Origin of the sequence: Paenibacillus sp. FSL R5-0810 (assembly GCF_038002285.1) — a bacterium.
Taxonomy (GTDB): Bacteria; Bacillota; Bacilli; order Paenibacillales; family Paenibacillaceae; genus Paenibacillus_AQ; species Paenibacillus_AQ lactis.
Genome location: NZ_JBBOCF010000001.1, coordinates 1,847,844 through 1,905,514, shown reverse-complemented (window position 1 = coordinate 1,905,514; position 57,671 = coordinate 1,847,844). Strand labels below are relative to the sequence as shown.

44 protein-coding genes and 1 pseudogene (2 of these 45 cut by a window edge) are annotated in these 57,671 nt (G+C 50.9%); 31 read left to right on the top strand and 14 right to left on the bottom strand.

Features of this window, described 5'->3' with window-relative positions:
- Positions 1-902 carry the 5' portion of an NADP-dependent oxidoreductase gene (locus tag MKX76_RS08575; protein WP_210094970.1) on the bottom strand. 34 nt of this gene lie to the left of the window's left edge, so the window shows 902 of its 936 coding nt (coding positions 1-902); it begins with the start codon at positions 900-902; the stop codon falls past the left edge of the window.
- Between the two features lie 202 nt (positions 903-1,104).
- Here MKX76_RS08575 and MKX76_RS08570 point away from each other — a divergent pair, with 202 nt between their 5' ends.
- Both MKX76_RS08570 and MKX76_RS08565 read left to right on the top strand, forming a co-directional pair.
- Positions 1,105-1,494 (top strand): GNAT family N-acetyltransferase, encoded by a 390-nt coding sequence (locus MKX76_RS08570; protein WP_244869107.1) that lies wholly within the window; start codon positions 1,105-1,107, stop codon positions 1,492-1,494.
- 33 nt (positions 1,495-1,527) lie between these two features.
- Positions 1,528-1,926 carry a GNAT family N-acetyltransferase gene (locus MKX76_RS08565; RefSeq protein ID WP_245256015.1) on the top strand — a complete coding sequence of 133 codons (399 nt, stop codon included), beginning with the start codon at positions 1,528-1,530 and terminating at the stop codon, positions 1,924-1,926.
- A gap of 140 nt (positions 1,927-2,066) precedes the next feature.
- Here MKX76_RS08565 and MKX76_RS08560 read toward each other — a convergent pair whose 3' ends face one another.
- Entirely contained in the window at positions 2,067-3,257 is a 1,191-nt protein-coding gene (locus MKX76_RS08560; protein WP_210094971.1) for an ROK family protein, read from the bottom strand.
- A 259-nt stretch (positions 3,258-3,516) separates the two neighbouring features.
- Here MKX76_RS08560 and MKX76_RS08555 point away from each other — a divergent pair, with 259 nt between their 5' ends.
- Both MKX76_RS08555 and MKX76_RS08550 read left to right on the top strand, forming a co-directional pair.
- Entirely contained in the window at positions 3,517-4,152 is a 636-nt protein-coding gene (locus tag MKX76_RS08555) for a chromate transporter (protein ID WP_210094972.1), read from the top strand.
- A 14-nt stretch (positions 4,153-4,166) separates the two neighbouring features.
- A complete protein-coding gene (locus MKX76_RS08550) occupies positions 4,167-4,700 on the top strand; it encodes a chromate transporter (RefSeq protein WP_213614055.1) in 534 nt (177 codons plus the stop codon).
- A 132-nt stretch (positions 4,701-4,832) separates the two neighbouring features.
- Here MKX76_RS08550 and MKX76_RS08545 read toward each other — a convergent pair whose 3' ends face one another.
- The gene (locus MKX76_RS08545) at positions 4,833-6,371 is read right to left on the bottom strand and encodes a sulfatase family protein (protein WP_213614057.1); all 1,539 of its coding nucleotides are present in this window, start codon (positions 6,369-6,371) and stop codon (positions 4,833-4,835) included.
- Between the two features lie 126 nt (positions 6,372-6,497).
- Here MKX76_RS08545 and MKX76_RS08540 point away from each other — a divergent pair, with 126 nt between their 5' ends.
- The 8 genes from MKX76_RS08540 to MKX76_RS08505 all read left to right on the top strand — a co-directional run bounded on the left by MKX76_RS08540 (position 6,498) and on the right by MKX76_RS08505 (position 18,309).
- Positions 6,498-7,358 carry an AraC family transcriptional regulator gene (locus MKX76_RS08540; protein WP_244869109.1) on the top strand — a complete coding sequence of 287 codons (861 nt, stop codon included), beginning with the start codon at positions 6,498-6,500 and terminating at the stop codon, positions 7,356-7,358.
- Between the two features lie 75 nt (positions 7,359-7,433).
- Positions 7,434-9,206, top strand: a complete 1,773-nt coding sequence (locus tag MKX76_RS08535) for a sensor histidine kinase (protein ID WP_007131358.1) — start codon at positions 7,434-7,436, stop codon at positions 9,204-9,206.
- Between the two features lie 23 nt (positions 9,207-9,229).
- Complete coding sequence (locus tag MKX76_RS08530; RefSeq protein WP_007131359.1) at positions 9,230-10,825, top strand: response regulator transcription factor; 1,596 nt, start codon at positions 9,230-9,232, stop codon at positions 10,823-10,825.
- Positions 10,826-10,943: 118 nt separating this feature from the next.
- Positions 10,944-12,518 carry an extracellular solute-binding protein gene (locus MKX76_RS08525; protein ID WP_007131360.1) on the top strand — a complete coding sequence of 525 codons (1,575 nt, stop codon included), beginning with the start codon at positions 10,944-10,946 and terminating at the stop codon, positions 12,516-12,518.
- 32 nt (positions 12,519-12,550) lie between these two features.
- Complete coding sequence (locus tag MKX76_RS08520; protein WP_007131361.1) at positions 12,551-13,510, top strand: ABC transporter permease; 960 nt, start codon at positions 12,551-12,553, stop codon at positions 13,508-13,510.
- A 14-nt stretch (positions 13,511-13,524) separates the two neighbouring features.
- On the top strand, positions 13,525-14,430 hold the full coding sequence (locus tag MKX76_RS08515; protein ID WP_007131362.1) for a carbohydrate ABC transporter permease: 906 nt from the start codon (positions 13,525-13,527) through the stop codon (positions 14,428-14,430).
- Positions 14,431-14,449: 19 nt separating this feature from the next.
- On the top strand, positions 14,450-16,474 hold the full coding sequence (locus tag MKX76_RS08510; protein ID WP_210094974.1) for an alpha-L-arabinofuranosidase C-terminal domain-containing protein: 2,025 nt from the start codon (positions 14,450-14,452) through the stop codon (positions 16,472-16,474).
- A 71-nt stretch (positions 16,475-16,545) separates the two neighbouring features.
- Positions 16,546-18,309, top strand: a complete 1,764-nt coding sequence (locus MKX76_RS08505; RefSeq protein ID WP_341033465.1) for a glycoside hydrolase family 2 protein — start codon at positions 16,546-16,548, stop codon at positions 18,307-18,309.
- A gap of 384 nt (positions 18,310-18,693) precedes the next feature.
- Here MKX76_RS08505 and MKX76_RS08500 read toward each other — a convergent pair whose 3' ends face one another.
- Positions 18,694-20,739 (bottom strand): RICIN domain-containing protein, encoded by a 2,046-nt coding sequence (locus tag MKX76_RS08500; protein ID WP_210094975.1) that lies wholly within the window; start codon positions 20,737-20,739, stop codon positions 18,694-18,696.
- A gap of 127 nt (positions 20,740-20,866) precedes the next feature.
- On the opposite strand from MKX76_RS08500, the gene MKX76_RS08495 reads away from it, so the two are divergent.
- The 5 genes and pseudogenes from MKX76_RS08495 (at position 20,867) to MKX76_RS08475 (ending at position 26,019) form a co-directional block, all read left to right on the top strand.
- Positions 20,867-21,922: a GntR family transcriptional regulator gene (locus tag MKX76_RS08495; RefSeq protein WP_341033464.1), complete on the top strand. Its 1,056-nt coding sequence runs from the start codon at positions 20,867-20,869 to the stop codon at positions 21,920-21,922.
- A 189-nt stretch (positions 21,923-22,111) separates the two neighbouring features.
- A pseudogene (locus tag MKX76_RS08490) lies at positions 22,112-22,670 on the top strand (GNAT family N-acetyltransferase).
- Positions 22,671-22,864: 194 nt separating this feature from the next.
- A complete protein-coding gene (locus MKX76_RS08485) occupies positions 22,865-23,050 on the top strand; it encodes a hypothetical protein (protein WP_007131369.1) in 186 nt (61 codons plus the stop codon).
- Positions 23,051-23,064: 14 nt separating this feature from the next.
- On the top strand, positions 23,065-24,879 hold the full coding sequence (locus tag MKX76_RS08480; protein WP_341033463.1) for a DUF3658 domain-containing protein: 1,815 nt from the start codon (positions 23,065-23,067) through the stop codon (positions 24,877-24,879).
- A 66-nt stretch (positions 24,880-24,945) separates the two neighbouring features.
- Positions 24,946-26,019 carry an acyl-CoA dehydrogenase gene (locus MKX76_RS08475; RefSeq protein WP_007131371.1) on the top strand — a complete coding sequence of 358 codons (1,074 nt, stop codon included), beginning with the start codon at positions 24,946-24,948 and terminating at the stop codon, positions 26,017-26,019.
- Between the two features lie 120 nt (positions 26,020-26,139).
- Here MKX76_RS08475 and MKX76_RS08470 read toward each other — a convergent pair whose 3' ends face one another.
- The 3 genes from MKX76_RS08470 to MKX76_RS08460 are packed head-to-tail and all read right to left on the bottom strand — an operon-like array spanning position 26,140 to position 29,857.
- Entirely contained in the window at positions 26,140-27,225 is a 1,086-nt protein-coding gene (locus MKX76_RS08470) for a Ger(x)C family spore germination protein (RefSeq protein WP_007131372.1), read from the bottom strand.
- 31 nt (positions 27,226-27,256) lie between these two features.
- Positions 27,257-28,336, bottom strand: coding sequence for a GerAB/ArcD/ProY family transporter (locus MKX76_RS08465; protein ID WP_007131373.1), 1,080 nt, complete (start codon positions 28,334-28,336; stop codon positions 27,257-27,259).
- Positions 28,337-28,339: 3 nt separating this feature from the next.
- A complete protein-coding gene (locus MKX76_RS08460) occupies positions 28,340-29,857 on the bottom strand; it encodes a spore germination protein (protein WP_007131374.1) in 1,518 nt (505 codons plus the stop codon).
- A gap of 170 nt (positions 29,858-30,027) precedes the next feature.
- Here MKX76_RS08460 and MKX76_RS08455 point away from each other — a divergent pair, with 170 nt between their 5' ends.
- From MKX76_RS08455 to MKX76_RS08445, 3 genes are all read left to right on the top strand, one after another.
- Positions 30,028-30,804: a DUF3889 domain-containing protein gene (locus tag MKX76_RS08455; RefSeq protein ID WP_007131375.1), complete on the top strand. Its 777-nt coding sequence runs from the start codon at positions 30,028-30,030 to the stop codon at positions 30,802-30,804.
- Positions 30,805-30,986: 182 nt separating this feature from the next.
- Entirely contained in the window at positions 30,987-32,552 is a 1,566-nt protein-coding gene (locus MKX76_RS08450; RefSeq protein WP_341033462.1) for an ATP-binding protein, read from the top strand.
- Positions 32,553-32,693: 141 nt separating this feature from the next.
- Positions 32,694-33,626, top strand: coding sequence for a VanW family protein (locus tag MKX76_RS08445; protein ID WP_007131377.1), 933 nt, complete (start codon positions 32,694-32,696; stop codon positions 33,624-33,626).
- Here the strand turns inward: MKX76_RS08445 and MKX76_RS08440 are convergent.
- The 3 genes from MKX76_RS08440 to MKX76_RS08430 all read right to left on the bottom strand — a co-directional run bounded on the left by MKX76_RS08440 (position 33,623) and on the right by MKX76_RS08430 (position 36,113).
- The gene (locus MKX76_RS08440; RefSeq protein WP_007131378.1) at positions 33,623-34,483 is read right to left on the bottom strand and encodes a cytochrome c oxidase assembly protein; all 861 of its coding nucleotides are present in this window, start codon (positions 34,481-34,483) and stop codon (positions 33,623-33,625) included. The two genes, MKX76_RS08445 and MKX76_RS08440, sit on opposite strands and share 4 nt — an antisense overlap.
- The gene (locus MKX76_RS08435) at positions 34,480-34,980 is read right to left on the bottom strand and encodes a DUF2243 domain-containing protein (protein ID WP_007131379.1); all 501 of its coding nucleotides are present in this window, start codon (positions 34,978-34,980) and stop codon (positions 34,480-34,482) included. The genes MKX76_RS08440 and MKX76_RS08435 overlap by 4 nt, the downstream gene beginning before the upstream one ends.
- A 158-nt stretch (positions 34,981-35,138) precedes the next feature.
- A complete protein-coding gene (locus MKX76_RS08430; RefSeq protein WP_007131380.1) occupies positions 35,139-36,113 on the bottom strand; it encodes a quinone oxidoreductase family protein in 975 nt (324 codons plus the stop codon).
- Between the two features lie 352 nt (positions 36,114-36,465).
- Here MKX76_RS08430 and MKX76_RS08425 point away from each other — a divergent pair, with 352 nt between their 5' ends.
- The 8 genes from MKX76_RS08425 (at position 36,466) to MKX76_RS08390 (ending at position 46,198) form a co-directional block, all read left to right on the top strand.
- On the top strand, positions 36,466-38,793 hold the full coding sequence (locus MKX76_RS08425; RefSeq protein WP_341033461.1) for a helix-turn-helix domain-containing protein: 2,328 nt from the start codon (positions 36,466-36,468) through the stop codon (positions 38,791-38,793).
- A 137-nt stretch (positions 38,794-38,930) separates the two neighbouring features.
- Entirely contained in the window at positions 38,931-39,842 is a 912-nt protein-coding gene (locus MKX76_RS08420) for an ABC transporter permease (RefSeq protein ID WP_007131382.1), read from the top strand.
- Between the two features lie 14 nt (positions 39,843-39,856).
- Positions 39,857-40,753, top strand: coding sequence for a carbohydrate ABC transporter permease (locus tag MKX76_RS08415; RefSeq protein WP_341033460.1), 897 nt, complete (start codon positions 39,857-39,859; stop codon positions 40,751-40,753).
- A gap of 32 nt (positions 40,754-40,785) precedes the next feature.
- On the top strand, positions 40,786-42,456 hold the full coding sequence (locus MKX76_RS08410) for an ABC transporter substrate-binding protein (protein WP_341033459.1): 1,671 nt from the start codon (positions 40,786-40,788) through the stop codon (positions 42,454-42,456).
- Positions 42,457-42,466: 10 nt separating this feature from the next.
- Positions 42,467-43,351, top strand: coding sequence for a sugar phosphate isomerase/epimerase family protein (locus tag MKX76_RS08405; RefSeq protein WP_007131385.1), 885 nt, complete (start codon positions 42,467-42,469; stop codon positions 43,349-43,351).
- Between the two features lie 344 nt (positions 43,352-43,695).
- Positions 43,696-44,178: an RrF2 family transcriptional regulator gene (locus MKX76_RS08400; protein WP_007131386.1), complete on the top strand. Its 483-nt coding sequence runs from the start codon at positions 43,696-43,698 to the stop codon at positions 44,176-44,178.
- 23 nt (positions 44,179-44,201) lie between these two features.
- Positions 44,202-45,197 (top strand): MsnO8 family LLM class oxidoreductase, encoded by a 996-nt coding sequence (locus MKX76_RS08395; protein WP_007131387.1) that lies wholly within the window; start codon positions 44,202-44,204, stop codon positions 45,195-45,197.
- Between the two features lie 251 nt (positions 45,198-45,448).
- Positions 45,449-46,198 carry a DUF4184 family protein gene (locus MKX76_RS08390; RefSeq protein WP_007131388.1) on the top strand — a complete coding sequence of 250 codons (750 nt, stop codon included), beginning with the start codon at positions 45,449-45,451 and terminating at the stop codon, positions 46,196-46,198.
- 95 nt (positions 46,199-46,293) lie between these two features.
- On the opposite strand, the gene MKX76_RS08385 is transcribed toward MKX76_RS08390, so the two are convergent.
- The 4 genes from MKX76_RS08385 to MKX76_RS08370 form a co-directional block, all read right to left on the bottom strand.
- Entirely contained in the window at positions 46,294-47,454 is a 1,161-nt protein-coding gene (locus MKX76_RS08385; protein WP_341033458.1) for a Ger(x)C family spore germination protein, read from the bottom strand.
- Between the two features lies 1 nt (position 47,455).
- Positions 47,456-48,871, bottom strand: coding sequence for a spore germination protein (locus tag MKX76_RS08380; RefSeq protein WP_341033457.1), 1,416 nt, complete (start codon positions 48,869-48,871; stop codon positions 47,456-47,458).
- 106 nt (positions 48,872-48,977) lie between these two features.
- Positions 48,978-50,090: a GerAB/ArcD/ProY family transporter gene (locus MKX76_RS08375; RefSeq protein ID WP_341033456.1), complete on the bottom strand. Its 1,113-nt coding sequence runs from the start codon at positions 50,088-50,090 to the stop codon at positions 48,978-48,980.
- Positions 50,091-50,873: 783 nt separating this feature from the next.
- Complete coding sequence (locus MKX76_RS08370) at positions 50,874-52,928, bottom strand: GxGYxYP domain-containing protein (RefSeq protein ID WP_341033455.1); 2,055 nt, start codon at positions 52,926-52,928, stop codon at positions 50,874-50,876.
- Between the two features lie 315 nt (positions 52,929-53,243).
- Between MKX76_RS08370 and MKX76_RS08365 the strand changes: the two genes are divergently transcribed.
- From MKX76_RS08365 to MKX76_RS08355, 3 genes are all read left to right on the top strand, one after another.
- Positions 53,244-54,392, top strand: coding sequence for a GntR family transcriptional regulator (locus MKX76_RS08365; RefSeq protein ID WP_341033453.1), 1,149 nt, complete (start codon positions 53,244-53,246; stop codon positions 54,390-54,392).
- Positions 54,393-54,739: 347 nt separating this feature from the next.
- A complete protein-coding gene (locus MKX76_RS08360; RefSeq protein ID WP_341033451.1) occupies positions 54,740-56,965 on the top strand; it encodes a hypothetical protein in 2,226 nt (741 codons plus the stop codon).
- A gap of 25 nt (positions 56,966-56,990) precedes the next feature.
- Positions 56,991-57,671: the 5' end (the start) of an alpha-mannosidase gene (locus MKX76_RS08355; protein WP_341033450.1), read on the top strand. Its footprint extends 2,427 nt past the window's final position; only the first 681 of its 3,108 coding nucleotides appear in the window; its start codon is at positions 56,991-56,993; its stop codon lies off the right edge, out of view.

The window sequence follows — 57,671 nt, the reverse complement described above, 5'->3', positions numbered from 1 at the left end:
TGATGACTTTCGCTTATGGCATGGGCTTCCCGGATCCCTTCTACAGATAATGGATATCGGTGCCCAATCAAGACCTTAAGTTTGTTTTGTTTCAAAAGCTCAGCCATCTTTGCTAATTGTGAGCCATTCGGTTTCAACCAGACATTGCCTGATTTTATGTTTTTTTGCGCGGCCTTTTCTTGATTAGGCTCAGACACTATCGATGCCATTTTGCCGCCATTTTTTAAAATGGTAAAGCTCTTCTCTTGGTTTTCGCCCCCCAACGAATCAAGGACAAAATCATAATCGCTCAGAACTTTTTCAAAGTCTTCTATCTTATAGTCAATAACTTCATCGGCACCAAGCGACTTTAATAAATCCACATTATGTGTTCCCGCTGTAGTTGCAACATAGGCTCCCGCATGCTTGGCAAGCTGGATGGCGAATGTGCCGACGCCTCCTGCTCCGGCATGAATCAACACCTTCTCGCCTTTTTGGATATTTCCAAAGTCGAATAAGCACTGCCATGCAGTTAATCCGGCCAGCGGGACACAGGCAGCCTCTTCAAAGGTTAGATTCTCAGGGATTTTGGCGAGCAAATGAGCATCCACCGCAGTATATTGCGCATAGGTTCCCCGGTTCGTTGTTTCAGGACGAGCAAAGACCCGATCCCCAACCTTAAAGCTGGTCACTTGTTCGCCAACCTCAGAAACGACACCAGCAGCGTCCCATCCTAGAATAATCGGGAAATCGAACGGCATCATGGTCTTGAGATATCCCTCACGTAGCTTCCAATCGATCGGATTGATCGAAGTGGCATGGAGCTTTACGATGACTTGTTGCTCTCCAGGAGTAGGCTTTGGAATATCCGCTTCTTTTAATTGCTCTTTTCCGCCATATTGTTCAATAATGATAGCTTTCATATCCATTCACTCCTCATATTTTTGGGCAACAAGCATAAGCAAATTTTCGCGTAGTTTTTATAATTATGGGCAACTGCGATCCGGTTGATACCCCAGTACGATAAGGTGAAATCCTCTATTAAGTCATCGGATAACCATTCATATCCCTGGGCAGATAAACGATTTATAATTGAAGACAGACGGAGCGCGGAAGGGAGAAAACATGTTAACGACACAACAATTAATAGACATTGAGCAATTGCAAAAAGAGTGTGAAAGTCATGATCATGTACAACTGAAGCTGAATTGGGAAATGCTCAGGGAGCGCACTTCTGACCAAATGGATTATTTGCAATACGAGCATGGCGAGCTCGTCGCGTTCTTAGGTTTATATGCTTTTGGTTCTGCTGTCGAGGTTTGCGGCATGGTAAAGCCAAGCGAGCGGCGTAAGGGATATTTCCAACGATTGTTCGATCATGCCATGGAACACATCAAACGAAGCGGATACAAAAAAATTTTGCTGAACGCGCCTGCAGGATCGGATGCGGCAAAATCCTTTTTGAATAAACAAGGCGTTAAGTATGCGTTCTCGGAGCATCAAATGAAGTGGTAGGAATGTCCGCTTGAGGAAACGAGCGGTCTTGTTTTGCGGAAGGCTACGATCAATGATTATGAAATGAGCGTACGGATATCCGTTCAAGCGTTCGGCATGGATGAAGAAGACGCCAGCGTGATGGAAAGCAAAACGTTCGCGGATCATACGGACATGCTCATGATTGTTGTGAATGAAGAAACCGTCGGTAAGCTGCGAATAAGCAGGGAAGAAGAGGGGCAGGCATGGATTTATGGATTCTCGATCCTGCCGGAATATCAAGGAAAGGGAATCGGGAGACAGGTGTTGCGCCAAGTCATTAAAGAACAAAGCGCTGCCGGATATTCGGTACACTTAGAAGTTGAAACGAAAAACGAGCATGCGCTTGGATTATATGAATCCGTTGGATTCAAAGTTGTGCACACGCAGGATTACTATAGCTATCCATGCTGATAAGTGCTGATTCCAACTCACAGGGGAGGAAGACCGTTAGATTGCCTGCAGAATCGTTGTTTTTGGAAATGTTCAATGCGTATGAAGAAGGCGCTGCATTTGCAGCGCCTCTTTGTTTGGTTGGGGCGGGCTTCCCCGGTTCATTCGCCATCCCACGCTTGAAGGACCATAATCGCTGCTCCGGTAGCGACGGCTTCATCGGTGAGGATCCCCGGGGTGAAGACCGGATTGTATTCGGGGTAATGATATGTATTTTTCTTGGCGATTTCCACCGCGTTGTCGAACACCATCCGATGCGCGGTCATCAGCGGTCCGCCCAGTATAACGTATTCGGGATGAAGCGCATTGATCAGATTGGCGAGACCGATACCCAAGTATGCGGCGGTTTCCGTAAATTGCTCGGTTACGAGCGGATCCCCGCTTACCAGAGCGTCGACCAGCGCTGAGAAATTCACATGATCCGGGGGCATGCCGGACAACATGCTGTAGCGCCCGATTTTCAGTTGGGTACGTACGCGCTCTTCCAGCGCGGGGACCGACACGAAGGCTTCCAAAGCGCCATAGTTGCCTTTATCACGGAGGCGAGGGCCGTTCGCCTGGATGATCATTTGCCCGACCGCACCCTCGGTATCGACGGCCCCGCGCAGCACTTGACCGCCCGACATCGCGGCGGACCGGATATTAACGCCGGCATGCACGTAAAGGGCATGCTGTATGTTATGCGCTCTAAGTGCCCAATGCTCACCAATCAAAGCGGTATTGGCACCGTTGTCGAGTAAGGCGGGGATCCCCAGTCTTGTCTCAAGCAGCTCGCAAATCGGAACGTTTATCCACGAAGGAGCCGAGAAGAATTCCGGCTCGAGAATCAAGCCTTTGCTCTGATCCAGCGGACCGACCGCTCCGATTCCAATTCCCAGGACATCGTCTGCCGAGATTCCTTGGGCGGCCAGAAATTTCCCTGCTTCACTTGCGACCAGGTCGACCAACCGCTCCGGCGTCATTTGATTGTCCATATTCCAGCGTGTCAGAGACAAAGTATTTAGGTGCATGTCATAAAGACCGAGCGCGGAATGAATGCGGGATATATCGAGACCTAACATATACCGGTATGTCGGATTGGTCTGAAACAGGAGCGGCTTTCTGCCGCCGGTGGAGCTGCCCAGACCGGAGACGACAATCAGCCCTTGGGAGGTCATCTCTTCAAGCAGACGCGTCATGCTGCTGCTGGTGATGGAAAAATAATGCATCAAATCGACTTTCGAGGCAGTCCCAAGGTAGGAAATACGATCGTAAACCTGCTTCTTAAGCGGAGGATTGGAATGAACCACCATAAGCATCGTTCTCCATTTCCAAGTTCATTAGTCGGGTATATCAAGTATAGCGGCATCGTCGTATTATTTCCAGACAAGACATCGGATTAATCAACTTTACATCATTTTGATATTATTACACAAGAACTTCATATGGATTTTGATTCTATCATAATGATTTGTCAACATATTCCTCGCCAAAAATAAAACTTAATACCAAAATGGAATTAATGTGCTATAATTCTGATATGACAAACTAGAGCATAAAGGGTGAGGCCGGATGAACGATGCGCAAAGCCGGAGATTTAAGCTGTTGAGGCAATTGTTCGGCGTTTTTTTAAGAATCGGACCTTCCACGTTCGGGGGAGGTTATGCGATGATCGCGATGATCGAACAAGAAATCGTTCATAAGAAAGGGTGGATGAACGAGGAAGAGATGGCGGAGATGATGACCATTGCCGGCTCCGCTCCAGGTGGGGTTGCCGTTAATTCCTCTGCCTTTATCGGCTATCGGCTTGCCGGGATCTTAGGGGCGGTTACGGCAGTCTTTGCAATCACGCTGCCCACGTTCATGATCGTATTTCTTCTGAGTCTCCTCAGCACGATTTTTAAGGATAACGAGAAAGTGACAGCTGCGCTCCAAGGCATTCATGCTTCGATAGTGGCTCTGATTATCGTTGCTGCCTGCAAAATGTGGAAGTCCTCCATCCTGGATGCCGCTACGCTGATGATCGCAGCGATTGCGGTGCTTCTCTTGTTGTTCACCAGTATCCATTCGCTATATCTGATCCTTGGAGGGCCGCTTGCGGGAATAGCGGTGGTCTTATGCAAGCGCAAACTCGGAATGGCCGTTCGTACAGAGAAGCCGCCGTATGAAGAAAAGCGGGAATTGCAATATCCGGAATATTACATCTGAAGGGGGATCCACTTATGCTATGGCAGTTATTCATTGTCTTTCTTAAGGTGGGCCTCGTTTCGTTCGGCGGCGGATATGCCGTGCTCACGCTAATCCAGCGGGAGGCGGAGGGAAGGGGATGGACGGATCTCGGGGAATTCCAGGAAGTCGTAGCTATGGCCGGCATGGCGCCGGGTTCCATTGCGACCAATGCTGCTACTTTGATCGGATACTCGGAGGCCGGTGTTTTAGGAGCCATCGTTGCCACGGTCGGCATCATCTTGCCGTCGCTCATCCTCGTCATTCTAATTTCGGCTTTCTTTCTGAAGCTGTACAACAACGATTGGATCAAATCATCGTTTTACGGCTTGCGTCCGATCGTTACCGGCCTAATCATTTACGCCGCTATCCATTTTGGACTCGGCGGGCGCGGAGAAGCGGTGCCGAGCTGGTCGATAATCGGAATGCTGTTGATCTGCGCCGGCAGTATCGTGATGGTGACGAAGTATAAAGTACATCCCTTTGCAGTGATTTTGCTGTCCGCGGTTGCAGGTATCGTAGTGTTCTAACCTTCAAATGGATGGCAAGGATAAATTTACAGAAAAAGAGGGGCAGATCGAAGGCAAAATAGCCTTATCGAACGTCCCCCCTATTTTAGTTACAAGGTTAAATCATGAAGTTATATTTAATGAAGAAGCCGTTCAGGCGTGATGAATTCTCGGCATCGGCATCGGTTCTTTCCCGAGCTCTGCCCACACATATTTGAGAAGAAGCTCCGACTTTAACCCTTCGTACCCTGGTTCGCTCCATAAGTTGCGAAGCTCCCCCGGATCCTCCTTCAGATCGAAAATTTCCCCATACGTTTGATTGTAATAGACCGTGATTTTGTAGCGATCATCCACGTACGTTTTTTGATGAATCGTCGTCGGCTCGTGCCGGAATTCGCAGATTGCATGGTCCCTTACGCTTTCCCGGGAGCCGAGCCAGACGTCCTTCTGGTTGACGCCGGCCATGGCTGGCGGTATCGGCAATCCGCAGAATGAGAGGAAGGTGGGCGCCAGATCAACCAGGGATTGGATGGCACTCGACTTTCTTCCTGCGGGAACCCGGCCGGGATACCGCACAATAAACGGAAGCTTGATCAAATCCTCATAATGAAATCCTCCCTTGGCCTGCAGGCCATGTTGGCCGAAGAAATGACCGTGATCCGTCGTAAATACGACCAGGGTATTCTCGGCTAGACCCAGTTCGTCCAGCTTATCCAGAATGCTGCCGATATATTTGTCCATCAGGCTGATCATGCCGTAATAAACGGCGACCAGCTTCTTCTTGTCATATTCCGTCAGCCGTTCTTTGCCCCCGTATTCATAATAATGATGCGAACGATAACCGTGGATGCCGAATCCCGTCTCCATCCATTCGGAGAAGTCGGGATTTTCCTCCTGGGTCATGCCGAAATGCGGTGGATTGCGATCATGCTCACCAGGCACAAGCGCGGGGATCGTAAGCTCCTCCGGATCGTACATCGTATCCCATGGCTCCGGAGCCAAATATTCCGGGTGCGGATCGAAGAAACTCGCCCATAGGAAGAACGGGACTCCGGTTTTGTTGTGCTCCTCGAGACGGGCGTTCGTACGCTCGGCAATCCACGCGTTGTAGTGGTATCGTTCCGGAATCGGCCACTTGTACGTTTGCTTGGGATTCATTGTGCCGGTAGGAGGAAGGAAGTACTGGCGCCAGTTAGTACATCCATTCTCTTCCAGCCACAGTGCATAATGCTGTCCGACATGTGCCTCGTTCGTATGGTTGCGTGCTAGCTCGACGTGGTCGAAGCCATAGAACGGTCCATGGAACTTCCGCCAATATTCCAAGTCCTGCAAGACCGGGTATGCTTCTTTCGATTCGTACTCCGGCGTCGATTTCAAGGGCTGAAAATGCGCTTTGCCGATCAACGTGGTTTTGTATCCTGCCGCACTGAAATCTTCCCCGACCGTATGGCGGTCCTCCAGCAATTTCGTTCCCAATGTCCATGCGCCGTGTTGGCTTGGGTACATGCCAGTAATGATAGAGGCTCGACTGGGCGTACAAGTAGGATTCGGACAATAGGCCCGCTCGAACATCGTCCCTTCCCGTACCAGCCGATCCAAATTCGGAGTCGAAATTTCCGGTTGAAAGGCACCGATCGTGTTCCAATGCTGTTGATCACTTGTGATTAGTAAAATGTTAGGTTGACTAGACAAAATTTATCCCCTCCCATTATGATAATATTGAATTATCAATGGTTTAGGAATATCGTTATGTTGTCTACATATTGTCATTTTGTTATCTAGATGATTTCATCAACACTTTCAGGAGGGTGGCAATCGATGATGCAGGAATATGATCACGAGTTTGCCGAGTTTATTTATTACACGCCCGGCTACCTCGATAAGGAGGCGCAGTTATGGCCAGTCCGGGGCGGCCGAAGCATTGCTAAGGCTAATTACAAGGTCGGGCCGAAGCGGATTGAATGTTACAGCCTTCATTTGGTTCTTGAAGGAAGGGTATGCCTTGAATTCGGCGACAAAAGGGTGGAGCTCAGCAAGAACGATCTGTTTTGTCTGTTCCCGGGCAGGACCTATGATTATTACGCGCTTGCATCCGATGCGCCTCTGCAAATGAATTGGCTTGCCGTGGACGGCACCCGGGTCAAAGGGCTGCTGGGGCTTGCCGGGATCACGCCGGATCGACCATACGGGAAACAAATGGTTACTTCACCGGTCAAGGAAGCGGCAGCAAAAACGCTTGATAAGATGGCCGGCACCGAGCGCTGGCATCCGGCCGTCTCTTTGGCGCTTCAAGGGATGGTATGCGAGCTGATGGCGCTGCTTATACCCGATACAGAACCCGTCCACTCAAGCGAGCCCTCGCGGTGGATCCGGGCGTGCATGGATTTTATGGATCTTCACGCAACCGAAGGGATAACGGTGCAGCAGGTAGCAGCTTTCGCAGGGGTGCACCGCTCGTATTTCTCCAACGTGTTTGCCGCTCAAGTCGGGGTATCCCCGCAGAAATATCTTCAAAACATCCGTATGGAAAAAGCGAAGCGCCTGCTTACCGAGACAGATGCTTCCGTCACTGAAATCGCATTGTCCCTCGGCTATCCGAACCTGTACACGTTCACACGAGCTTTTAAAATTTATTACAATATGCCTCCGCTGGCCATGCGAACCGGTGCGAAAGGTTAGCCGGAGCTTGTTATTATTGCAAACGCTTACGACCCATCTTGTTTTTATCATTCCAGCCGAAAAGGAGAGCGGACAATGACGCTGGCCACGCTGCAAAAATGGATTTCACCCAAATTAAGCATTCAGGGAAAAATGTTTGTTGCGCTCGGTTTTCTTACGCTCCTCTCGATCGTCTCCGTTACCAGCATCGTTTATGTGAATATGCGGGATACGATCAAGCGTACCGCCATTACCTCGGTTTCGGACAGCATCCGGCAGGCGGACGAATCCCTTAACGTTATGCTCCAAGAGATCGATCGGCTGAACACGGTTGCGGTTACCAACAAAAATACGGTGATCGATACGGTCCTGAGCCCAAGCGAAGAAATCAGCTATGAATGGTTTCAAGAGCAGAAGAGGATCACCGAATATCTGTCGGGATTGATCGATTACAAGCCGTATATTTCCCGAATTGCCGTCATCGGCCTGAACGGAAAAGTATTCTTCTCGGGAGGGCCTTGGATCGACCGTACGTTCCTGGAAACAAGCACGATGGATTTCATGCTGCGCAATGGGGAGCGCCACGCATATTTCAAGCATTTGGGCACAACGGAGGCAATCTCTGTTGGCCGCGTCCTCCGCTACGATCGGGAAACGATCGGCGTGGTCATGGTGGACCTGCATTATGATTTCATTCGTAAAACATACGGAGTCAAGCCGACCGCCGATAGCATGCTGTATGTGCTCGACGGGCAGAAGCAGCTTGTTTACAAGTCCGATTCGGCTCCGGCAAGCGTAACCCCCGGTATGGAAAAAGCGATTTATGATGCAGCTGAGCTGTCCAGTATCGAAGAAACCGCGGAACAAGTCATTGACGGAAAGCCTTATATCGTCGTCAGCCGGAAATCGGAGTATACGGGGTGGACGACCCGGGCGTTGATTCCGCTCGATTCGCTGCTGAGCGAATCCATAAGAATACGCAATCTCATGGTAGAGGTATCGGTCGTGGTTTTCATCGCCGTGCTGTTCGGATCGCTTCAGATGTCGTCCCGCACCACTCTGCACATCCGCCGTTTGAAAACGATGATGATGCGGGTCAAGGACGGGAATCTCGACTTTCCGAGAACGGAGATCGAGTCGAAGGACGAAATCGGCGATTTATATCACGTGTTTATCGGTATGGTGGATGAATTGAAACGCTTGATGGAAGGAATCCGGACGAGCGAGCAAGCCAAACGGGAGGCGGAGCTCACCGCACTCCAGGCACAAATCCGCCCGCATTTTCTCTACAATTCTCTGAATACGATCAAATATTTGGCCAAGCTGAACGGGGTGCCCAACATCGAAGAGGTGTCGGGAGCACTGATTGAACTGATGCGCGGCGTGCTTGGTAATTCAGGAGAGCTTCTTACATTAAGAGAGGAATTGGATTACGTCAACAGTTATGTCGCAATCGTCAAATACAAGTTTATTGAACCGATTCCGGTGCAGATTCAGGTAGAAAATGAAGATCTGCTGGAATGCCGCGTACCCAAGCTGACATTACAGCCCATTGTCGAAAATGCGCTGATGCATGGCTTCGGTCCATCAGGCCACGGGGGATTCGTGCTGATCCGAGTCTTCGGCGAGGATGGAGACCTGAAGATCGAAGTGATCGATAATGGCAAAGGCATGAGCAATGAAAGCATGGTGCGGCTGGAGGAGAGCAGCGAAGGGACTTACTCGCGCTTCAGCGGCATGGGGGTGCGTAATGTGCATGAGCGGATCCATAGGCTGTTCGGCAAGCCCTATGGGATCAAGCTCTATAGTGAAGAGGGATTGTACACGAAAGTCGAGCTCAGCTTCCCCGGAATGGGGAGCGGTAAATAGATTGATATAAAGGGGAATAAGCGATGTATCAAGTGCTGTTGGTTGACGATGAACCTTTGGTGCACCACCATCTTAGAACGATATCGGATTGGGGCATTCACGGTTTCGAGCTGTGCGGCGAGGCCTATGAGGGAGAAACGGCGCTCCGTATGATTGAATGGAATCGGCCGCATATCGTCATTTTGGATGTAAGTATGCCGGGCATAAACGGTGTGGAACTCAACCGGACGATCCGGGAACGGTATCCCTTCGCCAAAACCATTATGCTGAGCAGCTACGACGACTACGACTATGTTCGCGAATGCTTAAAGAACGGGGCAGTCGATTATTTACTCAAGCATCGTTTGGACGCAGCTCAGCTCATGGGCGTTCTGAAGAAAGCCGTACAGGAGATGGAAGAGCGTGAAGCGGAACATCGTCTGTTACCCGCCGGTCCTTCGGATATGCGTGAGCTCATCGTTCAAGCGCTGCGGGGAAAGACCGAGTCGGCGATCGAATTGGAGACCTATTCCAGACAGAACGGCTTGTATGCGGGGGCAGTATGTTTTGCAGCTGCGGCAATGCAAATTTCTTCCTTCCTGCTGCTCACAGAGTCGCGAAGCGATGTGGAGACGAACCGGCTGATGAAGCAGGCGGTAGATCTGATGCAGCAAAGCCTGGGCGGCGACATGTCGCAGCGGACGGCAGCTTATGTGGAGAACGGACGCATCGCCGTCGTGTTCGCATTCCAGGAGCGCAGCGAGCAGGCTGCCGCAAGTGAAGCCGAAAGATTGATGAGCCATCTCCGTCACTCGCTGGAGCTGTTTATGAATTTGAAATGCACGTATGCCGTCGGACACATATGCTCCAGCCTCTCCCGGCTCGAAGCCAGCTACCGGACGGCTGAGCGGGCCTTGGATGCTGCTCCGGCCCTGCAGCCGGCGGGGCTGCACAGCGAACGTGTATCCTTGACCATCGAGGAGCAGAAGCAGCTTCTTCTCACCGTGGAAAATTTGGACGGAGAAGGCGTAAAGGAAGTGATTGCTTCCGTGTTTGACGGACTTCGCAAGCAGCCGATCCATTCGCCGTCGGTCCAGCTGATCGTACGCGAGCTGTTGTCCGCCTCAGAGAAGGCGATTCGAAAATGGCTTCCCTTAGCTGATGAAGGCGAAGAGAACGGCGTCCTTCCACCGCGCGACGATGTGGGACAAATCGGGAGCGTGGATGAATTGGAGCAATGGCTTCTTTCTTATTATGCCGAGCTGTTGAACCGTTTGAAGCTTCAGCGTGCCGCCGGCCATCATTCGCGGCATGTTTCCCAGGCGATTTTGTTGATCCTGGAGAAGTATCATAGCTACATTACGCTCGAGCTTGCGGCAGGGGCGATCGGATTGAATCCATCATATCTGAGCCGGATTTTCAAAGAGGAGACAGGCATGACATTTTCGGAATACTTGAACCGGGTGCGAATCGATGCAAGCCGTAAGCTGCTGGAAAGCCGGCGCTATTCGGTTAAGCAAGTCAGCGTCCAGGTCGGCTTCAGCACCTACAATTATTTCTTTAAAGTATTCAAGGAAAGGACAGGCATGACGCCCCAAGCCTATGTGCAAAGGGTCAGGCCAGGCAACTCCGTAAAATAAGTGGAGTATGAGGTCATATTTGTGGAATTTGCCCTCTGATGGGATCGACTATAATAAATCCACATCAACGCAAACGCTTACAAGTAGTGATATTCATCGAGAAAGAGGAGGTCATTGTATGAAGCGAAAACAATGGGGCAGGTCTGCAATCAGCTTGATGATTATATCAGGCCTGATCCTTGGGGGCTGCAGCTCCGGGACCGGCGGGAAGAAGGATACCGCCCCAGAGGGAGCAGCGTCAAACGCGGTGAGCAAGGAAGGATTCCCGATCGTGCAGGAACCGATCAAGCTGAAGATGTTCACCCGGATCGCACCCGTGAACGGGCCGTTCAAAGACATGCCGGTATTTCAGGATTACGAGAAAATGAGCAATGTTCAGGTTGAGTTTATCGAAGCACCGACCGATGGCTTCCAGGAAAAGAAGAACCTGCTGTTCGCCTCGAATGAGCTTCCGGATGTGTTATACCGCTCCGGTCTTACACCGCTCGAAGCGGTTCGTTACGGGGCAGGCGGCCAGCTGATTCCGCTGGAAGACTTGATCCGGGATTACGCCCCCAACCTCACCAGGCTGATGGAGGAATATCCAGAAATCCGCGCGGCAATTACGACGCCGGAAGGTCATATTTATGCGATTCCGGGAATTGTGACGCTCGGATCGGCACGGACGGACAAGAAATGGATCAACCGGGCTTGGCTGGAGAAGCTGAAGCTGCAGGTGCCCGAGACGACGGATGAGCTGTACGACGTCTTGGTCGCTTTCCGCGATCAGGATCCGAACGGAAACGGCCAGAAGGACGAGATTCCGATGACCGCCCGTGTAGGACTACATATCGTGACGATGATGAGCGGCTCATTCGGTCTGGATCAGCAGTTTGGCTACAACATTAACATCGTCGACGACAAGGTTGAAATTTGGATGGGCAGCGAACGCAACAAAGAAATGCTGATGTACTTGAACAAGCTGTACAAAGAGAAGCTGCTTGATCCCGAGGTGTTCTCTCATACGGAAGCGCAGTATTTGGCGAAGCAAGGGTCAGGCAAAACGGGAGTATTCTTCGACCAAACGAATAACAACTTCCTGCCGATCGCGGATCAATACGAAGGGATGGCGCCTCCGGCTGGACCGCACGGAGACCGGATGCAAAGCCAGGCGTCGCCGGTGCCGAGAGATCCAGGAGCTTATGCCATCACGTCCGAGAATAAGCATCCCGAAGCATCGATTCGCTGGATCGATTATTTCTACAGCGATGAAGGCTCCACGCTCCTGCGGTTCGGTAGAGAAGGCGAGCACTACGAGCTGAAAGACGGCATCCCGTACTACAAGGAAGAATACTCGACTTCCGAAACGCAGCCGAAAATTACCCCGTATGCCGGCGGCGGAGCGCCTCATCTGATCAGCGAGCAGGTCTCCTCCTATATTAATCCGCCGCAGGTGCAGGATGCGCAGAAGAAGCTGGATCCGTTCATGCCGGAGATACGTTACGCGGCACCGATGTTTGATGAGAAAACCGCGCAAGAGGTCAATATCCTACGCAACGACATTGACAAGTATTACGAGGAGCAGAGCACGAAATTCATTGCCGGCGCCCTCAGCTTCGATAAATGGGAAGAATTCCAGTCGACCTTAAAGAAGATGAAGATGGATCAGCTGCAGCAGTTGTATCAGGATGCTTACGACAAGATGAAAAAATAAGGCTGATTGCCGCTGGTTAAGGAGTAGATATTATGAACAACATGGAGGCCCCTCCGGGGGCCAACCTGCCCCCCAGCCGTCCGAATCGCGGCAGCCGCCTCTTGGTTCAGATGGCCAAACGATATGACCTGTATCTGATGCTGCTGCTGCCGATTGCTTGGTATCTGATTTTCCACTATGGTCCCTTGTACGGACTTCAAATCGCTTTTAAAAATTTCAACCCGGCCAAAGGGATATTCGGCAGCGAATGGGTCGGCTTCGAGCATTTTACGCGATTTTTCGATTCGTATTATTTCTGGAGACTGCTGCGCAATACGCTAACCATCAATTTGATCTCACTGCTGCTCGCGTTCCCTATTCCGATCATGCTGGCACTGCTCGTGAATGAGATTCGCAGCAAAGCCTACAGTAAATGGCTGCAAAACATCACCTATATTCCGCACTTTATTTCCGTGGTTGTCATCGTGGGCATCTTGACGGTGATGCTGTCGGTTAACGGTCCTTTAAACATGCTGATCCAGACATTTGGCGGAGATCCGGTTCGGTTCATGGAATCGGCCAGCTGGTTTAAGACGATCTTCATCGGCTCGAACATTTGGCAGAACATGGGGTGGCAGTCGATTATCTACATCGCGGCGCTCAGCGGAATCAATCCGCAGCTGTACGAAGCGGCCAAGATCGATGGAGCCTCCAGGATGCGGCGCATTTGGCATGTCTCTCTGCCGGGAATCGTGCCCGTCATCGTCATTTTGCTGATTCTCGATGTCGGACAATTCATGAATATCGGGTTCGAGAAAATATTGCTGATGCAAAACAACCTGAATCTAGAGGCAAGCGACGTGATTTCCACGTTCGTGTACACGACCGGGATTCTTAAGGGCGAATACAGCTACACCGCGGCGATCGGGCTGTTTAACTCGGTGATTAACCTTACGCTGCTGCTTCTAGTGAACCGCTTCGCGAGGAAAACGTCGGAGACGAGTCTATGGTAAAGGAGGAGGGCTCCATGTCCCAACGAACCCCGGTTAATAAAACGCGCCATACCGCGAAGGATGAACGTTGCTTTGACATCGTGATCTATTCGGTCGCCGCGGTGATCATGCTGATCGTGCTGTATCCGCTGCTGTTTGTGGTCAGCGCCTCATTCAGCGATCCGGCAAAGGTGCTGGGCGGAGAGGTGTGGCTGCTGCCGAAGGGCGTGACGCTGGATGCTTACATTAATATTCTGCAAAACGATAAAATCTGGACCGGATACGGCAATTCAATTCTGTATACGGCAGTCGGAACGACGATCAATATCTTGATGACGCTGCTCGCGGCTTATCCGCTATCAAGGCCGGATCTGCCTTTGCGCAAAGGGCTGATGCTGATCGTCACGCTCACGATGTTCTTCAGCGGAGGATTGATTCCGACCTATCTGCTCGTCAAAGACCTCGGGATGGTCGACACAATGTGGGCGCTGATCATCCCTGGGGCGGTCTCTACGTACAACCTGATCGTCATGCGAACGTATTTCCAATCCAGCATTCCTTGGGAGCTTCAAGAGGCTGCCCATATTGATGGCTGCTCCAATTGGAGGCTGCTCATCAGCATCATTCTGCCGCTGTCGAAGCCGATCTTGGCGGTCATGGTGCTGTTCTATGCGGTGGGCCACTGGAATTCCTTCTTTAATGCGCTTATCTATATCCGCCGCGAAGAAATGTATCCGCTGCAGCTGGTGCTGCGCGAAATATTGCTGATCAGCCAATCGGATGCCGTGGACGGCAGCGTAGGTCTGGAAGATAAAGTGCTTCTGGCTGAAAGTATCAAGTACGCGGTCATTATTGTGTCCAGCCTGCCGGTGCTCATCATGTATCCGTTTGTGCAGCGACATTTTGTCAAAGGAGTCATGATCGGCTCTATCAAAGGTTAAACGACTAGGAGGGATTCATTTGAAACGCAAAGCGAAGATAACAATTGACGTTGGGCGGCCCGGCGGGCATACGATAAACCCTTATCTGTTCGGTCATTTTGTCGAGGATATTCGCGATCACATGGAGGCGATGCTGGCCTATCCTCTGAAGGACATGGATTTTGAGAGCGAAGCCGAAGGCAAGACAGCCGTATCCGGAAGCTGGAGGCCATTTACGAATGGACGGAACACTTCGTATGCGCTGGAAGCACCGGCTCCGAAGCATTCGGGACGGGCGCAGCGAATCCGCGTCCAGAGCGATGATGAGGCATTTGCCGGAATTGCGCAAGAAGCTGCACTCAAAGGCCCGATGGCGTACAGCGTCCGGGTGGTGGCACGGGCGTCCATCGAGCTGCAATACTTGATCGTCGAGGCGGCGGACCGGCGTACGGAGGAGTTACTCGGCCGTGCAAGGATTGAGCTGGGCAGTCATAACTGGAAGGAGTACGAGGCAGCGCTGCCGGTGTCCCGCACGTGCGAGCATGCTGAAATCCGGGTATACGTACCGATGGAGCACCCGAGATGGACTGATCATGTATCCACGGGCATGCTTTGGCTCGACCACGTTTCCTTGCTGCCCGCAGACAATATCGGCGGCGTGAAGGGCGAAGTGATGGACATGACACGAGAGCTGAACGCGGGCATGATGCGGCTGGCCGGCAATTACATCAGCGCCTACCATTTTGAACATGGAGTGGGATCTGTATTGGAACGACCGGTCATGTTCAATGAAGCCTGGGGCGGCTGGACGAGCAAATATTTCGGCACGGACGAGTTTATCCGGTTCTGCAGGGAGCTTGGGGTAGAGCCGCTCATCTGCGTTAACGATGGTTCCGGAACCCCGGAGGAAGCCGCTCGTTGGGTGGAGTATTGCAACGGAAGCGCCGAAACCCCAATGGGGGCGGTGCGTGCCGCTAACGGTTACCCGGCGCCTTACAATGTCCGGTATTGGGAGATCGGCAATGAGGTTTGGGGAGGGTGGCAGGTAGGCACCTGTTCTGCGGACCGTTTTGCCGAGCGGTGTGTCTCCTTTGCCGAAGCGATGAAGGCGGCGGACCCGTCGGTCGTGATATTGGCCTGCGGGCATACCGACCAAGACTGGAACCGGGCCGTGCTGGATATTGCCGGCGCACATATTGATTATCTGACGCTGCATCTGTATCACGGCCTTAACCGGTTCGGGATGAACCGGGATACGCCTGCAGAAGAACGCTACAAAGCGATTGCCGTCTTCCCGGAATGGACCCGGGATGACATTCGCCGCACAGTAGAACAGATTCAGGCTACCGAGAATCATCGTCATATCAAGCTGGCTATCACCGAATACAATACGATGTACTATCCGAACACCGTGCGTAAAGGCTTGCCGGATGAGCATACGCTGGGGGCCGCGGTCGCCAACGCCGGCAATCTTAATGAAATGCTGCGAGCAAGCGACATGGTGCATATCGGCAGCTTCTCCGATCTTGTTAATGGATGGCTCGGTGGCTGCATCCGAGTAGGGGATTATTATGCGGACCAATACCGCGGCAAATTACCAGGTTGGAGCGGCCATCCGTTGACTGTATACGGAACTCCGACCTACGAAGTGATGAAGCTGTATGCGAACCGGGACATCCATAGGCTGCTTCCTGCCGACGTGGAGTGCGGCAGCTTCTCGGTTCGGTCAAACAAGCCGGCTCCGATCGATCTTGATGCGATGCCGGATCTTGATGTCGTCGCCTGCACGAATGAAGACGGGAGCACCATGACGGTCTTTATCGTGAACCGCAGCCTGCAGGAAGTCCAGGTTGAACTGAATCTTCCCGGATATGAATCGTCCTCAGAGATACTGCTTCACGAAATTACAGGCGACTCCGTGGAAGCGATCAACTCTGTATTTGAGCCGGAATGCATTAAATCGACGGTAAGAACTGTTCCATTCGAGGCGTTGCAAAACGGTTATCCGCTGCGTCCGGCATCGGTATACGCACTGGAGATGAATGCCGCGCCAGAAACGGGGTAGGTTGGTTTACGAAACAAGGGCGAAAAGCCCATCCGAACCATCATTGCGAACAGGAAATAGGAGGAGAGGAAATGACAACCAGAGCTTATCGGAAGGATTATCCCAGGCCTCAATTCGTCCGGGAACATTGGCTGAATCTGAACGGTCTTTGGGATTTTCGTTTTGATGACGACAATGTGGGCGAAGAAGAGGGGTGGCCTAAATCCCTAGCGGGTACGCATGCGATTACCGTCCCATTTACATACGAAACGAAGGCAAGCGGGATCGGGATCGAGGAGTTTCATCCGCATGTGTGGTATGGAAAAAAGGTGCATATCCCGAAGGAAGCGTCAGGTAAACGAGCCATCCTTCACTTTCAGGCGGTGGACTATAGCGCTAAGGTATGGATCAATGGGAACTTGGCCGGCAACCACCAAGGAGGATACGCGGCTTTTAGCTTTGACATTACCCCGTATTTGGTCTTCGGAGCGGACAACCAAATCACGGTAAAGGCAGAAGACAGCAATGATTGCACCATACCGCGCGGCAAACAGCGCTGGACCAAGGACAGCTTCGAGTGCTTCTATGTTCAGACGACGGGCATTTGGCAGACTGTATGGATGGAATTCGTGGAGCAGCAGCGGCTGGACACGGTCAAAATCACTCCGGATATCGACCGGTCAACCGTTCGCTTCGATTACCGGTTAAGCGGAATCGACGCGACCTTGGATTTACGGTTGGAGGCGATCGTGACGCTGAAAGGCAAACCGGTTAAACGAGTCTCCTTGCTTGCGGATCGACCGAATCTATCGGTGGAAGTTGATTTGGTGCACGAGGCGAACGGACCGTGGAAGAAATGCCTCTGGTCGCCGCAGCATCCGAATTTGTTCGATGTGGAATTTGTCCTGTATGCGGGAGACCGGGTGGTCGATCGGGTTTTTTCCTATTTCGGAATGAGAAAGGTTTCGATCGAGAACGGTCAAATACTGCTGAACAATGCGCCGATATATCAACGGTTGATTCTGGATCAGGGCTACTGGACGGACAGCCATTTAACGCCGCCAAGCGAGGAGGCAATCATTGCCGACATCGACCTCATGCTGGAGATGGGCTACAACGGCGTACGCAAGCATATGAAAATCGAGGATGCCCGCTTTTTATATTGGTGCGACGTCAAAGGGCTGCTGGTCTGGTCCGAAATGGCGGCTACCTTCGAGTTCAATGAACGAGCGGTCGAAGCGTTCACGAAGCAATGGCTGGAAATCGTCGATCAGCAGTACAATCACCCGTCCATCATTACCTGGGTGCCGTTCAATGAGTCTTGGGGCATTCCGTCCATTCTCCGTGACGTCCGGCAGCAGAAATTTACCGAAGGCATCTATCACCTTACCAAAGCGGTTGATCCTTTCCGTCCTGTCATCACGAACGACGGGTGGGAGCACACCGTATCCGATATCTTAACGCTGCATGATTACGTCGAAACCGGCAGCGGCTTTTTGCGGCGGTACCGAGGCAACAAGGATGCCATCGTCAACAAGGACATGACCTGCAACCACTGGAAATACGCATTTGCCGAAGGGTATGAATATCGCGGCCAGCCGATCATCATCAGCGAATTTGGCGGCATCGCCTTCGAATCGGATAAAGGGTGGGGGTATGGCCGGCAGGTAGCTACGGAAGAGGATTTCATGAAGCGGTTTGAGGGCTTGGTTCAGGCGATCAAGAGCGTGGATTATATATGCGGGTATTGCTACACGCAGCTAACCGATGTGCAGCAGGAGATCAACGGCTTGTTGACGGAGGACCGCAAACCGAAAATCCCGTTGTCCACAATTAAAGAGATCAATATGGCTTAAGTTTTTTTGGTGGAAGTGACCGTAAAAGAACGCGTTGAAAGGCTGGATATACCGGAGGACAATTTTGATCCGAAATGATGCTGCGCAAGTCAGGTCATTGCATGCGTGTGTCATTTGACGAGTCAGCTGCCAAATCAACGAGGATCCTTGAGGCTCATGATAATAAATATTTCCTTTGCTGCTTCCTGTTGCGTCAACAATATCCTCGATGAACGCTCATAAGGGTTCATAGAAGCATGATAAGAAGGCCGGTCAGTCCGCTCTGGACTGCCTGGCCTTCTTCGTCTATTCCAATATTAAGTTATCCTTACGCCTGATAAACGAACAAAGCGGAGTCGAGAATCGGATAGACGCCCCCGCTCGTGAACAGCTCCTGCAGCCCCATTATAAATTCAACTGAACCAGCTTCCATTGCTGTGCGGCATTATTCAGGTCCTGCCAGATTTGCACGTTCGTCCCGTTGGCCGTGCCGCTGCCGCTTACGTCCAATGCTTTCCCGCTGTGAACGTTAATCAGTTTATAGGAACCGCCTCCTGCGTCGACGATCCGCCACAGCTGGTTCGCGCCGCCGTGATTGTCCCATATGGTCACATTGGAGCCGTTATCCGTTCCCCATGCGTCAACTTCAAGGGCTTTGCCGCTATGGACGTTGATCAGGCTGTAATTCCCCCCGGAAGTCTCCGTGATTCGCCATTGCTGGTTCGCCCCGCCGTGATCGTCCCATATGATCACATTCGAGCCGTTCTCGGTTCTCCATCCGTCAACCTCGAGCATTTTCTCGCTGTTCGGGTTCATGAGACGATAGGTTTGACCCGAGGCTATCGTGATTTGTTCCCGGATGAACTCAACCCGATCCAGATCCGCCCATTGGGATGAGGAGGAGTTCGATACGTAGAAACCGATCGTTGCCTTGCCGTTTGTCACTTGAATGTTCGAAATCGACACCGGCGTCCATGATGTTGTGATAGGGCATCCGGTTTGAAGCATGCTGCCGCCATAATCCTTCACTTCCATTACGCAGCTGTTCTGGCCACCGCTGCTTCGCATGTGGGCACGCATCGTATAGGTGCCGTTATCAAGGCCGGTAATCGTCTGACCGATATATGCAGTCGAGGGCCCGGTTGTCCCCGCAAGTCCAACGAAGTAAGAGCCTTCTGCTGCGGGAAGCCCGACACCGTCATTGACGCCGTGGATATGGATCCGGTTCGGATAATCATCGCCGTACGTGGTCCAGCCGGTTACATTCGCCGTTTCAAACCCGGGATTGTTGACGAGATTCGTTTGCGCTGGCGTCACGGAATGCCCAAAGCGCAGATAGATGCCGTTAGCCGGATAGGTTGCACTGGTGACGGCTGCGACGCGAGTGGAATCAATGGTCATGAGGGCGTTCCAATTGGAAGACTTCGTATCGGACACTGGAAAAACGTTGGTTTTATGCTGCCATGTCGCGCCGTTATCGGAGCTGATCATCGTATGCATCGAGGTGTAGGGATCTCCCGTATTGGCGCTGCTCTCATCGGTCTGGAATGCCGCCATGAGGCGACCGTCAGCGAGCTTTACGACGAACGGGGCACCCGCCTTTTTGCCGCTGCCGATTGGCACGTACAACGTCTGGCGGGGAACCGACCAATTGAAGCCGTCCGGTGAAATCTTGTATTTGATGACAAAAGGGTGGCCGGCTACGTCTGAGGCTTCGAACACGGTTATATACCGGCCGTCGTTCATCCGCGTGATGACCGGCATGCCGTCGCGGGAGCCAGCTGCAACTCCGTCGCTGACGGTGATGCGATTGCCCCAGCTGCTGCCGTTCCATGTCTTCATGTACAGATTTTGCAAACCGGTCGTTCCGACGGCCGTCGGGCTATCGTCCGCATAGAGCACCGCAATCGTATCGTTGATCATCTCCAAATGCGGCTCCCATAAACCTTTAAAGCCGGAGGCGGTTGAACTGCCGATCAGTCCGCCTGGCAAATCGCTCCATGTATGTCCGCCGTCAACGCTCCGCCGGACGTTTAGCTGGATCTCATAGGTCGAGCCGTTCTGCACGACGAGCCGGTAAGCCAGCCATATTTCTCCGCTCGGCAGCCTCAGCATTTGACCGTTTCCCACATTGCCGGCGGTGCTTGATACAGCTGTGATCGGAGCACTCCATGTTTTGCCGCCGTCCTGTGTCCTGGAGACCACGATTCGCGTGTTGCCTCCACCGGCGTTCGTGTCGAAGGATACAAGCCATTCGCTTGGCGACAGCTTGAGGAGCCTTGGATACCATACGCCTCCAGAAGGCGGGGTATAGATGGCGATCTGCTGCGAAGCCCATGCCATGCCGGTAGAAGCTGCATGGACCGGCGACAACGGGAGTGCCGTTAAAGCAAGCGCGAAGATCATGATGAAGGCAAGCGATTTCTTCCATAAACTTTGGATCCGACTCATAGACAAACCTCCCAATCCAATTTAGAAAGCGCTCTCTAAATTGGATTGTATCGCAGTTGATATAAATTAAGATATACTAAATATATATTATTTTCAGTCGGGTTCGATGTAAAAAGCGAGGTATGATATGGAGCATCCGCTATATAAACAAATTCAAAACGACATCCGCCGCCGCATTCGAAGCGGTGAGCTTCAGGCAGGCGCTCTGGTGCCCTCGGAGAAGGAGCTTGCTCAGCAATACGGCGTAAGCCAAATCACATCCAAAAACGCACTTAACGGATTGGTGGAGGAAGGTTTGATCGTACGATTTCGGGGAAAAGGAACCTTCGTGCGGGAGGATGGTTCTCCGGAAGTACGGGAGCATCCGCCGGTTACGAAACGGACGATCGCGATTATTTTGCCGACGATGAAAACCAAGATCGACCAGCAGCTGCTCGACGGGCTGGAGCGATACTGTGCCGGCAGAGGCTATGACCTGATGTTCCGCATTACGCGCGAGTCGCCGGAGGAAGAGTCCCGAACGATTGAGCAGTTCAGGGAACGGGGAGTTGACGGATTTATTATTTTTCCCGTGGAGCAGGAAAGCTACAATACCGCAATTTTACGCTTGTCCCTTGACCAGGTTCCATTGGTGCTTGTCGACCGCTTCCTGAAAGAGATCAAGACCTACAGCGTGAGCTCCGACAATTATGGCGGCGTCCGCGAAGCCGTATCCGGATTGCTTGCGGCAGGACACACGCGCATCGCCTACCTGTCTCCTGAAATTACGAATTCGGTTACTGACGAAAGAGCCAAAGGATTTGAGGCTGCCTTCATGGAGCAGGGCTTGCCCATAGACAAGACGCTGTGGTGCATGCTGGACCTGGGTACGATCGGAGAAGGGCGCGGCCAACGGGAAATCGAGCGTTTTCTGCGTGCTCGGCGCGATGTCACGGCGGTCTTTGCGGTTAACGCGGAACTGGCACGCTATGCCTCAAACGCGATTCGGGAAAATGGGCTGGGAACGGGGAGTTCACCCCAGCTGGCTGCCTTTGATGATCCGGATCTCGAAGGCGTTCCTTATGTCCATCAACAATTGGATGACGTATGCCGTATCGCCGTCGACTTGCTGTCGGAACAGCTAAGCGGGACTTTTGAGCCGAGGCGCGAAGTGGTACCCGTCCGTTGGATTTGGCCGCAATGATTCCTTTGACTTGAGGGAAAAACCTTCGCACAATGCGATTTCAAGAAGCGTCTGCGCCTGATATGGTGCAGGCTTCTTTTTTAAATGGGGGCAGGGTGAAGGGAATATGAACATGGTACAATGGCTGTAACGTAAATGTCTATACATAAGGTGAAAGATAGATCCGGTAATCGGGGCAAGGGGGATGACATGCAGCTTGAGACGAAACGATTGATCATTCGGGAGTTTACGATGGCGGATATGCGAGGATGTGCATCGCTATGCATCCGATCCCGCGGTCACCGAGCACACGATGTGGGGGCCAAATGCAGAAGAAGACACGCTGCAATACCTCCACATGGTTATTCAATACAGCGAACAGACACCGAGGAACAACTACGAGCTGGCGATCACATTGAAGGATGGAGGGGCTCTTATCGGAGGATGCGGCATTTATCGCATGGACACCAATGCCGAGATGGGATATTGCTTAAACCGGGATCATTGGCGGCAGGGTTATGCTTCGGAAGCGGCCGAAGCGATATGCCGTTTCGGCTTCGAGACGCTCGGTGTTCATCGGATCTATGCTACCTGCCGGCCAGGAAACGCAGGCTCGGCAGGCGTTCTTCGCCGCATCGGCATGACGCAGGAGGGCCATTTGCGCCAGCATCTGTGGTTCAAGGGACGGTTTCACGATTCGTATCTTTTCTCGATTTTGAGAGATGAACTCGATAGGTCCAATACGGAAGTGCGAAGCGATGAGCGGTGAAGCGGGACAGAGATTCTGGTTCGAGGTGAAGCCCGGCCGGAAGATTACGAGCACATTGATGTGATCCGGATTCCGGTTCAGGAGTGTCTGCACCGCATTCAGAAGAACGAGATCCAGGATTCGGAGCTGGTATTTGCCGTTTTGCAATGCTTGCTCCGTGGGATTATCCATCTTCATTGATGGGGGGGAAGGTAATGGAGTTCATCGGGATCGGATTCTTGTTAGTCGGTGTCATCGCTCTAGTTCTTGCTGTTCGTTATGCCATCGATACCTCCAAGATGATCACACGCATGGATGCAATGCTTCACGAGATGAGGCTGCTTCGTAAAGATATTCGGGAGCTCAAAGATAACAAGCACATTGTGGATAAGAAAGTATGAGGGAGATGCCTGAAATGGAAGCGGAAAAAATCCATATTCTTCGTAAGGCCGAGGAATTTGCCCGATCGGTGCATGAGAACGACGCAAGCGGTCATGATTGGTGGCATGTCAAACGAGTGAGCCGTCTTGCACGGATGCTGGCGGTATTTGAAGGTGCGAATGCCTTTCTATGCGAACTGGCTTCACTTCTCCATGATGTAGCGGACGAGAAATTGAACGACTCGAAGGAGGCAGCCATCGGAAGGTTGGAGGCATGGATGGCGCAGGCCGGTGTAGATCGGGATGACAGGGCTCATATTCTCTCGATCATCGCTAACATGTCTTATGCCGGAGGAACGGGTGCCGGGATGACCACATTGGAGGGGAAAATCGTTCAGGATGCTGATCGCCTGGACGCTCTCGGCGCCATTGGCATTGCACGAACCTTTGCTTATTCCGGGTGGAAGGGTCAGAAAATATATGACCCTTCCATAATGCCCCGTGATCATATGACTCGAGATGAATACCGGAAGGGCGAAAGTACCGCAATCAATCATTTTGACGAGAAGCTGCTGAAGCTGAAGGATCTGATGAATACGGATGCTGCTCGGCTATTGGCCGAGGGAAGGCATCAAGGCATGCAGTATTTTAGGAAGGCGTTCGACAACGAATGGGAGCTCGGAAATGAAGCTTATCTTAGGGAGTCGCCCCTCTTCAGAGGAAAAGTCTCATGTGTTCATGTAGCATTTGATACGTCCACTGCCGGCTCGTTAAGGATCAGTCTTCGTTCACGGCCCGACGAGCTTGTCATCGTCCTGGACGGCAATTTGATGGTAGGACCTTTGCCGGACGCTGAGCGCCTTTATGAATCCTTCGCGGAACGGATTCGGTGGTATGAAGAGCGATACAATGGATTAACGGCGGACGAGTGGAAGCTGATCCAGCTTGAGGCTGCTATCCGATGGGAGGTCTGGCCCGAGCAGTTAACCGCAGTGCCATGCTTCATTTGGGCCGGGGATTCTGCGAAAGAATTGCTTGGTCTCCGGCGATTGCTTTCACATCTTCCCGGTCATCCCGAGCTTTACCACGTGAATGCGACGAAAGTGCTGCATCAACGGAACCCGGATATCCGATATAAAAATACGGGCGAGATAACGCCCTGCGAACTTCAAAAGGTCCTGGATCTGCCTGATGGAATCATGAGGTTATCCGTGGAAGATCAGGAACGTTATCGTCAGGATTGGTTTCGTCTACTGGGCGAAAACGGCACGCTTCGCATTCTCCAGAACGGGGAGCTTATTACGGTTCCAGAGTCTTATTATGATGAAAAGATATTGAAGGCCGTTTACCGCGTGGAGGCCCGATTCGGGCATTTTAGGAAATCCTCGCGAGTTGTAGGTGAAGTGATCGGATCGGCAGAGATTGATACCGGCGATTCGTTTATCGAGTACCGGGTACGCCATCTGATTAATGAGGGTGCCTTGGTTTATGAAGGCAGCCTTGACGCGATGCGCAATTACAGCGTATCGCTGGTTGATTCCGGCCATTCCGATCAGCAATCGGAAAGCCATCATCGTCTTGCCGGGATCGTTAAGCTGAGAACGCTGCTAGGCGAATTGGCCGAAATTAATCTTCGAGAGCGAAGTATAATCGAGCAGCTTAAGGGGATCAATTGGAGGGATCTGGATCTCGGTCTGCCGAATATGCCGGCCGATTATGCCGACAAGGGGATGCCCGCCTTGCTTCAACAACTGATCCTTACCCAGCAGCCGCATGACCGGAATCGGGTTGAGCTTATAGAGAAACTAGTGCAAGCGATGCAGGCAATGATGGAAAGTGAAGAGAAATAGATCATTAGCAAGTTGTAGTCAACGATCAGGAATCGATTAAGGAATCGAAATAACGGAGGAATCATCATGCTTTATACTCAACAATTGATCGACTCAGTAAGACAGTTTTCCCTTGAGATGGACAAGTTCAGGCGTATCCCGAAGGAAGTGCTGGATTTCATATACGATGAGCGGCTGTTCCATCTCTTCGTACCCGATGAGCTCGAGGGAAGAATGACGGCGCTGCCGGAGGCAGCTCGCCTGTTCCAGGCGTGTTCTCGGATCGACGGCAACCTGGGCTGGATGGTAACCATTGGTGCAGGGGGCGGTTTTTTCGCGGCGCTGCTGGAACAAGACGTCAGCAGGGAGATATTCGCAAGGCGTGATGCGGTGATCGCGGGAAGCGGGATGCCGACCGGAACGGCGAGGCGGGTTGAAGGCGGGTATCGGGTCAGCGGAAGGTGGAAGTATTGCAGCGGCTCGACCTATGCGACCACCTTCACGGCCAATGCCGTCATCGACTCCGGGAATGAATCTGCCAAAGCAAGTGAATTACCATCAGGAGCAGAAGCTCAAGAGATTCGTGCTTTTGCATTCCGGCCAGAGCAAATCCGCATCCTACCGGATTGGAACGCCTTCGGTCTTCGTGCGACGGCAAGCCACACGATGATCGCCGAGGACGTCTTCGTCCCGGATAACCGAACTTTCCTGTTCGATGAGATGAAGAGTTATGAACATGAGGCCATCTACCGTTATCCGTTCCTGCCATTCGCGCAGGTTTCCTTCGCCGCGGTTGCGATCGGAATCGCCGAGCATTTCCTTGCTGCCGCTGAAGCTCTGGCTGAAGCGAAAGGAAGCGAAGCTTATGTGATGGACAAGCTGAAAGAGCATTCCGGCTTCCTTCGAGACGGTGAAGTCAACTTTTATGAAACGGTTGAGACTTCTTGGCGCGAGCTGCTTCAGCAAGGAAAGCTATCGGTTGAGACCGAAGCTGCAGTAACCACCGCCAGCATCGGCGCAGCCAACACCGCGAGAACCTGCGGTCAAACGTTGTTTCCTCTGCTTGGTTTAACAGCGGCAATGGAAGATAGCGAAGTTAACCGGTGCTGGAGGGATCTTCAAACCGCATGCTCTCATTCACTGCTGCGAAGCTATGCTTAATATAAGATGAAGGATTGAACGGGAACGTATAAGAATATCGATTATAGATGACAACCCTGAGCTGCCAGCTCAGGGTTGGATTGATTTCAAGAACCAAGACCCCTGTCCTGGGCCATCCGTTTATCGAAACTTGCCGTAATCCTTGATCTTCACATGGATGGAGCTTTCCACCTGAAGCTTCGGAATTTCCTCCCGCCATTTCATCTTCTGCCACTGCTTGAAGCCAACTCGATTCCGGACATACCTGCCGATCCCCAGATTATCTAGTTTGTTCTCTTTCATAAGACCGATGATCGCATCTGCCCGTTTGTGGATGTATTGACTGACTCTATGCTCGAGCAGCTTCCGTTCCCGCTCATCACTAAGCCTCAGATCACCAAGGTACTCTAGCACGGAGCCGGTTATATTCACTTCGATTTTGATTTTCTTTGCTCCGTCGGTTCCTTGGGATACTTTGATTTTTCTCGAGCTGGTGATCGAGCTGAACATGACGATCTCCTTGGATTCCCCGGGAGCTGTCAGGTCGATGCTGATTTCACCTTCCCTGAACTTGCCTTTCAAAAAGGCAAACACCAACGAATCCTTCGGCTCGATCCTCGCGACGTGCTTGTCATCCCTGAATAGAGCGATGCCGTTGGTTGTCACATAGCTGCTGTCCTGCCTACGGATCAACGGCGCGATCGGGTCAACGCCTTCATCGAAGTAATCCCGTTGGAAGTTAAAGAGCGTAACCTTCGGTATCGTCTGTCCCTGGGATTCCTTCTCAAGCAGCATATCGATATATCTTCCGGTTCTTGGATGCTGTGCATAGTTGTCCCGCAGCAGCTCGCCCGCATTGCCATCTACGACGCTAATCTTGATTTGGGAAGAGATGGAGGGATCCCGAATCAACGCATCCAGATGACCCTTGAGCCCGCTGCGGGCCAGTGACTCTCCAAAAAGAACGTTTCGGATCTGGCCGCTTACGAGGAGCATGCCAGTCTTTCTCGACATCATCATTTTCGCTTCTTTGCTGCTGTTGGCTGAAGCTGACAACACTTCCCGTTGCGACGTGGTTTCGGGGTCGGCTTGAGGGATCGAAACGGAAATATCCAGCTGACCGCTCGGCAGCAGATCATAGCTAACCGTTTGGATAAGCCCCAGGTCCTCTAATACTCGCTGATCGCCGCAGGCGTTTAAAGGTAGCATGATTAACAGAAGAAGCATGACGCAAAGCTTTTTTTTTGAGCTTCAAGGCTTACACCGCCTTTTTACGCCGCTGCACGAGCAGCAGAATGATTAACAGCAACGGCAAGACATACGCGAACCCCATCTGAATATAGCCGAGGATCATAATCCAATCTCGGATCGTATCCAGTACCTTCGGGATAAAGGAGAGCATGAACGCAACGAGCGTAATGCAGAAATAGTGAACGTTGATTTTGATCCTCGGAAAAACACGGCGGGTGCTTTCTCCGGCGGCCCAGAAGTACATAACCAGCGTGATGACCGTCGTGAACAGAAAGAATCCGTAGAAGAGGTTCTCGATTCGTTCAATGAAAGGAAGCTTGATATAAGCCAGCAGATCCAATAAAGGAAACAGCATTTGCTTCAGCAGCTCATGCCCGATGACCCCGAATGAAACAAAGCTCATAATGACATAGGACGCAGTGCGGATGAGATGGCCATAGAGGGCCGCTTTCATCAATTTGGTCTTTTTGTCGGCATAGGGAAACAGGAGCATACACAGCTCATAGCCGAGATAAGCGAGGTAGATTTGGAAGAAGCCCTCGACCATATTTCCTCCATCTTGGAATACATATGGGGTCAGCCGTTCGAGCTTAAATTCCCCGACATAATACAGCATCAGCAGGTTCAACCATATCGTGGACCAAAAGAATACCGTAGATGCTTTCGAGATGTTGTACAGCCCTTTCGTTAACAGCAAAAAAGCGAGAACGTCAATAAAGAACTTAAACACCATCGGATTGGTCGTCGGAAACGCGAACATCTGAAAAATCAGCACGTACTGCTTGGCAACGAGGCAGCCGATAAGCGACCACACTAAAGAGATCGCTAGATAGAAGGGAACGAGAATAAACTTCGGAATGCTTTGTTCCAAAATATCAAAGATGGATCTGCCTTCACCAAGCCGATAGACGATGGAGATCAAATAGATGTTCAGGCAGACCAGGATGGAGATCGGTATGACGCTGAGCCAGCCGTTGGTCCCGAAAAATTGAGCTTCGTTCTGAGCGATGCTGAATACATACACCCCAGTCTGAATCATATAGATCAGGATCATCGTATGGAACTGTGACAATTTTTCTCTCAACATGCGTCACCTTCTCATTTTTAATTTGATCTTATTCTTGGATCTCGCCTGCGACGGGCGTCTGCCAAGCATGCTAAAGGGCGCTCTCAAAAAGACGTCCCTCCAGTCGTAGGGCTCGAAGGGAGCAACCGGCGACAAATAGGACGTTCCGATGCTCGTTAATCCGCTGAGATGGATTACGATCCAAGCCATGCCAATCGCCAATCCCAGGTTTCCCCACAATCCGGCTAAAATGATTAACAGAAACCGGAGGAGCCGGAAGGAGGCGCTCATCACGTAATTGGGGATAACGAAGGAAGCTATTGCGGACGAAGCGACTGCAATAATGAGAATGTTGCTGGTCAGACCGGCTTGCACGGCGGCCTGTCCGATAACGATACCGCCTACGATGCCGATGGTCTGGCCGATCTTAGTCGGCAGTCTTGCCCCGGCTTCCCTTAATAACTCAATTGTCGTTTCCATTAATAAAGCTTCGAAGATCGGCGGAAACGGCACTTTGCTTCTGGACTCGGTCAAGGTGAGGATTAAATTCTCCGGGATCATTTCGTAGTGGAACGAAGTGACCGAAACATAGAGCGCCGTCAATACAAGCGTTATGATAAGTGCCTGAAACCGGAGAAGCAGCGTGGCCGTTCCGATGCTCCAGCGTTGATAATAATCATCGGAGGAGGAGAAGAATTCGAAGAAGCTGGACGGTGCGCTGAAAGCGGTCGGGCTTCCGTCCATCAGGCATACAACGCGTCCCGAAACGAGCTTGGATGCGATGGTGTCCGGACGCTCCGTGGTAAGGAACTGCGAGAACACCGAACGGGGGTGGTCGTCGATGCACTGGATCAGCATGTTGGTATCATGAATCGCGTCAATTTCGACATCCTGGATGCGCTCGATCACATCCTTGACATATTTGGGATTAGCGATGTCTTTAATATAGAGAACATAGACATCGGATTTGGTGACTTCGCCGACGGCCAGCTGGATCACCTTTAAATGGGAGCTCTGGACTCTCTTGCGAATCAAAGACAAGTTGGTGTAAGCCTGCTCGGTAAATGCTTCGTGAGGGCCGATGATTACCGTTTCCGTCTCCGATTCCGCAACGGTTCGGGAGGCTGGGAAGATAACATCGAGCAAGAAGGCTTTTTGATCATAGATAATGGCAGCCATGCCGGATAAGATTCCTTCCACGCACTGCTTCGATACAGTCACAAGCTTGTATATCGACTGCGTCTCAAGGAGCTGCAGCGGATTCTCCGATTGAACCAGCAGCGGCAAGAAATCTCGCTCCAAGCGGTCTTCATTCACCATGTGGCTGAAGTACAATACATGCATCCGTTCCTCATGGTAAACGTTATGGACGAAATCCGCCGATTCGTCGAACTGATCAAGGATATGACTAAGGGTAACAGGCGGCTGCTCCTCTTCAGCTTGAAGCTTACTTGGCGAATCTAAATCTTTCTCCGAATCAATGTCCGATGTCAGAGGATCCTCAATGAATATCGAATTCAGCATTCCCTTCCATTTCCCCATTGGATCTTTCGCCTCCGCATCTTTTATACACATTCTGTTCACAGTTTGCGTACCCGGACCGTTTTTTATCCAAGAGAGACCATGATCTTGTATAAGATGCTGTTTGACGGGAATGTTAGGCACATGCGGATGCTTTAGGGATCCTATTTGTCATGGAGGGGAGAGCAGAAATGCTAGATCGAGTGATATTGGCCGGAATGCTGCTGCTCAGTTTAGAGCCGGGTGGCGGGACGGACTCAGAAGACCTGCAGCAATTTCAGTACCAGATGCTGGAATCGGGAGCACATAGTATCGTGGATGCGGTGAATTCTTGCCAGGAGCATTTTGGAGCAGGCCGAATCCCGCTGCCGATCGAGCTGCCTCCGGTTGAATTCACGCACTTGTTTGGCCAATGTATGGATACCGGCAGCGTGGAACCGCATCTTGATATCCAATACATTCATTCGTCGAAGCCGGAGAACGAGTACCATTTGGAGGTTTATCCTGCAGGTCACGGTCCGAAGCTTGCGTATTTGCCTTTCACTGAGGTTCCAATTGATGAAGATACGCTGGGGCGTTACTATCAAGGCCCTGATCGTTCCCTTCAACTACTGACATACACAAAAGGGAAATGGCAGTATCTTTTGAGCAGCTCATATCGGCCTGAGTCGAAGATTGAAGAAAAGCATTTAACCTCGATAGCGAAATCGCATATTCGTTACGTAAAGCGAACGGATCCCGCATATGCCCAGTGGGGAGCCGTTGCCATCAAGGAAACCGGCAAGAAATACGGAATGGATGTGGTGGATTATCTTTATATGGGGCGTAAAACCTTATCCCGTGACTTGGCTGAAGAGAAATTCAAGCTGTGGCTTCGAAAAGGGAATCGGGAATTCGGGGTGTATGTAACCGTTCGGTATCATCCTGCAACAAGGCAGCTGGTTTCTATAGTTTATGAAGAGGCTTGAAGTCTTGAATCAACGCAGTCATTCGGCTGCGTTTTTTCGTGCAAGGGGAAATAAGGCCCTTTTTTTTGCTGTTCAGATGTGATTTATTGTTGTACCATATTTGGTGATAGTTTCCTTCGGATCGTCGTGCTTCTTTATCCACATTTATTTGTCAAGTACATCGTGTTTTAGGAGTGATCGTCGTGCCGCTTATTGTTGTTCTTAAGCTCCTATTTATTCCTATCATCACTCTATTGATTATCCTGTCTTCCGTTCTGATGGACCTCTCGGATCGGATTGGATGGATGGTCACGATGGCGGTTCTTCTATACGGCTCGGTTATATTCGATCGAAAATTGAAATGGCTCCGATTCATGCAGCCCTTGTTTCTTGGCGCCTTTCACCTAGCAACCCAATTGAACTGGTGTATTCTGCTGTATTACATCCTGATGATTAATTTGATCCATAAGAAGAAGCATTTCAAGGAAATGATCCCGATTTGCCTTTTGATGCTTATTCAATATTCCGCGATTCGCTTGTCCTATATGCCTTTTACCCAATATAACCTGCTCGTCTCCATCTTTGACGGGCTTGCTTTGTTTGTGATCGTCATATCCTTCCATTTGGTTAACTCACTGGAGTCCGAGAAGAAACAGCTGCATATGCATAACGATTATCTGATCTTCCATGACCCCCTTACCGGCCTCTTGAATTATGACGGCTATTTGCACAAGGTTCAGCATACCATTGAGGCGAAGAAGCCCTTCCAGCTCGTCCTTCTTGACATCAACAATTTCCAATCGTTGAATGCCCAGGATATCGCAACCGCGAATGAAATTCTAATTAGCCTCACCCGAGCGATTCGCACCCTGTTTGCCGGGAACATGCTCGCAGCTTCTCGTTACGCGGGTGACCGCTTCGCGATTCTGCTGCCAGAACATGTCCAAATTGACAGAAGTCTGTTTAAATTTGATCACATCGGAATCAAGGTAACCTATAGCATCACATGCTACCCTCACGAAGCGAAGACATTTCAAGAATTGGTGAGCAAGGCGGAGGAACGCGTTTTTCAAATGCGGCGAAACTCCTGGTTAAGAAGCCAAGAGGAGCTGCTTCGAACCGAGAAGATGAAGACGGTCGGGGAACTTGCTGCCGGCATGGCTCACGAAATTCGGAATCCGCTAACCTCCATTAAGGGATTCATTCAGCTGTCCAAAACGAAGAATTATAATATACAGCCTTGGTATGAAGTGATTATGGGCGAGATTACAAGAGTGGGGGAATTGACGGCGGAGTTCCTGCATTTTTCCAAGCCCCATGCAAGTAATATCAAGGTTGAATCGATGACCGATTGCCTGACACGCGTATTCTCCTTATGTGAATCGGAGGCGGTTTCACACGGCCATGTGTTGACGATGGATCTGCCGGATCAAGCCATCCTAATTCGGATGGACCGCGACAAAATCATTCAAGTTCTGATCAATCTGATCCGAAATTCCTTTCAAGCCATGGATCAGGCAGGCGTGGTGAAGCTCTCGATGCTCACAGCAGGCGGTAAGGCGATCATCGAGGTGGAGGACACGGGGAAGGGCATCGCAGAGGAAGACCTCCCCAAAATCTTCGATCCATTCTATACGACCAAGGAGGAGGGTACGGGTTTGGGGTTGTCGCTCTGTCAAAAAATCGTGGAGGATCATGGGGGAAAGATCATGGTGCATAGTCAGCTGAATGTCGGAACGGTGTTCACCCTCACATTCCCAATATCTTAAAGGAGATCTTTGGAACTTCCGGTATCTGAATGAATTGGCAGCATTGCATTCATAATACATAGGTGAAGAAAGATTAACGGATGCATGCCAAGGAGATGCAGGAAGGATGAGGAACTTGATAAGAAGCGCGTGGGATGAATCTTGAAATGGATATCGATTGCTGCGATTTTGCTGCTGCTGCAGAGCGGCCAGGATACAGGTCAATTGACGATTACGAATGACGGGAATGTGATATCGACTGTCAATCGGGAAGAGCACGCTCTAGACGTGTTTCCGCTGATGGACATGGAGAAGTACGAGGCGTGGGTCGAACAAGTAGACCAGAAAATCTATCATGAGGCACAGAACGCGAGGATCGGCAGCAACGGACAAATTATCCCGGGACAGAACGGCTACAGGCTTCACCGTGGAAAATTGCTGGAGCAGTATCAGGCATATCGTTATGGCACTGGGCCTGCGACAATCGAAGCGCCCAGACTTCCGATTTACCCCAAGGTGGACAGCGAAGTTCTGGCCTCCATCCGCGTCAAGCCGATCGGGTATTATGTGACTTATTATAATTCCCGCAATAGGAACCGTACCCATAATATCAATCTCGCGTCCAAAGCGATTGACAGCTTCGTCGTCTTTCCAGGCGAAGTCTTCTCGTTCAACAAGGTTGTCGGGATCAGGACGCCGAGCCGGGGCTATTTGCCTGCACCGGTTATCGTTCGGGGAGAATTATCGGAAGGGGTGGGCGGAGGAATATGCCAGGTGTCCTCTACCTTGTTTAATGCGATCGATCGGGCCGGTCTAAAAATCGTACAGCGTTATTCCCACAGCCGCAACGTGCCTTATGTGCCTCCCGGACGGGATGCAACGGTCAGCTGGGGAGGCCCGGATTTTGTGTTCGAGAACGCGTACAACGAGCCCATCCTGATCCGCGCCTTTTCCGGCGGAGGAAAGATGACCGTGTCGGTTTATTCTTCCGAGTTCATTGAATATAAGCCAAGGGAGGTTCCGAGCATGTCGAGGCGTTTACCGGAAGAAACGAAGGATGAACCCCATGATCACGATCCGGTAAGCCGGGATTAAGAGATGCCGGAACGATGGAGGACCTTCTTGGAACGTGGGGATGGAGAAACGGACTTGAACCAGTGGGCGCATAATGCGAACATCAGGACAAGCTCGACGGCTCCGCCCCCATAATACATAAGCATGCCACCCTGCTCCGCCGCTTCACGGGGCACCCCGACCGGGGGATAGGCATAGATGGCTTTCGACAGGATTGAGTGGCCGGCAGCTGCAAGTATTAAAGTAATCGCCCTGTTCCGGAAGCTATGGCGCCGTGAAGTTAGATCGATATAGAGGATGGAAATCGTGAACAGATACCCCGCTGCGAACAAATGGAAATGGATGACCGCGTACAACAGCCGGTATTGATGCATCAGATGAAAAAGATCTGTCATATAAAGAAGCCACATACCGCCGATATTCCATATTGCTGCAACCCAAGGGTGGACGATCATATGCACCGCTTTGCTTTTGAGCACGCGTGATAACTTTCGTGCAGACGGCACCGGCATTGCGCGAAGCAGCAGCGTTACAGGTTTTGCATACGCAATCAATATGGGGGCCAGCATGCCGAGCAACAGATGGACCAGCATATGGTTTTGGAAAGATTGATGAGAGCTCCGGGCGAGTGGACCCGCGACCGAGAGCATGACACATAAAATGCCGGCGGTCCAGCTTAAATACCGATGCAGCGGCCATGAACGGTGATGGCGATGGGTAGTGAGAGCGGCAGCAACATATACACCGATACATAACAAGAGAAGGAGAAGCCCCGCCCAATCTCCTTCAAAGCTGAAACTATACGCATCTGAATGTGCTCCATGTTCATGATGATCGCTAAATGCTCCCGTATCGCTGTAAAGATAATGGACCATCATGATTCAGCTCCTTCCGTATACGTGCGGGCATGACGCGTGCGGAAAATTAGAACTAGACCGGCCACGATCATCAACGCAGCAATCACATTCCACACCCAGTCATAAGGGCGGATATCGACGTTATAGCGAATCTGATGCAGACGCATCAGCTTATGCTGGATGATGCCGTCGTAGAGCTGGAATACGCCGCCGCCAAGCAGAATACCTCCCAGCCATTTTATTAGCCAAAAGGCGTGCCGCCGATGAAGATCGGCCAGCATAAAGGAAGAGGCAATGGTCGCAAACCAGCTGAACGCATGGAATAAACCGTCCGATACGAGACCGATATCCTTGGTCGATTTGTCATAAAAATGATGCCAGTGCAGCAGCTGGTGAAATACAACCTCGTCGATAAAAGCGACCAGCCCCAGTCCAAACAGGATTCCTGTCCACAAATTGCGCGAAGCGTATTTTTCGCGTTCCTTCCGATGATCACTAGCAGATTCGTTTGGTTTCATTCTCGTTTTCCCTCATTCGCAATTGGTATGCTCGGTAGATTTAGAGATTAGGTGACCACATCTACTCCAAGTTTAACCCGATTGTGAATCGGTTAATCCACGAAAAACCGAATCAGGCATCACCCGTCGAGTTCTTGAAGGTTTCTAATCCTGGTTCGTTAGGGGTTCACTTTTAGACAAATTTTCCCGACATAATGTTTTTGTAGGGCAGCATGTGCCTTATTGGCGTCCTCTAGTTCAAAAATATGATCGATATGAACGGTTAACTTATACTGTGAGATATATCGATGAAGACGGGCAATAATCTCGGGATCGGGTTCCCCGTTGTATCCAGCAGCTCTGATTCCAGCGGGTATCCGTAATTCAGGGCGTATCCCGTGAGGGTATACGAGTCGTCCGCCTTTACGGAGACAGTTGACGGCAGCATTAGCCGCATCTCCCCCCGCGGTAAACATAGCTGCATCGAATCCAGACGGCGCAAATTTCCTTGCCTTCGAAGAGATGTCCCTATCTTTGCCGTTTACAATAGCATCGCAGCCAAGTTTCTTGAGCACGGCAACTCCGTCTTCACCCGAAGCAACCGCGAATACACGGACTCCCATAGCCTTCGCCAACTGCACGGCGATATGTCCAACCCCGCCGCTGGCGCCGAAGATGAGAATAGACTCCCCGCCTCGAAGTTGCAATACATCCTCCAGCCCGCGCAATGCGGTAATTCCGACTCCGGAAATAACTGCCGCTTCCTTCATGGTTAATTCATCCGGAATTCGGGACACATACTTAGCATTGACGGTTGCATATTCCGCATAGAAGCCGCCATTAGGATTCAGAAAGGCAGGTGCATATACCTGATCTCCCAAGTCAACATTAGTCACCTTCTCCCCACGTGCAATCACGATTCCTGAACCTTCGGAACCGAGAATATAAGGGAATTCTGATTCCAGGTTCAGCATTTCTGCATATCCGCCTTGTCGTTCGAAGGCATCCCACTCTCCAAGACCGGCATAAGCAACTCCAATCAATACATCTTCAGGACCGATCGTGGGCACATCAACCTCCTGATGGATCAGTTCATCTGGCCCGCCAAACCGATGAAGCACTGCAGCCCTCATTGTATTCAAATGTTTATTCATGACTACCCCTCCAATAAATGAGTTCTCCCTTGCAAAAACTAACTTATCATAATAACACGTCAATAATTGACATGTTATTATGCGAAAGAGGAATCGTTCTAACAGCCGGTTAATGAATTTACTTTTTTAGGAATTTAGATAGGCTAGGGATAAAGTTAACATAATGTATGTTATGTAAAATATATTTCGAGTCCGAGCAAGCTCGCTTTTATTCTTGCCGAAGCCAATTGCTCAACACCGAACCCATTTGCGCATCAGCCAGGCAGGTCAAGTCACGGTCTTTTGGTCTACTGACTCGGCGCTTTTCCTTTGCTATATTGATGATATCTTTAAAGGAAAGGGGAGCATCGTGATGAGAAACGTTTCCGGAGATCATGCAGCGCTGCTGTTTCGCTTCTTTATTCCGTATGCATTGATTCTGCTTGGGTCTTTATGGGCCTTGTGGTTTGCATACGGCAAAACCTCGGCCGTGGTCGAGAACGAATCGGTCAAAAGCACTTTGGCAGCACTGAACCAAATCCAGGAAGCGTTTGACGGACGTCTCGCCGAGATCGAGACGATTGCAAGACAGTTGACAAGCGAATCAAAAATTCAGTCGTTTCAATTTGTGAACGAGCCGTTTGGCGGAACCCGTCCATATCAGCTGTGGGATTTAGAGAAAAGCTTGTTCAATTACCGGCTGGTGAACCATTTTATCGTGGATTATTATGTTGCTTACAAGAACAGCGGCATGATCCTCTCTCCGCGAAAGGTATACGCTGACCAACAATACTACAACCTGCAGCTGCATTATGAGGGGATGAAGTATGAGGATTGGAGACATCAATTGTTCGGCGAATACCATTATAAGACGTACTTGCCGGAGAGGAGCATCATGTATGAACGAAAAACGTATTCCGTGGTCACCTACATGCAGTCTTTTGGATTGAAGGGTGGTGGTGGAGTTATCGCCGTGATGCTTGACAACAAGCAGATTCAAAATATGCTGCGAAAGCTCACGCCAGGACAAGGCGGATTCGCGTATATTGCGGACCCGAACGGGAATATCATCAGCTCAATCGGGCTGGATCAAAGGCCGGAAATATTGAAAGCGCTTCCCTTGGATGAGGGGGATGCCCACATTCGGCTGACGGGTCAGGAAATGTTAGTCACCAGAGCCGTCTCCCCACTCAGTGGCTGGAGTTTTGTATCGGCGCAGCCTAAGCAGCTCGTGTTAGAGAAGGTTTACGAAATCAAACGGGTGACGATGGCCGTATTCTTGTCAGCGTTGCTGCTTGGGCTCGCGTTGGCCGTTTATTTCGCTGACCGGAGCAGCAGGCCGATTCTGCGTATATTGCGCCTCTTACCGAAACCTCCCTCAGATTCCAAGAGGTCTTCGTCCAAACATTCCGTTGAATTTATCGGCTACACGTTGTCGGCGCTAATCGAGAACCATGATTCTCTGAAGAAAAGGCTTGCTGAGCAGATTCCGCTTTTGCGCAGCGTGTTCATGGACAGGCTTTTGAAGGGAGGCTATCCATCGCACAGGGAAATCGATGCGGCAATGGAGCATTCCCAGCTTACTCTTCGCGGATCTCAATACGCGGTTGCAATGATACGAATCCGAGGTTATGAAGGTCCGTTTGTGAAAGACATGCTTAAGGAGCTTGACATTGTGAAAATAAAGCTGCAGGACTGCCTACATGCGTTGTACGGAGAAACGATTTTGTCGCATGACCTTGGGGAGAATCGTTTGGCTTTGGTATTTGCCGGTTCGGCCGGGGATGCCGCCAGTTCCGGCTTTGAGCCATCCTTAAGATCATGGATTCAGGAAGTATATGAGCGACTGATCGAAATAGCGGACACGGGATTATGTATTGCGGTGGGAGGGAGTCTATCCCAAGTGACGGAGCTCTACCGATCGTTCGGAGAAGCACAATTTGTCCTCCACCATGCTGAGTGGAACCGTCATCGTCCCATTCAATTTTACGCTGATATGGAGCCCGCGACGTTCACCTATTACTATCCTGCCGACGAGGAGCTTCGATTGATTCAGCTAGTAAAGTCCGGCAATCTGAACGAGACCCGGCAGCTTCTGGAACAGATCAAGGAGAAGAACGGAAGGGAGGGTCCGCTGCCGCTTGCAGTGGAACGGCTTCTGGCCCATGAGTTATGCGGAACCCTGATGAAATGCTGTCCGCACCAGCGACCGGATCATGGCCGATCGGAAGCGATGGGGGCAGTCCACCAAGCCCTGGACCCTCATTCATCGCCCTCACAGGCCATGAATGCCGTATGCCGTGCGATCATTCAATTATGCATGGATTACGAGGAGAGCAAGAAAAGTCGAAATGATCGATTAACCAAACTATTGCTTGATTATATCGAAGAGCACTTTCGGGAACTCGATTTGAGTTTATCGGTGCTGGCCCGTGAAGCACAAACCTCGGAAGCGTATGCATCTTATTTTTTCAAGGAACAAACGGGCTGGAACTTCTCGGATTATGTGGAACACCTCCGGATGAATGAAGCGAAGCAGCAATTGTCTCATACGGATCGGCCGGTTAGCGATATTGCAGCTGCTGTAGGATATCTCTCCTTAAATACGTTCAGCAGGGCGTTCAAGCGAGCGAATGGAATCAGCGCAACGGAGTATAGGCGAATCTCCCGCGGAGGCTCAGCCGCTGATCTAAAGAAATGAAGATTCCTTGAATCGTGCAAAAAGGCAATTCTAAAAGGATGCATAACGCCTGAAAGATGAAGATTTACCGACCACTCGCATCTGTATATACTCCAATCACGGACCGGGACGAAATCTGATATGGATGGGAGTGATTGGTGCTGATTGGTTGGAAAAGGCTGCTTCGAAGCTGGCAGCTCTACGCGCTGTTTTTGCCGCCGCTGTTGTACATCATCATTTTTAAGTACGTACCGATGTATGGGGCTCAAATTGCTTTTAAAGAGTTTAGCGTCACGAAGGGGATTAGCGGAAGTCCATGGGCAGGTTTCGATCAATTCGAGCGTTTCTTCCGTTCCCATGAATTTTGGCGGCTGCTGAGGAACACATTCTCCATTAGCTTGTATACCCTCATCGCCAGTTTTCCGTTTCCGATCTTGCTTGCGCTCGGCTTGAATTATGTGAAGAACCGCCGCTTCAAGAATACGGTTCAGATGGTTACATATGCTCCTTACTTCATCTCACTGGTCGTTCTTGTCGGCTTGATGCTGCAATTTTTGGATCCTAGGACCGGGCTGATCAATTCGATATTAGGCTGGTTCGGATTGGGGCCGTACCATTTCATGGCGGAAGCCTCATGGTTCCAGTCGATCTATGTCTGGTCGCATATTTGGCAGAACGTCGGCTTTTCTTGCATCATTTTTTTGGCTGCGCTTTCAAGCATCGATCCGGCACTCCATGAAGCTGCCGTCATGGATGGGGCTACGAAGGTCCAGCGTATGCGGCATATCGATATACCGGGAATCATGCCTATTGCCGTCATTTTGCTTATTTTGAATACCGGGCAGCTGCTGGAAACCGGCTTTGAGAAAATACTGCTGATGCAGAACGCGCTGAATTTGCGCTCCTCTGAAGTCATTGATACGTACGTGTACAAGGTCGGTCTGGTATCTCAGGCGATGAATTTCTCCTATGCCACCGCGATCGGTTTGTTCAAGGCGGTGATCGGTTTCGTCCTGCTGCTCCTCGTCAATCAATTGGCCAAGAAGCTGAAGCAGGAGAGTTTATGGTGAAAGGAGACGAAGGCATGCGTAAATCGGCTATGAGGGAATCCGGTTCGGATCGTGTGTTTACGATCTTGAACTATGTCCTATTGTCCATATTTCTAATCATGGTGCTGTATCCGCTAATTTATGTGGTCAGCGCTTCGTTCAGCTCCAGCAGCGCGGTGATTTCCGGGAAGGTATGGCTGTGGCCGGTGGAGCCAACCCTCGAAGGCTACCGGGCCGTATTTAAAAATGCCATGGTTGCAAAGGGCTTTATGAATACCCTGCTGTATACGGTGGCAGGAACGGCCATCAATCTGGTTTTATCCGTTATGGCGGCATATCCCTTGTCCCGTAAGGATTTTCGAGGCCGGGGCGTATTCATGCTCCTCTTTGTATTCACCATGCTGTTTAATGGCGGGCTCATCCCAACGTATCTGCTGGTCAAAGATCTAGGGATGATGGATACCGTCTGGTCCATGCTGATCCCCGGGGCGCTATCCGTCTGGAATGTCATTATTATGCGAACGTATTTCCAGACTACGATCCCGAATGAGCTGCTGGAGGCGTCACAGCTGGACGGCTGCTCGGATATAAGGTTCCTGCGGAGTGTCGTTATGCCCTTATCGGGGCCGATTTTGGCCGTCATCGCATTGTTCTATGCCGTTGGTCATTGGAATCAATACTTCAATGCCATGATCTATTTAAAAAGCTCCGATTTATATCCGCTTCAGCTGGTGCTTCGCGATATTCTCGTTCAAAACGAGATCAACATCGAAATGCTTGGCGACGCCAAGACCGCTGCGGCCAGACAAGGACTTCGGGAGCTGCTTAAATATTCCCTGATCGTGGTTACGTCCGTTCCATTGTTAATTGTGTATCCGTTCGTTCAGAAATTTTTCGTTAAGGGGGTTATGATCGGTTCTTTAAAAGGGTAGTTTATCCCAACTATTGTGGAGGTATGTCATTTATGAGCAAACGAGCAAGGGTTATCATGAGCGCTTTCGCCGCATTATGCATCCTTCTTGCAGGATGTGCCGGCTCACCGAATCCCAAGGGAGCTGATCCGGATCAGGAGCGCGCAGCCGAGCAGATCGAATTGACTGAGCCCGGCACCTATCCATTGGTCAAAGAGAAAACAACGCTCAAGGTTATGGTGCGGGGAAATCCGCTTGTTGAAAATTTCGAAACGAATGAATTTACGAAATGGTACGAAGAGAAGACCAATGTGCATATTGAATGGGAAATTGTCCCCGAGCAAAGCATGCAGGAAAAGCTGAATTTGGTGCTCGCCAGCGAGGATTATCCGGACGTGATTCTGGGGCTTAACATCTCGCCCGCGCAGCAAATGATATACGGGTCCCAAGGGGCATTCCTGCCGCTCAATGATCTCATCGAGAAGCAGGGAACCCAGACGAAAAAAATGTTCGAGGACAACCCGAACATCAAGTCGATCATTACTGCGCTGGACGGAAATATCTATGCCCTTCCGGAAGTGAATGAGTGCTATCATTGCTCGATGAGTCAGAAGCTCTGGATCTATGAGCCGTGGCTCAAAAAGTTGAATCTCGACATACCGGAAACGACGGAGGAATTCTACGAAGTGTTGAAGGCGTTTAAAGATCAGGATCCGAACGGAAACGGCATGGCCGATGAGATTCCGTTATCGATATCGCCGAAGTCATGGAGCTCCTCCATCGATGCGTTCCTGCTTAACGCATTCGTGTACAATCCGGTTTTTAGTTCCAATTATAAGCATATATTCGTAAAGGACGGCAAGCTCGACGTCGCCTACAACAAGCCGGAATGGAGGGAAGGTCTCCGATTTATGAACAGGCTGTATGCCGAAGGGCTGCTCGCGCCGGAGTCGTTTACGCAAGATGACAACCAGTTGATTCAGATCGGCGAGAATCCCGATACGGTTATACTTGGAGCGTCGACGGGAGGTCATCAGGGCGTATTCACCCAGCTGCTTGGCGAAAGCGGACGATGGAAGGAATACAAGACCGTTCCTCCATTAAAAGGTCCTGGGGGTGTTCGCTATGCTGCTTTTGATTCAACCGGCTTGAATCCGGGAGCGTTTGTCATTACAAAAAAGGCAAAGCATCCCGAGTTGGCTTTACGCTGGGCCGACGGGTTGTACGAGCGGGAGCATACGCTGCGCAGCGTCTATGGACGGCCGGATCAGGAATGGCGTGAAGCAAAGGAAGGCGAAATCGGCATCAACGGGGAGCCCGCCGATTGGTCAGAGCTGAAGTCGTACGGGACCGTGCAAAACGTAGCGTGGATCCAGACCGGCCCGAGCCTCCGCACGAACGAGTTTCGATTGAGCGCGGTAGCCAAGGGCGAGGATGATCTGGAGGTCATTCTTTACAATGAAACCAAAAATAATTACGAGCCGCATAAACCGACAGACGTGAGCACGGTACCTCCATTATTCTTGAGTAATGAACAGGCATCCGAGGCAGCGGACCTGTCCAAGACGATTAACGATTATGTGGACGAGATGATGGCGCGCTTCATTATCGGGGATGCAAGCCTCGATAAAGACTGGGATGTCTACGTGCAGCAGCTGGAGGAGATGAATGTGTCCCGGCTGTTGGAGATTTACCAACAGGCATTTGACGGAAGAACCAAATAGGAGGGTTAGCATGAGGGTTGGAGTCAGCACGTACAGTTTGCTCCCGGCCATCCGTTCGGGTGAGATGACGATACTGGATGTTATCGATTGGATCACCGACAACGGCGGGGAGCATATGGAGATTGTTCCATACGGTTTTACGCTGGAGGACAATGAGGAGCTAACGGATGCGGTACGTAAGCGGGCTGAAGCGGCCGGGATCCAATTGTCGAACTATTCCATGCCGGCAAACTTTGTCCACGAGTCGAAAGAGGCGTTCGATGCGGAAGTGGAGCGGATCAAACGCCATGTAGATACGGTGCATCGGCTGGGCATAAAGCACATGCGGCATGATGTGACGGCTTTCACGCTGCCGCCGGAGAAGACGGGGATCGATTATGTCGAGGATAATTTAGAGCAAATCGTGAATGGATGCCGCCAGATCGCGGATTACGCTGCCCGATACGGGATTACGACGACGATCGAAAATCACGGCGTAAGCGTCCAAGCAAGCGACCGCGTTCAGCGCGTGCTCAAGGCAGTGGACCGGCCGAACTTCAAAACGACCTTGGATATCGGCAACTTTCTGTGCGTTGATGAACAGCCGCTCATCGGCGTGAAACGCAATTTGCCATACGCTTCGCTTATTCATGTTAAAGATTTTTATTACCGTCCATATGACCAGGATCCAGGAGGGGGCCGGTGGTTTCGGACGTCTCACGGCAACTATTTGCGAGGCGCGATCTTCGGTCAAGGGGATCTGGATGTCCGCCGCATTCTTCGGCTGATCAAGGAATCCGGATATGACGGATTCATTACACTTGAATTTGAAGGGATGGAGGACTGCAGGGAGGGAACTCGTTTAGGTCTGGAAAATTTAAAAAGATTATGGGATGAAATCGAACCGCATGCTTGACGGCATCAGATACTTAATCTCATGAACTTCCAGCGCTTCAGCTAAATCATTATGACCAGTTCAACGGGCCAGTTGGGAGATATCCCCGGCTGGCCCATTTGCATGTACTCATGAATGAGCCTGCTCAATTCTAACATCGAGCGATTCCTCTATAGCTTTTTCAATCGCCGATCATGTGCAGTAATCTCATACCCCCTTCTTGGGAAGGGGATAAGATCCCTTATTCATTTACAAATGATTGAAAATGAGATACCATATATAACGTGGATATATATTATCCGAGTTAGTCGTGAATTACGAATGGAAGATAGACATACTGAATTCAGCCAAGCGAGGTGATGTTCATGCATATGAAGACCGGCGTGGAACAATCGGTGTATGCGCTTCTACTGCTTAATATGCTGCCTGACAAGGCTGTGCTCCCTGGTGAAGCGATCAGCCAGCAGCTCGGTGTATCGGCAACGTATTTTCAGAAGCTGCTAAGAAAGCTGGTGACTGCCGACATTGTATCGTCCGTTCCCGGCATTAAAGGCGGCTTCAAATTAAAGAAGAAAGCCGAAGATATTCGGGTGTACGATGTATACTTGGCGGTGGAAGGTCAGCAATCGTTATATTCCTCCCATGGCATCCTGGTGGATATGCTCGACTTGGAGAAAGAAGAAAGCTGTTGTTTGCTTTCCGATCTGATGGAAGAAGCCGAATCCTCGTGGAAGGCTGTCCTGAAGCGGGAGACGATTGCTTCTTTGGCGGAGGAGATGTGCAGCGAACGCTTTAAGGATAAAGTGTCCGCCTTGGAACAATGGATTCAGGACAAGATGGTTATATGATCGTGAAGAAGGGAAGGAATCCTATGAAATTAGGCGTACTGGACCAGGCACCTGTCACAAGCGGGAATACAGCGGCAGGAGCGCTGAAGAAAGCCGAGGAGCTTGCTATTCTTGCGGATGAGCTCGGTTATAGCCGGATGTGGATGGCGGAGCACCATGGCGGGCACGCCTTCGCCAGTTCTGCACCAGAGGTGACGGCTGCTCGCTTGGCTGCCAAAACGGATCGGATCCGCATCGGCACCGGCGGCGTGATGATGATGCATTATTCGCCACTAAAGCTGGCAGAAGTGTTCAAGACATTAAGCGCATTTTCCCCCGGGCGAATCGATTTCGGGGTGGGGCGCGCACCCGGTGGCGACACCAGTGCCATGTACGCTTTATCGGAAGGCCGCCAGCTGATGCTGCATAATATGTACGACAAGCTGGAGATCACCATGCAATTGATGAATGATGAGGTGCCGGAGAATGAACTGTATGCCAAAAATGCAGCCGCGCCTACAGAGGTTGCCCTGCCCGAGGTTTGGCTTCTGGGCTCCAGCGGCAACAGCGCACTAAAAGCTGCAGAGATGGGTGTCGGGTACTCCTTCGCTCAGTTTTTTAACGGAGCCATGAGTCGGGAGATTCTTGACCAGTACCGGAATCATTATCGGCCTTCTGTCTTCATGGAGAAGCCATTAATCAGTGTGTCCTATATGGTCACGACAGCGGAGACCAAAGAGGAGGCCGAATACGAAGCGCTTCCGCAGGATATTTTCCGGCTGATGATGAGCAAGGGGCGGATTGTCCCGTTAATGACGCCCGAGGAGGCGCACCAGATGCCGCTGACCGAAATTGATCGCATGGCCATTCAAGAAGGTCGGAAGATTCATTTGGTTGGCGCGGTGAAGGATATCGCAGCGCGTTTGCGGGAAGAGCAGGAACACTACGGATTCCATGAAGCGATGATCTGCAGCATCCCTCATTCTCAGGAGAAACGGCTGGAGGTGTACCGCTTGCTTGCTCGTGAGCTTCTGTCCTAGGGGAAAGCATGGTTGACGGAAGAAAGCTCAGATGCTCTGTTTCGTGCTGGAGCCGGTGGAACTTCATGACTTGCTGCTTTACAGGAATAAGCATAGGTGCATGTGGATCCACTCCATATCGTTACATTCGGACAGGCTGTTGCCTGTCTTTTTATGTGGCTTGGATAAACATCACGCCCCCAATGTATCGAAAAACGTGCTAGAATAGTAAAAATCTAGTATTCGTGAGTTCATGTTAAGAGGAGCCCGCTATGCCATTCACATTTGCACATCCCGTCATTACATTGCCTTGGTGGAAACGAAAGGATCTTCCGGTATCTGCACTGATCATCGGCTGCATGGCCCCCGATTTCGAATACTTCGTCCGCTTTCGCGCGGCAGGGGAATGGAGCCATGACGGCTGGGGAATTCTTTTCTTTAATTTGCCGGTCATCGCGATTCTCTTTATTATTTTTGAACAGGTCGTCAGACCCGTTGTTAATGCATACTTACCTAAGTGGTTTCCGTATCGATGGAGCAACGCGTCGCGCATGCCCGATTCTTTCAGAGGATGGAAGTTCGTGTTTCTGCTAGGAATCGCCGGCGTAGGGTCCCATCTATTATGGGATCAATTCACGCATCAAGGCGCCTGGGTCGTGAATCGCATCTCTTTGCTCACCAAAGTGATCCGTCTGGGTGCAATGGAAATACCGGCATATAAGCTGGCACAGCATGGAAGTACCCTGGCGGGGCTTTTGCTTACGCTGGGATGGGTCCATAATAACCTGTACAAAAGTCCAAAGGAAAGAAAACCGCTGCGGCCTATTTTGCCTTTTTGGTGCGTAGGGGCTGGTCTCTTTATCCTTCTGTTCGCCGTTTCATCGATCGCTTTTATAAAGGAGAGTGGAGGAGTTGCCGCTTTGCTTCGGCTTGTCGTACCGGCGATCAGCTGCCTCTTGCTGTCTCTGCTTATTGTTTGTCTGCTTTTCCGGCGGAACGTGTCTAGGCAACAGAACCGATAAAACAAGATCAAGCTTGCGGCCATCTTGATATTTTTGTCTCAGAAATAGATCGTTAATCATGTTAATTTTCCGCGCCACACATCCACCGGATTTGCTCAGTCTTTGCGGGGGAGCAGTTTCATGCCGGTGTGCTCCAAGTGTACATCGACCATGACGGATTCGAGGGACTGTTTATTGATGATTGTGCTCATGCCGGAGGCCTGCTTCAATCTCTTCCAGGCAGCCGGGTTCTGCTTGAACACAAGGTGCTCTAGACTGTAAACGTCGGATTGCGTATCCATTCCTTTGTAGAAGGTAGCAAGGATCTCTTCCTTAACTGCGTTTGCCGCGCTTTTTTCCAGTTCGGTCTTGGATACATCTTCGCTGACTTCAACCACATTCCCGTGTAATTTAACGTGAATATGGAATTTTGGTTCACCTTGAACAAAGCTAAGCTTGGTCCGGATTTTTGGGGTAGAGAGTGCGACTACAGATTGGATACCACCGTCGGTAACGAGAAGCGGGGAACGCTTGGTCTCTTTCTGCATCCATCGCAGCCCGTCGAGATCTTTGACGGCAAGAAAGCCGTTTATTTTCTCATCGTACAGGCAATAACCACCGTTGATTGACATTTTCGGATCTCTTTTGTCACCAGTGGACCATGTTTCGGTATCGATTGATAAGCTTGGAAGCATCCCGGTGTAGCCTGGCTCGGTTAAGTCCGCCAAAAAATCGAAATAGCGGATCGGCGCAATAACCGACCTTTGGTTAAACTGATCGATGGGTTCATGCAGGATCGTAAATAACGGGGACATGTTGAAGAAAGCCTGGGCGTTGAAGAGCTCCTCAATGGAGTGGCTGGTGCCGAACACCCAAGGAGTCATTCGGACCTCCTGGTAACGCCCGATCGAATCGAGTTTCGGCAGGACGGCGGATTGCATCACCTTATCGCTGATAACGATACTTGAAACATGGCTCCAGACGGTTCGTCTTTGCGAAGAATTATACACTTGATCAACGGCCCAATTGATCGTCTTGCCCTTGGTTTTAGAGACCCAGACTTGCGCCGGTTTGTCTGATTTGCCGGTTTCGGTTTTAGCGACTTTTGTAAAGTCTAGCATTTGAGTGTATACGACATACTGACCATCTTCATAATCGATCCCGATCGCTGTCACGTAATTCATGTCCTGAACTTCTTTTATGTCCCAGCAACCTGTTAAGGGGAGGATTAGAAAGCAGACAGCGATGAGCTTGAACACATAGCGGTAAGCATGCATTTCATTCCCGTTCCTTTGCTTGCAGTGTCGAATCGGTCGTTCGCAGCATTTCCGGCCGTCGTTTGTTAAAGCTCCATGGTAATTTGATCAGCGCATTTGTGACATCCTTCAGCTTCAGTGGCGAGATCGGAGCCAGGTAAGGCAGCCCAAAGGACTCCAGCTTGGATAGATACACGATAACGCTCATCAGGCCGATGAAAAATCCGAGCATGCCGAGAACGGACGACCATATCAAGATATATAAACGGATGAGGCTGACCGTACCGCTTAAAGTCTGGTTGACCAAAGTGAAGGTGGCCACCGCCGTCGTAGCGGATACTACCAGCATCGTCGGGGACGTTAATCCTGCCCTGATCGCCGCGTCCCCGATGATGAGTCCGCCGAGCACCGCGATGGTCTGCCCAACGGCCTTCGGCAGACGAATGCCGGCCTCTCGGAACAGCTCGAACATGCCAAGCATCAATAAGATTTCCATAGGCCCGGATAAAGGAAGCCCGAAGCGGGATACCGTAACGGTTGCTAGCAGAGGGAGGGGAAGCTGGTCTAAATTGTAGCTGCTGAGGGAAATCCAGAATCCCGGAAGCAAAATCGCAATCAAAAGGCCTACCAGGCGAAGAAAACGTTCAAAGATGACAAAATGATAGGGAAAGTACGAATCCTCCGGCGACTTAAGGAGCTCGAACAGATTACATGGCCCGATAATCGCCATGGGAGATCCGTCCGCTAAAATAACGAAACGGCCACGAAGTAGACTTTGAACGACAAAATCCGGTCTGCCGATGTAATCAAGAAGAGGGAAAAGTGCCAAGGAGGAATCACCAAGAGCTTCTTCCAGCTCCCCTGTGCTGACGAGGGCATCCACATGGAGATTTTGCAGTCGTTTTCTGGCTTCTTGGACAAGAGACGGCTGGGTAATGTCCTCGATGTAAAGCAGCGATACAAGGGTTTGCGTCCGGTTACCGATCACAAACTTCTCATTTTGCAAGGTGGTGGTCGGCAATCTTTTGCGTACCAAGGCGATATTGGTATTGAGATCCTCCGTAAAGCCGTCCTTGGCGCCTTTAATAGCCACTTCCGTGTTGGATTCCTCTGGCTGCCTCTTCGGAATCTGGGCAATATCAATCGAATACATGCATCTCTGATTCGTGAAAAACAGGATCAATCGGCCGGTAAACAGCAGCTTCCCCATTTCTTCCTTCGCCTTAATTTTCGTCCACTCCATAGAATTTTCCAGTTTTTCTATGATTTTTTCCCAAGATTCGGCGTCTACCAATTTCCGTTCCAGGTCCGGAATGACGAATTGTGTCATTAATGAGGTATCAATCATCCCTTCACTGAATAATAGGAGCACCGGAAACATTTCTTCCCGCTTGTGCGGAAAGGAGCGGATCACGACATCCGCCGAGTTTCCAAACATGGATCGAAGCTCCTGTTCATTTGGCATATCGTCAGTCAGCGGTTGTTTTGGTTGATTCACAGCCGTTGTATGGGAAGAGGGTTTAAGTTTGCGACGGTACATTTTGTTACGAGGCTTTTTTTGATTCATTGGAATTTTCCACCTTCGTTTTCGGCTTGAATGACACGGCGAGCGCAACAGCCAACGTAAAAATCGTGAGAAAGGCAAGGAAGGCTGCCGAGTATCTTCCAAACACGAATTGTTCAATTTGTTTATCGATTATCGGAAGGAGTGTCAACACGGAAAGCACAATCCCGGATGCGAACAGGAACCAGCGGCGGTGCATTCCTTTTTTGAAGCCTATTCCCTCGGCAATGATAAAAAAGAAGAGCGAGATGCGGATTAACGTACCGGATATCCACTGGTATAGAGCAAGGAAGTCAACATGTGTAATGTATTTCGTAATGGTGACGAGCATCCATTGCTCATATGCAGGATATCTGGATTGCATAGCCGGGATGGGGCCGAAGGCGGCAATAGCCCCCATTAAGGGGCCTAAGGTCAGACCCCCTAACAGTAAAGCCAGAATGACGACACTAAGATAATTCATCCTGCGCTTCATATGATGGGTTAAGTAGATTAATACGAACAGTTCCATAAAGCCGCCGGCAGCCACGATCATGCCGCGCAGCATCGGTTCAACCCCATCGACAAATAAGGGGGTCAGCAAAGAGTAGTCCTTGTTTTGTAAATTGGAGATTGCAACGAAATGGCCAAGAAGCCAGACCACCGGGAGCAGAATGCCGGATATGATGGCTATGGAGCGAATGCCATTATTGGCGACGACAGCGCAGAGGAGGACGATAATCAAGGATACGACAATTTTGGGCGTTTGAGGCAAATACGTTACCTGAACCCAAGTCGTGGTTTCCCTTAATATCACCATGGACATCCACATGAAATAGAGCGCTGTAATGGCAGCGAACACGCCTCCCCCGATTTTGCCGAACCGCTCCCTAAACCAGTCGAATATCGACTGCTGGCCGGTCCGTTTCATAATGTAGTAGACGATATAAACCCATCCGACATGCAGAATCGCGGTTAACAAGGTACCGAACCATGCATCTCGATTGGAGAGTTGCAGGATCAGAGGGATCAGGATGACATGATTGGTGATCCCTAGTGAGAGGAGCATGATGAAATATACGTTGATTAAGGAAATTTTTTTATTCATAGGCATCAAAAAGTCTCCATCTGTAAGGAATGCATGCTAATCCATTATAGTGAGTATTCACCAATCAGGCCGGATTTTATGTAATACTAGCCTGACTCACCGTCATACAAGTGCGAGAACACCCCAAAAAGTGAAGCGAAGCTTTGAAGCGGATGCCGAATACTTTTCGGGGACCCCGATACCACATTGGGGAAATGCTACGAAGGCATGCACTGGGCTAACACTGGTTTTCGGCCGCAGATGGAGCACAGGTGGTAGGGGAGAGGCTGTGTCGAATGCATGAAGTTTTTGCGATTACCCAAGAAATAATCATAATCTTGATCATCGTGGCACCCCTATAATGGCATTACAATCGAGCGTATAACGTGAGGCCTTGTCCGGATCCAAACGATGGACAATCATGTCCTCTAGCCTTTCAAGGAAAGGGGAGAGAAGCAACCTTGCTTAAAGGAGACGGTTTACGGAGCAAAGGACGAATGATGGGAAGGAGAACCATGTTTCTCTCTTAAAACTAGCAAGAGGTTAAATCGGAGAGCTAATTTAATTAATGCTATTAATTGATATGGACTCATAATAGTTAATGTCATTAACTAATGATAATTAATGTGATTAATTAAAAAAATTCATGATATGAATTGAGGCTGTAATTAAACGCATTAATAATTTGGATCCAAGATGTAGGTCCGCATTGTCTGTGCGAGGTATGTTCTTGATATAAAAAAAAGAAGCAGCGGTTATCGTTTTTGCTTTGAGGCCGCTGCTTCTTCTGGTTTGCAGATTTTTTGAGGCTTATTTACTTTTCTTCAAGCCGTAGCTTTCGCGAATCAGGGAGAAATAGTGGTCTGCACGGACGACTTCGAATTCTTCCCCTAAAGCTTCCGTTAACTTGACGGCATCGGACGGTGTCATGCTCCAGGCGAGCAGACCGAGGGAGACGAACAGCGGCGATTTTCCGTCCCAATTCGCTTTAGCCTCCTGAAGGACCTGCAGGCCATCTTGCGCCGTACTGATGCCGCGAATCGTCGAAACCGGAAGACTATCATTCACGATTTCAACGCCATACTTATCTTCATAGCTGATAAAGAGACCCGGAACATCATATTCTTCCTCATAAGCAGAAGCTTTGAACGGCGTGAGCGGCACATTTTGGCTATCCACCCGGTTCAGCACATAAGGGATCGTCATCCCGGTCTTCTTAAGGTAATGCTGAGTCTGCTTCAGGAACTCGCCGAAGCTGGCGTCCGGCCATGCATTCGGGTAGAAGTATCCTGCTCCGGAAGGTCCGGCAATCAACAGGTCGTTCTCCGTTGCGGTGTTCAGATAGTAGTTCAGAATAGCAGGCGCGCCTTCGTGGAGAAGGGGACTGGAGGTCCAGTTGAGCGGCACCTTACCCCGTGCCGGATCATCCCACATCACCCGCATCCGATGCTGGTTGTACTGGAAGTTATCGCCTTCCGTAAAGGTATAGGTCACATAGATTTTGTTCTCGAGGGCCGGACGAGGCGACTTCTTGGCAGGCGCGTATTTTGGCTTCGTGCCTGAGAAGACGGTCAGGTTGCTAAACCAATCTGCCGCAAGCACATAGACGCCGTAGCGGGATGCGATTTCCACGGAGCTGAACTCACCTTCCACGTCATTGCTGAACCAGCCCAGGTAAGGCGTGCCCGGCTCAACGTCCGACATGATCTTCTCGAACAGGGCAAGCTGTTCAGGTACATTGGAGTCAAGCCAGAACACCATCGCTCGATTCGCGACGGCATAGTCCCTCAAGTAGGCATAGGGCTCCCGCTGCTCTGCCGACAGCGGCTTGATGTTGCCCGCAGAGACCTTATATTGGTTCCACATGTCCACCTCTGCGGTTAGCTGCTTCGTACCGGCAGGCGGCGTAAATTCATACACGAAATAGTTCCCGTTATCAGCAAAGCGGTGTCCGCCTTGACCTTCCAAAAACTTCGAATTTTGCCGATCATAGAGGTAGGCCTCTTCTTCGGGACTGCCTGCAATGAAGCTCGCGATCGTCTGTCCGTCTGCCTTGACCGTTACTTCGTGAATGGCCGGTCCCCAGCCGTCCTGCGGAAAAGCGTCGTCGAAGCGAAGATAAACCGCTGATTTACCGAGCAAAGGCGTAAGGTCCAGGCTGTATACATCCCGGTTGCTTGCGTCACGGATCTGCTCTTTCTCCTCCGCAATCGTAACGAAGGATTCAGGAAGACCAGACGGAATGCGAATCGCAGTATCCGGTGCGAGTCCGACTAACATCTGATGCGTCGTTTGATCCCACAGCTGCTCATACTGCCAGTTATAGGCTTCCATCCGGCTGTTGAATTTCCCCCGCAGATCCTCCAGAACATTCAAATGGTAAGGTGCGGCGGACAATTTCTCGGCCAGTTCCGGACTTGCAACGACCGCATCCTTGAGACCAGCCAGCGTCGTTGCCACATTGATGGTATCCGGGACGTCCGGATCATAAATGATCATGCCGGCTGCCTCGCTGCGATAAAGATCGAATACTTTCCAGTAATCCTCATGGAGCGTATAAGGCACTGCCAGATCCTCCAGCCAGGTCGTCTTACCCTCCTCATCGGACTCGATCAAATAAATGCGGGGAAGCTCACGGTTAACGATCCCTTGTAGAGTTCCAAGCAGTAGCTTCACATCGCCGGGGGCGTCGTAAATATCGGCCGCGTCCAGATGCTTTGGCTTCTTGAAGCTTGGAAGCTCGCGATGTTTCGTGATTTCCGGTTTGGCTGCCGGCACTTTGGATTCCGATGCGAAAGCGAACCCGGTAGATAAAGTGAATGAGCAGATGATCGCTAAACAAATAATCGAGAATTTACGGGCCATAGGTTACACTCCTTGTCATTCATGTAAGGGGATCGGAGTGAGTGTGTCGTATCGTCATCATATCCCTCCTTTGCGATTAGCTTTCCATCTATTTGACACATCACCACCCAACACATATTAAATATATACAACAATATTTTTACAAGGGGTTCGACAAAACTTCCTGAAATTCTTGCAGATTAGCCACTTTTTTCGGTTCGTATCATACTGAATCTATGGGATATGCACTCGATATACGCTTGTTTATTGCGCAGGGTTGTGTAAGGATATATTATATATTACAAATATCATGAATGAATTGGTGATGAGATTAGAATGAGTGTAAATGATCGTATTCCGCTATACCAGCAAATCCAGGATTATATTAAACAGGTCATCGCAACCGAAAATATGAAGCCCGGAGACCGCATTCCGACCGAGAAGGAGCTGATGGATCAGTTTCGGGTCAGCAAAATTACGGTAGCCAATGCTTTGACGGGGTTAGCAAACGAAAAAATCATATCAAGGGTTCCGGGCAAAGGCAGCTTTGTGGCCAAGGGGGCAGAAACGGCCCTTGCTCCTTCTTCCGGGGAACCGGCGGCGAGAGCAAACGAGATATCGGAGGCTGTGGGCTTAATCGGCGTGATTATGCCTAGCATCCATGATTATTTTGCGATTCGGCTCGTTGAAGGGATCGAGCGCGCGCTGATGAATGAAGGATACCGCAGCATGATTATATTGACCCACGGCAAGCTTGAAAAAGAACAGGAAGCGATCAAAGAGCTGAAGTCGCTCGGGGCCGAGGGTTTGCTGATTTTTCCCATCGATGAGGAAAATTACAACGAGGAAATCCTCGGAATGAAGCTGGCGGGCTTCCCGTTCGTACTGATCGACCGATACCTGCCAGGGGTGGAGACCCACTATATTGCCGCGGATGGCCGAAAGGGGACGCGGCTTGCTGTCGAGCATTTATGGGAGCTCGGGCACCGCAACATTGCGATCTGCTCGGATTCTCCGCTTCAGACGGTTACGGTTCAAGAGCGTATAGAAGGGTATATCGAAGCGTTAAAAGACAAGGGAGCGCTGATCAATCCGGCGCATATGATCACCGACTTCAAGCCGCTCAACGAGCTGAAAGACGCCGAAGCCCACCCGCTTTACCGGTATATCCGGAACCGGATGGTTACCGCCTATATTTCGCTGAACGGAAGACTGGGTGTGCAAATTTATCAGATGGCCCGGCAGGCAGGCCTTCGGGTGCCGGAAGATGTATCGATCGTAAGCTTTGACGACCCTACGTCCATCGTGGACGAGTTCAGCATATTCACCCATGTGAAACAATTCGAGCGTGATATGGGTTACCGGGCGGCTATGAAACTGCTCGATGTGGTCCGAAACCGCGAAGAAATAAAGCATTACAGCAAAATGATCATCGACCCCGAGCTTGTTGTCCGGCAAACCTCGGGCCCTGTTCCGAACACTTGACCAAATGCAGCGAGAAATAGAGTGAACGACCACGAAAATGGCCAGCCAGAAGATTCATTTTAAGTCTGGTAATGCGTAAAAACCTTCTCCCCAGGCAGGGCGAAGGTTTTTTTGCGTTATCTTGCGGGGACGTGTTCAGCACAAACAGGCATGAAACATTATGCCTCTTGAACACAGATCGTGAACTGACGGAACGCAGCTGTTGTCGAGGAGTCATAAATCATTATTCAAACAAAAACATATTGAATATATTAATATTATATATTATATTCTAGAAAATGATGTAAGCGATGTTTGGAGCTAAGACGTATTAGCGGACTATAAGATGGGCGAGGAGGGAATTGTTCGTGCAAAGAGACCGATCGCAAGAACGAACCGGATTTCAGGAATCAGCGCCGTATCATCCCGATTACGATCTGCAGACGGATTTTGTCATGGTCTATGGCATTGACGATACGATGCCGGAGCGCATCCGACAGTGGAAGGAGCAAGGGTATATCGTACACCTGATGACAGGTGTGGCATGGGGGAAATACAACAGTTATCTGGACGGCCAGGTGGACGGGGAGCCGCATTGGGATGAAGCCCAGACGGATCGCAGCGGAGAGATGATCCTCCACGGGACGAAGCCCGTCATTCCTTATATGGTGCCGACCATTTCATTCGGCCGGTATCTTGGGGAGCGCATTCGGATCGCCGTTGACGCCGGCGTGGAGGCGATTCATTTGGAGGAGCCGGAATTTTGGGTGAACGGGGGATACTCGGAAGCGTTTAAGCGGGAGTGGCAGCTGTATTACAAGGAGCCGTGGATCCCGCCGCATGCATCCGCCGACGCACAATTCCGCGCATCCAAATTGAAAGCGTATTTGTATACGCGGGTGCTGGACCGGTTATGCGGGGAGATGAAGGAATATGCATTGAAGCGTTATGGTCGCGTCCTTCGCTTCTATGTTCCGACACACAGCCTGATCAACTATACACAGTGGCGAATCGTCAGTCCGCAGTCGCGGTTAATCGAGCTTCCGGGCGTTGACGGCTACATCGCCCAAATCTGGACCGGAACTTCCCGGACACCGAACGTATACGAAGGGGTGCGCAAGGAACGAACGTTTGAAACCGCTTACCTTGAGTATGGCATTATGCAGGAGCTCGTGAGGGGAACGGACCGAAGAATGTGGTTCCTGCACGATCCGATTGAAGATAATCCGAACCATACCTGGGCGGATTATAAACAGAATTATTTGAAGACTGTAACCGCTTCGCTTCTACATCCAGGCGTTTCGCATTTTGAGGTTGCTCCATGGCCGCGCAGAATCTTTAAAGGGACCTATCCTGCCGAAGACGGGTCCGGCAAAGAATCGATACCGACGGCTTACGCGACCACGCTTCTCAATGTCATGCACACGCTTGGCAATATGGGGCACGATGATGTAAATGAGAGCGATGGAGAACCCTTGCAGGTCGGCGTTTTGATTGCGGATTCGGCCATGTTCCAGCGGATGAAGCCGGAGGAAGGCGCGCCGGATGCCGGAAAGTATGACGGTACGGATCCGGAAGGCTTTCAGCAGGAAGGGAATACCGAGCTGCTGGATTTCTCCCCGTTCTACGGTCTTGCACTTCCGTTGCTGAAGCACGGTATACCCGTTCGACCGGTGCAGCTGGACAACGTAAGGCGGTACCCTGGGTATTTAGCGCCGTATCGGGTGCTCGTGCTGAGCTATGAGTTCATGAAGCCGGAATATCCGGACATCCACCATGCGATCGCCCAGTGGGTTCGGGAAGGCGGAGCTCTCATCTACGTAGGGGACGATTCCGATCCGTATCACGGCATTCGGCATTGGTGGAATGAGGGCGGCGATCATGGGCGTGCCTACGGATCTCCTCGCGCACATCTGTTCGAACAGCTGGGGGCGGTTGATTGGGGCGATATCGAATCAGGAGATGGTATCCGGCAGCTGGGTAAGGGAGCGGTCTGCTGGCTGCAGGCGGACCCGTCCGACCTGGCAAGAAGCAAATCCGGCGCGGATCGGCTGCGCCAGTCCGTCCAGAAGACGGTCACGCTTCTATCGGGCGATGATTCCTGTTGGAAGCCGAAGAATTACTACAAGATTAGACGGGGGCCATATTGGGTTGCCGCCGTTCTGGAGGAATCCATTAGCTCCGATCCGCTCGTGATCCGGGGACCGGTGGTCGATGTGTTCGATCCTCAGCTCGGCGTGCTGACAGAGGTGCGCTTGGATCCGGGGCAACAAGCACTGCTTTACGATGTGGAAGCCGGACGACCGCCCGAAGGCGAAGTCGCTGTCATCTCGGCTTCCTCCCGAGTAGAAGATTTGACCGGCGTGCCCGGCGGATTTCGCTTTATGGCTCGGGGCCCGGCCAATCTGAAGGCGACCGCCCGATTATATTGTCCGGTACAACCGGTCTCCGCAACGCAAGGCAGGACGGCTTCAATTGCCTGGGAATGGGATTCAGCCACACGCACCGTGCTCCTGCGTTACGAGCATGGCGAGAAGAACCGTTGCGAGATTCATGTCTATTGGGAGGAGCAAAAGCTGGGCACAAGCCAATGACGCTGCAGAGAGGAGAAATGGGAGCATGCCATACGAACCGATTAGGCTGGAGCGGTTAAAGCAAGTGCTAAACAAGCTCCGGGACGCTATTTATGAGCCGGTTGCGGAATTGGATGTAACGGCTTGGGTGACAACGGAGCCTGTGCGTTATGAGGAGCGAATGAGGGGGAGGCCGGTTAAGCTGGCGCGTGGAGAACGTTGGGGTGAGCTATGGGATTGTGCCTGGTTCCGATTCACAGGCCGTATTCCGTCCCGGACGATCGAACCGAAGAAGAAGCTCGTCCTCCTGATTGACGTAAACGGGGAGCTTTGCCTGGTAGACCGGGAAGGTTCACCATATCAAGGATTGACCACCGTCAACTCGGAATTCGATTTCACACTCGGTTTTCCGGGGAAACGAGTTGTCGAGCTTGGAGAGCCGTTCGTTCAAGGCGATCAGATCGAGGTGTGGGCCGATGCCGGCAATAACGACCTGTTCGGGAAATATCGCGGAGGGACTGTCAAAGAAGCGGTCCTTGCCATCTGCCATGAAGAGGTAAGGAGCTTGTATTACGACACCGAAGTGCTGCTGGAGACCGCGGAGCATCTACCGAGCGGCAGCGCCCGCAGGGAGCGCATCCTCCAAGCGCTTTATGACGCATCATTACAGCTTGCCTCTGCGTCTCCGGAACGCATTCAACATGCACGGCGTCTTCTCGAAGAACAG

Coding starts and splice junctions, on each gene's coding strand:
- MKX76_RS08570 (WP_244869107.1), top strand. CDS start 1,105: ATGTTAACGACACAACAATTAATAGACATTGAGCAATTGCAAAAAGAG.
- MKX76_RS08560 (WP_210094971.1), bottom strand. CDS start 3,257: ATGGTGGTTCATTCCAATCCTCCGCTTAAGAAGCAGGTTTACGATCGT.
- MKX76_RS08555 (WP_210094972.1), top strand. CDS start 3,517: ATGAACGATGCGCAAAGCCGGAGATTTAAGCTGTTGAGGCAATTGTTC.
- MKX76_RS08550 (WP_213614055.1), top strand. CDS start 4,167: ATGCTATGGCAGTTATTCATTGTCTTTCTTAAGGTGGGCCTCGTTTCG.
- MKX76_RS08540 (WP_244869109.1), top strand. CDS start 6,498: ATGATGCAGGAATATGATCACGAGTTTGCCGAGTTTATTTATTACACG.
- MKX76_RS08535 (WP_007131358.1), top strand. CDS start 7,434: ATGACGCTGGCCACGCTGCAAAAATGGATTTCACCCAAATTAAGCATT.
- MKX76_RS08530 (WP_007131359.1), top strand. CDS start 9,230: ATGTATCAAGTGCTGTTGGTTGACGATGAACCTTTGGTGCACCACCAT.
- MKX76_RS08525 (WP_007131360.1), top strand. CDS start 10,944: ATGAAGCGAAAACAATGGGGCAGGTCTGCAATCAGCTTGATGATTATA.
- MKX76_RS08520 (WP_007131361.1), top strand. CDS start 12,551: ATGAACAACATGGAGGCCCCTCCGGGGGCCAACCTGCCCCCCAGCCGT.
- MKX76_RS08515 (WP_007131362.1), top strand. CDS start 13,525: ATGTCCCAACGAACCCCGGTTAATAAAACGCGCCATACCGCGAAGGAT.
- MKX76_RS08505 (WP_341033465.1), top strand. CDS start 16,546: ATGACAACCAGAGCTTATCGGAAGGATTATCCCAGGCCTCAATTCGTC.
- MKX76_RS08500 (WP_210094975.1), bottom strand. CDS start 20,739: ATGAGTCGGATCCAAAGTTTATGGAAGAAATCGCTTGCCTTCATCATG.
- MKX76_RS08495 (WP_341033464.1), top strand. CDS start 20,867: ATGGAGCATCCGCTATATAAACAAATTCAAAACGACATCCGCCGCCGC.
- MKX76_RS08485 (WP_007131369.1), top strand. CDS start 22,865: ATGGAGTTCATCGGGATCGGATTCTTGTTAGTCGGTGTCATCGCTCTA.
- MKX76_RS08480 (WP_341033463.1), top strand. CDS start 23,065: ATGGAAGCGGAAAAAATCCATATTCTTCGTAAGGCCGAGGAATTTGCC.
- MKX76_RS08475 (WP_007131371.1), top strand. CDS start 24,946: ATGCTTTATACTCAACAATTGATCGACTCAGTAAGACAGTTTTCCCTT.
- MKX76_RS08470 (WP_007131372.1), bottom strand. CDS start 27,225: ATGCTTCTTCTGTTAATCATGCTACCTTTAAACGCCTGCGGCGATCAG.
- MKX76_RS08465 (WP_007131373.1), bottom strand. CDS start 28,336: ATGTTGAGAGAAAAATTGTCACAGTTCCATACGATGATCCTGATCTAT.
- MKX76_RS08460 (WP_007131374.1), bottom strand. CDS start 29,857: ATGGGGAAATGGAAGGGAATGCTGAATTCGATATTCATTGAGGATCCT.
- MKX76_RS08455 (WP_007131375.1), top strand. CDS start 30,028: ATGCTAGATCGAGTGATATTGGCCGGAATGCTGCTGCTCAGTTTAGAG.
- MKX76_RS08440 (WP_007131378.1), bottom strand. CDS start 34,483: ATGATGGTCCATTATCTTTACAGCGATACGGGAGCATTTAGCGATCAT.
- MKX76_RS08435 (WP_007131379.1), bottom strand. CDS start 34,980: ATGAAACCAAACGAATCTGCTAGTGATCATCGGAAGGAACGCGAAAAA.
- MKX76_RS08430 (WP_007131380.1), bottom strand. CDS start 36,113: ATGAATAAACATTTGAATACAATGAGGGCTGCAGTGCTTCATCGGTTT.
- MKX76_RS08425 (WP_341033461.1), top strand. CDS start 36,466: ATGAGAAACGTTTCCGGAGATCATGCAGCGCTGCTGTTTCGCTTCTTT.
- MKX76_RS08415 (WP_341033460.1), top strand. CDS start 39,857: ATGCGTAAATCGGCTATGAGGGAATCCGGTTCGGATCGTGTGTTTACG.
- MKX76_RS08410 (WP_341033459.1), top strand. CDS start 40,786: ATGAGCAAACGAGCAAGGGTTATCATGAGCGCTTTCGCCGCATTATGC.
- MKX76_RS08405 (WP_007131385.1), top strand. CDS start 42,467: ATGAGGGTTGGAGTCAGCACGTACAGTTTGCTCCCGGCCATCCGTTCG.
- MKX76_RS08400 (WP_007131386.1), top strand. CDS start 43,696: ATGCATATGAAGACCGGCGTGGAACAATCGGTGTATGCGCTTCTACTG.
- MKX76_RS08395 (WP_007131387.1), top strand. CDS start 44,202: ATGAAATTAGGCGTACTGGACCAGGCACCTGTCACAAGCGGGAATACA.
- MKX76_RS08390 (WP_007131388.1), top strand. CDS start 45,449: ATGCCATTCACATTTGCACATCCCGTCATTACATTGCCTTGGTGGAAA.
- MKX76_RS08385 (WP_341033458.1), bottom strand. CDS start 47,454: ATGCATGCTTACCGCTATGTGTTCAAGCTCATCGCTGTCTGCTTTCTA.
- MKX76_RS08380 (WP_341033457.1), bottom strand. CDS start 48,871: ATGTTTGGAAACTCGGCGGATGTCGTGATCCGCTCCTTTCCGCACAAG.
- MKX76_RS08375 (WP_341033456.1), bottom strand. CDS start 50,090: ATGCCTATGAATAAAAAAATTTCCTTAATCAACGTATATTTCATCATG.
- MKX76_RS08370 (WP_341033455.1), bottom strand. CDS start 52,928: ATGGCCCGTAAATTCTCGATTATTTGTTTAGCGATCATCTGCTCATTC.
- MKX76_RS08365 (WP_341033453.1), top strand. CDS start 53,244: ATGAGTGTAAATGATCGTATTCCGCTATACCAGCAAATCCAGGATTAT.